General features: G+C 62.2%; 52 protein-coding genes (1 of these 52 running past the window's edge). 25 read left to right on the top strand and 27 right to left on the bottom strand.

The features are described 5' to 3' along the window. The 6 genes in view from tssF to ACODTO_RS15615 are tightly spaced (at most 55 nt apart) and all read left to right on the top strand, a layout consistent with a single transcriptional unit that may run on beyond the window. Positions 1-1,195: the 3' portion of a type VI secretion system baseplate subunit TssF gene (tssF, locus tag ACODTO_RS15640; RefSeq protein ID WP_489106693.1), read on the top strand. The gene continues 596 nt to the left of window position 1, outside the view; only the last 1,195 of its 1,791 coding nucleotides appear in the window; its start codon lies off the left edge, out of view; it ends in the stop codon at positions 1,193-1,195. Continuing rightward, a complete protein-coding gene (gene tssG, locus ACODTO_RS15635) occupies positions 1,159-2,184 on the top strand; it encodes a type VI secretion system baseplate subunit TssG (RefSeq protein ID WP_139648361.1) in 1,026 nt (341 codons plus the stop codon). Before tssF ends, tssG begins: the two co-directional genes overlap by 37 nt. A 1-nt stretch (position 2,185) precedes the next feature. After that, positions 2,186-4,729, top strand: coding sequence for a type VI secretion system ATPase TssH (gene tssH, locus ACODTO_RS15630; RefSeq protein WP_464709186.1), 2,544 nt, complete (start codon positions 2,186-2,188; stop codon positions 4,727-4,729). Positions 4,730-4,784: 55 nt separating this feature from the next. Further along, positions 4,785-5,279 carry a hypothetical protein gene (locus ACODTO_RS15625; RefSeq protein ID WP_024776588.1) on the top strand — a complete coding sequence of 165 codons (495 nt, stop codon included), beginning with the start codon at positions 4,785-4,787 and terminating at the stop codon, positions 5,277-5,279. Positions 5,280-5,291: 12 nt separating this feature from the next. Continuing rightward, the gene (locus tag ACODTO_RS15620) at positions 5,292-7,301 is read left to right on the top strand and encodes a type VI secretion system Vgr family protein (RefSeq protein ID WP_489106692.1); all 2,010 of its coding nucleotides are present in this window, start codon (positions 5,292-5,294) and stop codon (positions 7,299-7,301) included. Positions 7,302-7,314: 13 nt separating this feature from the next. Then, positions 7,315-7,857 (top strand): toxin-antitoxin system YwqK family antitoxin, encoded by a 543-nt coding sequence (locus tag ACODTO_RS15615; protein ID WP_175385682.1) that lies wholly within the window; start codon positions 7,315-7,317, stop codon positions 7,855-7,857. Between the two features lie 368 nt (positions 7,858-8,225). On the opposite strand, the gene ACODTO_RS15610 is transcribed toward ACODTO_RS15615, so the two are convergent. Beyond that, the gene (locus ACODTO_RS15610) at positions 8,226-8,417 is read right to left on the bottom strand and encodes a nucleoid-structuring protein H-NS (protein WP_489106691.1); all 192 of its coding nucleotides are present in this window, start codon (positions 8,415-8,417) and stop codon (positions 8,226-8,228) included. Between the two features lie 88 nt (positions 8,418-8,505). Then, complete coding sequence (locus tag ACODTO_RS15605) at positions 8,506-8,901, bottom strand: DUF4280 domain-containing protein (RefSeq protein ID WP_024780030.1); 396 nt, start codon at positions 8,899-8,901, stop codon at positions 8,506-8,508. A gap of 317 nt (positions 8,902-9,218) precedes the next feature. Here ACODTO_RS15605 and ACODTO_RS15600 point away from each other — a divergent pair, with 317 nt between their 5' ends. The 3 genes from ACODTO_RS15600 (at position 9,219) to ACODTO_RS15590 (ending at position 12,403) form a co-directional block, all read left to right on the top strand. Then, positions 9,219-10,286, top strand: coding sequence for a phosphotransferase family protein (locus ACODTO_RS15600; protein WP_139648353.1), 1,068 nt, complete (start codon positions 9,219-9,221; stop codon positions 10,284-10,286). A 23-nt stretch (positions 10,287-10,309) separates the two neighbouring features. After that, positions 10,310-11,077, top strand: coding sequence for an SDR family oxidoreductase (locus tag ACODTO_RS15595; RefSeq protein ID WP_024780032.1), 768 nt, complete (start codon positions 10,310-10,312; stop codon positions 11,075-11,077). A gap of 210 nt (positions 11,078-11,287) precedes the next feature. Then, complete coding sequence (locus ACODTO_RS15590) at positions 11,288-12,403, top strand: Gfo/Idh/MocA family protein (RefSeq protein WP_489106690.1); 1,116 nt, start codon at positions 11,288-11,290, stop codon at positions 12,401-12,403. 42 nt (positions 12,404-12,445) lie between these two features. On the opposite strand, the gene ACODTO_RS15585 is transcribed toward ACODTO_RS15590, so the two are convergent. After that, positions 12,446-13,009 (bottom strand): helix-turn-helix domain-containing protein, encoded by a 564-nt coding sequence (locus ACODTO_RS15585; RefSeq protein ID WP_139648348.1) that lies wholly within the window; start codon positions 13,007-13,009, stop codon positions 12,446-12,448. On the opposite strand from ACODTO_RS15585, the gene ACODTO_RS15580 reads away from it, so the two are divergent. The 7 genes from ACODTO_RS15580 to ACODTO_RS15550 all read left to right on the top strand — a co-directional run bounded on the left by ACODTO_RS15580 (position 13,004) and on the right by ACODTO_RS15550 (position 20,214). Then, on the top strand, positions 13,004-14,026 hold the full coding sequence (locus tag ACODTO_RS15580) for a DMT family transporter (RefSeq protein ID WP_139648346.1): 1,023 nt from the start codon (positions 13,004-13,006) through the stop codon (positions 14,024-14,026). The genes ACODTO_RS15585 and ACODTO_RS15580 overlap by 6 nt on opposite strands. Before the next feature lie 130 nt (positions 14,027-14,156). Beyond that, a complete protein-coding gene (locus ACODTO_RS15575; RefSeq protein WP_175364229.1) occupies positions 14,157-17,081 on the top strand; it encodes a monovalent cation/H+ antiporter subunit A in 2,925 nt (974 codons plus the stop codon). After that, positions 17,081-17,425 (top strand): Na+/H+ antiporter subunit C, encoded by a 345-nt coding sequence (locus ACODTO_RS15570; protein WP_003180540.1) that lies wholly within the window; start codon positions 17,081-17,083, stop codon positions 17,423-17,425. Before ACODTO_RS15575 ends, ACODTO_RS15570 begins: the two co-directional genes overlap by 1 nt. Then, entirely contained in the window at positions 17,422-19,107 is a 1,686-nt protein-coding gene (locus ACODTO_RS15565; RefSeq protein ID WP_139648342.1) for a monovalent cation/H+ antiporter subunit D, read from the top strand. The genes ACODTO_RS15570 and ACODTO_RS15565 overlap by 4 nt, the downstream gene beginning before the upstream one ends. Continuing rightward, positions 19,104-19,592: a Na+/H+ antiporter subunit E gene (locus tag ACODTO_RS15560; RefSeq protein ID WP_489106689.1), complete on the top strand. Its 489-nt coding sequence runs from the start codon at positions 19,104-19,106 to the stop codon at positions 19,590-19,592. The genes ACODTO_RS15565 and ACODTO_RS15560 overlap by 4 nt, the downstream gene beginning before the upstream one ends. After that, positions 19,589-19,867 carry a K+/H+ antiporter subunit F gene (locus ACODTO_RS15555; RefSeq protein ID WP_139648338.1) on the top strand — a complete coding sequence of 93 codons (279 nt, stop codon included), beginning with the start codon at positions 19,589-19,591 and terminating at the stop codon, positions 19,865-19,867. The genes ACODTO_RS15560 and ACODTO_RS15555 overlap by 4 nt, the downstream gene beginning before the upstream one ends. Further along, entirely contained in the window at positions 19,864-20,214 is a 351-nt protein-coding gene (locus ACODTO_RS15550; protein WP_139648336.1) for a Na+/H+ antiporter subunit G, read from the top strand. Before ACODTO_RS15555 ends, ACODTO_RS15550 begins: the two co-directional genes overlap by 4 nt. A gap of 77 nt (positions 20,215-20,291) precedes the next feature. Here the strand turns inward: ACODTO_RS15550 and ACODTO_RS15545 are convergent, their stop codons facing one another. The 3 genes from ACODTO_RS15545 to ACODTO_RS15535 all read right to left on the bottom strand — a co-directional run bounded on the left by ACODTO_RS15545 (position 20,292) and on the right by ACODTO_RS15535 (position 22,458). Continuing rightward, entirely contained in the window at positions 20,292-20,729 is a 438-nt protein-coding gene (locus ACODTO_RS15545; RefSeq protein ID WP_139648334.1) for a DUF3995 domain-containing protein, read from the bottom strand. Between the two features lie 123 nt (positions 20,730-20,852). Beyond that, positions 20,853-21,863, bottom strand: coding sequence for an ABC transporter substrate-binding protein (locus ACODTO_RS15540; RefSeq protein ID WP_139648332.1), 1,011 nt, complete (start codon positions 21,861-21,863; stop codon positions 20,853-20,855). 124 nt (positions 21,864-21,987) lie between these two features. Beyond that, on the bottom strand, positions 21,988-22,458 hold the full coding sequence (locus ACODTO_RS15535) for a hypothetical protein (protein ID WP_041022135.1): 471 nt from the start codon (positions 22,456-22,458) through the stop codon (positions 21,988-21,990). Positions 22,459-22,865: 407 nt separating this feature from the next. Here ACODTO_RS15535 and ACODTO_RS15530 point away from each other — a divergent pair, with 407 nt between their 5' ends. Both ACODTO_RS15530 and ACODTO_RS15525 read left to right on the top strand, forming a co-directional pair. Then, positions 22,866-23,114, top strand: coding sequence for a hypothetical protein (locus tag ACODTO_RS15530; protein ID WP_139648330.1), 249 nt, complete (start codon positions 22,866-22,868; stop codon positions 23,112-23,114). 81 nt (positions 23,115-23,195) lie between these two features. Beyond that, entirely contained in the window at positions 23,196-23,432 is a 237-nt protein-coding gene (locus tag ACODTO_RS15525; RefSeq protein ID WP_489106688.1) for a DUF2789 family protein, read from the top strand. A 199-nt stretch (positions 23,433-23,631) separates the two neighbouring features. Here the strand turns inward: ACODTO_RS15525 and ACODTO_RS15520 are convergent, their stop codons facing one another. From ACODTO_RS15520 to ACODTO_RS15460, 13 genes are all read right to left on the bottom strand, one after another. Beyond that, a complete protein-coding gene (locus tag ACODTO_RS15520; protein ID WP_175385679.1) occupies positions 23,632-25,239 on the bottom strand; it encodes a methyl-accepting chemotaxis protein in 1,608 nt (535 codons plus the stop codon). Between the two features lie 200 nt (positions 25,240-25,439). After that, a complete protein-coding gene (locus ACODTO_RS15515) occupies positions 25,440-25,844 on the bottom strand; it encodes a TraR/DksA family transcriptional regulator (protein ID WP_024780047.1) in 405 nt (134 codons plus the stop codon). A 326-nt stretch (positions 25,845-26,170) separates the two neighbouring features. After that, positions 26,171-27,193 (bottom strand): ABC transporter permease, encoded by a 1,023-nt coding sequence (locus ACODTO_RS15510; protein WP_175364225.1) that lies wholly within the window; start codon positions 27,191-27,193, stop codon positions 26,171-26,173. Positions 27,194-27,357: 164 nt separating this feature from the next. Beyond that, positions 27,358-28,911 (bottom strand): sugar ABC transporter ATP-binding protein, encoded by a 1,554-nt coding sequence (locus ACODTO_RS15505; RefSeq protein WP_175364224.1) that lies wholly within the window; start codon positions 28,909-28,911, stop codon positions 27,358-27,360. A gap of 80 nt (positions 28,912-28,991) precedes the next feature. After that, positions 28,992-29,918, bottom strand: coding sequence for a sugar ABC transporter substrate-binding protein (locus tag ACODTO_RS15500; protein ID WP_139648320.1), 927 nt, complete (start codon positions 29,916-29,918; stop codon positions 28,992-28,994). A gap of 53 nt (positions 29,919-29,971) precedes the next feature. Then, positions 29,972-30,124 (bottom strand): hypothetical protein, encoded by a 153-nt coding sequence (locus tag ACODTO_RS15495; RefSeq protein WP_162843601.1) that lies wholly within the window; start codon positions 30,122-30,124, stop codon positions 29,972-29,974. A gap of 133 nt (positions 30,125-30,257) precedes the next feature. Then, positions 30,258-31,319: a Gfo/Idh/MocA family protein gene (locus ACODTO_RS15490; RefSeq protein WP_175385678.1), complete on the bottom strand. Its 1,062-nt coding sequence runs from the start codon at positions 31,317-31,319 to the stop codon at positions 30,258-30,260. A gap of 136 nt (positions 31,320-31,455) precedes the next feature. Next, positions 31,456-32,466, bottom strand: coding sequence for a bifunctional inositol 2-dehydrogenase/D-chiro-inositol 1-dehydrogenase (gene iolG / locus ACODTO_RS15485; RefSeq protein ID WP_489106687.1), 1,011 nt, complete (start codon positions 32,464-32,466; stop codon positions 31,456-31,458). 30 nt (positions 32,467-32,496) lie between these two features. After that, on the bottom strand, positions 32,497-34,428 hold the full coding sequence (iolD, locus tag ACODTO_RS15480) for a 3D-(3,5/4)-trihydroxycyclohexane-1,2-dione acylhydrolase (decyclizing) (RefSeq protein ID WP_489106686.1): 1,932 nt from the start codon (positions 34,426-34,428) through the stop codon (positions 32,497-32,499). A gap of 144 nt (positions 34,429-34,572) precedes the next feature. Next, positions 34,573-35,394: a TIM barrel protein gene (locus ACODTO_RS15475; RefSeq protein ID WP_489106685.1), complete on the bottom strand. Its 822-nt coding sequence runs from the start codon at positions 35,392-35,394 to the stop codon at positions 34,573-34,575. Positions 35,395-35,453: 59 nt separating this feature from the next. After that, the gene (gene iolB, locus ACODTO_RS15470; protein WP_175385675.1) at positions 35,454-36,263 is read right to left on the bottom strand and encodes a 5-deoxy-glucuronate isomerase; all 810 of its coding nucleotides are present in this window, start codon (positions 36,261-36,263) and stop codon (positions 35,454-35,456) included. Next, positions 36,260-37,153 carry a myo-inosose-2 dehydratase gene (iolE, locus tag ACODTO_RS15465; RefSeq protein WP_024780056.1) on the bottom strand — a complete coding sequence of 298 codons (894 nt, stop codon included), beginning with the start codon at positions 37,151-37,153 and terminating at the stop codon, positions 36,260-36,262. The genes iolB and iolE overlap by 4 nt, the downstream gene beginning before the upstream one ends. Positions 37,154-37,315: 162 nt before the next feature. Beyond that, complete coding sequence (locus tag ACODTO_RS15460) at positions 37,316-39,253, bottom strand: bifunctional 5-dehydro-2-deoxygluconokinase/5-dehydro-2-deoxyphosphogluconate aldolase (protein WP_139648306.1); 1,938 nt, start codon at positions 39,251-39,253, stop codon at positions 37,316-37,318. Between the two features lie 311 nt (positions 39,254-39,564). Between ACODTO_RS15460 and ACODTO_RS15455 the strand changes: the two genes are divergently transcribed. Further along, complete coding sequence (locus ACODTO_RS15455; protein WP_041022148.1) at positions 39,565-40,485, top strand: MurR/RpiR family transcriptional regulator; 921 nt, start codon at positions 39,565-39,567, stop codon at positions 40,483-40,485. 159 nt (positions 40,486-40,644) lie between these two features. Here the strand turns inward: ACODTO_RS15455 and hcnC are convergent, their stop codons facing one another. The 3 genes from hcnC to hcnA are packed head-to-tail and all read right to left on the bottom strand — an operon-like array spanning position 40,645 to position 43,644. Beyond that, on the bottom strand, positions 40,645-41,922 hold the full coding sequence (gene hcnC / locus ACODTO_RS15450; RefSeq protein ID WP_139648301.1) for a cyanide-forming glycine dehydrogenase subunit HcnC: 1,278 nt from the start codon (positions 41,920-41,922) through the stop codon (positions 40,645-40,647). Beyond that, positions 41,915-43,324 carry a cyanide-forming glycine dehydrogenase subunit HcnB gene (hcnB, locus tag ACODTO_RS15445; protein ID WP_489106684.1) on the bottom strand — a complete coding sequence of 470 codons (1,410 nt, stop codon included), beginning with the start codon at positions 43,322-43,324 and terminating at the stop codon, positions 41,915-41,917. Before hcnB ends, hcnC begins: the two co-directional genes overlap by 8 nt. Further along, complete coding sequence (gene hcnA, locus ACODTO_RS15440; RefSeq protein WP_041022151.1) at positions 43,321-43,644, bottom strand: cyanide-forming glycine dehydrogenase subunit HcnA; 324 nt, start codon at positions 43,642-43,644, stop codon at positions 43,321-43,323. Before hcnA ends, hcnB begins: the two co-directional genes overlap by 4 nt. 290 nt (positions 43,645-43,934) lie before the next feature. On the opposite strand from hcnA, the gene ACODTO_RS15435 reads away from it, so the two are divergent. Next, positions 43,935-44,618 (top strand): response regulator transcription factor, encoded by a 684-nt coding sequence (locus tag ACODTO_RS15435; protein WP_139648297.1) that lies wholly within the window; start codon positions 43,935-43,937, stop codon positions 44,616-44,618. Then, positions 44,596-45,981, top strand: a complete 1,386-nt coding sequence (locus ACODTO_RS15430) for a sensor histidine kinase (RefSeq protein ID WP_139648295.1) — start codon at positions 44,596-44,598, stop codon at positions 45,979-45,981. Before ACODTO_RS15435 ends, ACODTO_RS15430 begins: the two co-directional genes overlap by 23 nt. 173 nt (positions 45,982-46,154) lie before the next feature. Here ACODTO_RS15430 and ACODTO_RS15425 read toward each other — a convergent pair whose 3' ends face one another. The 4 genes from ACODTO_RS15425 to ACODTO_RS15410 form a co-directional block, all read right to left on the bottom strand. Beyond that, positions 46,155-46,403 (bottom strand): DUF1652 domain-containing protein, encoded by a 249-nt coding sequence (locus ACODTO_RS15425; protein WP_139648293.1) that lies wholly within the window; start codon positions 46,401-46,403, stop codon positions 46,155-46,157. Positions 46,404-46,645: 242 nt separating this feature from the next. Further along, on the bottom strand, positions 46,646-48,130 hold the full coding sequence (locus ACODTO_RS15420) for a helix-turn-helix transcriptional regulator (RefSeq protein WP_139648291.1): 1,485 nt from the start codon (positions 48,128-48,130) through the stop codon (positions 46,646-46,648). 96 nt (positions 48,131-48,226) lie between these two features. Further along, positions 48,227-49,510 (bottom strand): Zn-dependent hydrolase, encoded by a 1,284-nt coding sequence (locus tag ACODTO_RS15415; protein ID WP_489106683.1) that lies wholly within the window; start codon positions 49,508-49,510, stop codon positions 48,227-48,229. Positions 49,511-49,632: 122 nt separating this feature from the next. Then, entirely contained in the window at positions 49,633-51,111 is a 1,479-nt protein-coding gene (locus ACODTO_RS15410; protein WP_175364185.1) for an NCS1 family nucleobase:cation symporter-1, read from the bottom strand. A gap of 624 nt (positions 51,112-51,735) precedes the next feature. Here ACODTO_RS15410 and hydA point away from each other — a divergent pair. The 3 genes from hydA (at position 51,736) to preA (ending at position 55,971) form a co-directional block, all read left to right on the top strand. After that, positions 51,736-53,175 (top strand): dihydropyrimidinase, encoded by a 1,440-nt coding sequence (gene hydA, locus ACODTO_RS15405; protein ID WP_489106682.1) that lies wholly within the window; start codon positions 51,736-51,738, stop codon positions 53,173-53,175. 153 nt (positions 53,176-53,328) lie between these two features. Continuing rightward, positions 53,329-54,696, top strand: a complete 1,368-nt coding sequence (locus tag ACODTO_RS15400) for an NAD(P)-dependent oxidoreductase (protein WP_489106681.1) — start codon at positions 53,329-53,331, stop codon at positions 54,694-54,696. Continuing rightward, entirely contained in the window at positions 54,697-55,971 is a 1,275-nt protein-coding gene (gene preA / locus ACODTO_RS15395; RefSeq protein WP_175364182.1) for an NAD-dependent dihydropyrimidine dehydrogenase subunit PreA, read from the top strand. A 114-nt stretch (positions 55,972-56,085) separates the two neighbouring features. Here the strand turns inward: preA and ACODTO_RS15390 are convergent, their stop codons facing one another. Further along, a complete protein-coding gene (locus ACODTO_RS15390; protein ID WP_175364181.1) occupies positions 56,086-56,706 on the bottom strand; it encodes a TetR/AcrR family transcriptional regulator in 621 nt (206 codons plus the stop codon). 568 nt (positions 56,707-57,274) lie between these two features. On the opposite strand from ACODTO_RS15390, the gene ACODTO_RS15385 reads away from it, so the two are divergent. Next, positions 57,275-57,671 (top strand): OprD family outer membrane porin (locus ACODTO_RS15385; RefSeq protein WP_489106701.1); only part of this gene is annotated, 397 nt, incomplete at its 3' end.

Genomic DNA, 57,671 nt, shown 5'->3' with positions numbered 1-57,671 from the left:
CAACGCCTGGCTGTACGATCTGCTCGGCGCCCACACGGTCAAAGTCCTGGCCGGCCCGCCGGGCAGCGTGCCGGAACCGCTGGCTGGCCTGCCCCGGATCGTCGGTTTCGCCAGCGACGAAGTCTTGCTGCCGGATGAGGATGGCGTGCATCCGGGCATGCGTCTGTTGGCGGAATACTTTGCCTTCCCCGACAAGTTCGGTTTCTTCGACCTGCCCCTGGCCGGAGCGACCAGCGACAGCTCATCCCTGTACCTGTACATCGTCTTCGATCGCGCCCCCGCCAATCGCCTGCCGCTCCAGGCCAGCGACATCGCTCTGGGCTGTGCGCCGGTGATCAACCTCTTTCCCAGGACCAGCGAACCCCTGCGCCCGGACGGCACCCGCAGCGAATACCGGTTGGTGGCCGACAGTCATCGGGAAAACAGTGTCGAGATCCACAGCATCCGCACCGTGCGTGCCACGTCCAGCCAGGGCGTGCGCAAGGTGCCGGCCTACTACGGCAGCCAGCACGGCAACGACCAGACCTGCTATTGGCATGCGCGGCGGGTCAGCGGCATGAGCCCGAACCGGCTGGGCACCGACTTGATGATCAGCCTCGTGGACACCCAGCTCGACCCGCTCGCCGATACCCGCGACTACAGCCTCACCGCCGAATTGCTGTGCACCAGCCGGCACCTGGCCCAGAGCCTGCCGGCGGGTACGCCGCTGGGTTTCGAACGTCCGGGCCCGGTGGCCTGGGCCAGGCTACGCAACTCGCCGAGCCCGCAGAGCCTGCCGCGGCTGGACGGAGAATCGCGCTGGCGGCTGGTGTCGCAATTGACCCTCAACCATTTGTCCCTGGTGGAAGGCCCCCAGGCCCTCGATGCGCTGCGCGAGATCCTGGAGCTGCACAACCTGCGGGACGAGGCCAGTGCCCGCCGCCAGATCGAAGGGGTCATGGGCCTGGGCTGCGACCGGGTCATCGCCCATGTCGGTGAAGACGCCTGGCGCGGCTGGCGCAACGGCCTTGAAGTGCGCCTGCAACTGGATCCGCAACATTTCGTCGGCAGCAGCGCCGTACTGTTCTCCGGTGTACTGGCGCAGTTCTTTTCACTGTATGCCACCGCCAATCGCTTCGTGCGCACGGTGCTGGTCCAGTCCGACAGGGAGGTGAAAACATGGCAACCCCAAGCCGGCAAACCCCTGACGCTCTGAACCTGAGTCAACGCCTGCGCCGCGATCCACAGCGTTTCGAATGGCTCCAGGCTCTGCTGCTGCTGGAGCGCGAACATCCCCAGGCCGAACCGCTGGGCAGCGGCACCGCGCCCCACGCCGAAGCGTTGCGCCTGCGAGGACCGTTGACGCCGCTGTTCGCCGCCAGCGAAGTCGAGGACTTGAGCCAGGAAGCCGGTTCGCCGCCCGTGTTGACCACGCCGATCTTTGGCCTTGGCGGCCCCGACGGCCCGTTGCCCTACGCCTATCAGGAATGGCTGCAACAACGGGCACGAGCGCGGGATCATGCACCGGCGGAATTTCTCGACCTGTTCCAGCACCGGCTGCTCAGCCTGCTCTACAAAGTGATGCGCAAGCACCGCATTGCCCTGGGCTTCACCCACCCGGGCGCCTCCGCCGTGCAGGCACAACTGCGGGCCCTGACCGGCCTGCTGCCCAAGGCCTTGCAGGAACGCCAGGCCGCTCCCGATTCCGCCGCGCTGGCATGCAGCGCGCTGTACGCCGACGGCCGCCGCTCGCTGGCCGGGTTCGCGGCCATTGTCCGCGAGCAGTTCGGTCTGCCAGTGGAACTGACCGCCTATGAAGGCGGCTGGCGCGAAATCCCGCCGGCCAGCCGCAGCCGCTTGCAACCGGGCGGCCGCAACTTGCGTCTGGGCCGTAGCGCGGTGGCCGGTACCCGGGTCTGGGACGAACATGCCGGCGTGCGCCTGACCCTCGGTCCATTGAGCGCAGCCCAGGCCAGCGGATTGCTGCCCAACGGCGAAACCCATCCGTTGCTTGCCAGCCTGTATGCCCTGTATTTCGGCCCCGACCTGGATTGCACCCTGGTGCTGCTGATCCGTGGCGCCGGCCCACTGCAACTGGGCCACCAGGCCCCGCCACGACTGAACTGGAACGGCGGCCTGCAACGGCAGTCGAGCCTGGCCCTGCAACGGATCGAAACCCGCCTTCGTCAGCCGGAGATCGCCTGAAATGGAACTGGCCAGCCTGATCGGACGCCTCAACCCGGACAATCGCCGCGCCCTGGAACGGGCCGCCCAGCGCTGCCTGCAACGCAGTCATCATTACGTGGAAATCGAACACCTGTTGCTGGAGTTGCTGGACATCGAAGGCGGTGACTTCGCCTGTCTGCTACCGCGCTTCGGCCTTGAGCGTGACGCGGTGGCGGCGGAGACCAACAAGGCCCTGGACCTGTTCAAGTCCGGTAGCACCCGCACACCCGCACTGTCGGCGCAAACCATCGGCCTGCTGGAAGACGCCGTGGTCCAGGCCAGTGTGCTCGGCCTGACCAGCATCCGTTCGGGGCTGTTGCTGCTGGCGCTGCTGGACCGCGATGAGCGTCGCAGCCTGTTGCTCAACAGCGCCTCGTCGCTGCTGCGCATTCCCCGGGATGCCCTGCGCACCCATCTGCTGGAATGGACCGAAAGCTCCCGGGAACATGCCGGCGTTGCCCGTCCGGCGAAACCCGGGCAGGCAGCGCAAAAACAGGATCCGGTACTCGACCAGTACACCCAGGACCTGACCGACGATGCCCGCAATGGCCGCATCGATCCCATCGTCGGACGCGACGGCGAGATCCGCCAATGCATCGACATCCTGCTCAGGCGCCGGCAGAACAACCCGATCCTGGTGGGCGCACCGGGTGTCGGCAAGACCGCCGTGGTAGAAGGCCTCGCCTTGCGCATCGCCGCCGGGGATGTGCCGCCGTCGCTGCAGGAGGTCACGCTGCGGGTGCTCGATCTCGGCCTGTTGCAGGCCGGCGCGGGGGTCAAGGGTGAATTCGAGCAACGCCTCAAAGGCGTGATCGACGCGGTACGCAGTGCCGAGAAACCGATCATTCTGTTCATCGACGAAGCCCATACCCTGATCGGTGCCGGCGGCGCAGAGGGCGGCAGCGACGCGGCCAACCTGCTCAAACCGGCCCTGGCCCGGGGCGAACTGCGCACCCTGGCCGCCACCACCTGGCTGGAATACAAGAAATACTTCGAGAAAGACCCGGCCCTGGCCCGCCGCTTCCAGTTGGTACAGGTCGAAGAGCCGGACGAACTCACTGCCGTGGAAATGCTCCGTGGCGTGGCGAGCAAGCTGGAACAGCACCACGGTGTTCAGGTGCTGGACGCGGCAATCCACGAAGCGGTGAAACTCTCCCACCGCTATATTTCCGGACGGCAACTGCCGGACAAGGCCATCAGCGTGCTCGACACCGCTTGCGCCCGGGTCGCCCTTGGCCAGCACGATGTACCGCCCCCTCTGGAAAGCCTGCGGCACCGGCAGAACAGCCTCAAGGACGAAGTCGAACGCCTGCGCCGGGAACAGGCCACCGGCCTGGACCATCGCGAACGCATCACCCTGCTGGAGGGCGAGTCCACCGACAATGTACAGGCCATCCGCGAACTGGAAACCCGCTGGGGCGAAGAACGCGAAGCCGTGCGCGAACTGCTCGATACCCGGCGCGAACTGCTGGCCCTGAGCGAACGCGCCGACAGTGAAAAAGCCGACACCGAAGTCGATAACCGCATCGATCACCTGGCCGCCGAACTGCTGCGCCTGGAAGCCGGCCTCGATGCCATTCGCCAGGACGATCCACTGGTGCCCGAGCAGGTGGACAGCAAGACCGTGGCCGCCGTGATCGCCGGCTGGACCGGCATTCCCGTGGGCAAGATGCTCGCCGATGAAGCCCATGCCGTGCGCACCCTCGGCCAACGCATGGGCCTGCGGGTCATGGGCCAGGGCACCGCCCTCAATACCATCGCCCAACGCCTGCAGGCCTACCGCGCCGGCCTTACCGATCCGCAGAAACCGGTGGGCGTGTTCCTGCTGGTCGGCCCCACCGGGGTGGGCAAGACCGAAACCGCCTATGCCCTGGCTGACGCCTTGTATGGCGGCGAACGCAACCTGATCAGCATCAACCTCTCGGAGTACCAGGAAGCCCACACCGTCAGCCAACTCAAAGGCGCCCCGCCCGGCTATGTCGGCTATGGCAGCGGTGGCGTACTCACCGAAGCAGTGCGGCGCAAACCCTATTCGGTGGTGTTGCTGGACGAAATCGAAAAGGCCCACCCGGACGTGCTCGAAGCGTTCTACAACGTCTTCGACAAGGGCCTGATGGAGGACGGTACGGGCCTGGTGGTGGATTTCAAGAACACCGTGATGCTCGCCACCAGCAACGTCGGCGCCGAATTGCTACTGGACACACCAGCCGCGCAACTGGGCAGCGATGCCTTCAACGAAGCCTTGCGCAAGGTGCTGCTGCAAGCGTTTCGTCCGGCGTTCCTGGCGCGCATGACGGTTGTGGCGTATCGACCGCTCGATGAGGCAACGCTGGAGGGCATCGTGCTGGCGAAGCTGGAGAAATTGCGCGGGCGCTACAAGACCGCGACGGGCAAGCAGTTCGAGTTCGATGCCGGGATCGTCAAAGCGGTGCTTGCCAAGTGCAGCGCGGCTGGGGCGCGGGATGTGGAGAATGTGTTGATGACGCAGGTGACCGGAAAACTGGCGGAATGGGCATTGGAATAAAATGTTGCCCCAGTGCCTATCGGAGATGTGATCAAAACCTACAGGAGCTGCAAATATGGGCTATGCACAATCAACACTTACCGCAGCGAGTATTGCCACGCACGATCCTTGGACACCGATGGTGAACTCCATCATTAAATCCGGGGCTGTCTACGGAGAGGAACTTGATGTAATCGGTGCTGTGGGTGGTACAAATCTTGTCACCGGCACCCGCTCGGGAATGCTTCTGCTTGATGGCCTGAAGGTGGGTGACAATAGCGCGCATATTTCTATTACTCCGAACGATTCAGGCATGTGGACCTATTTTCATGTAACTATGGTAGGTGGAAAAAATAACGGATCTATTTACTTTCAACTTGAAACTGACCAAGACGATCAACTTGACGTCAAGTCTTCAACGAAGACCTTGCTGAAAGAAGAAGGTAAAAAAGCAAAAATATCCAAAGCCACTCATACCATTACCACGCCACCTGAACACTTACTCAAAGACCTGAAAACAGTGATGGAGAAGCTGTTAGGCAGTAATTTTGTGAAGGGTGAGGCGGTATAGAGGTATCAATCGATGGCCCGCTCCACCGACAGCAACACCACCCTATCCCTCACCGCCGCCACGGTGTCGGCGCTGTACCCTGAATCGCTGTCCGGCGAAGAAAGCCTCAATGCCCTGGGCTCGCATATCCTCAATGGCGTCGTCGACGGCGCCCCGCTGACGCTCGCCAGCGCGGTCGCCAGCCATGTCACCACCACCCTGCACAAGGACGCCCTGCTACGTCCGCTGGATTGGCTGGTCGCCGAAATCCGCCAGTTGCCCGCCGACGCTACCGCCGAGCGCTATCAGCTGTTGCTCAGGCCCTGGCTCTGGTGGCTGAGCCTGGCCAGCAACAACCGGGTGTTCCAGAACCTCGCCACATCGGACATCGTCACCACGATCTTCAAGGCCCACGCGTTTACCGATTTCCAGCTCAAGCTCAGCGGCAGCTACACGCCAAGGGAGTACTGCGTGCAGTACGGAGAAACCGATCTGGCCTTCGTTTCCCGGCTGTTGGAGGAAGACGGGATTTTCTGGTTCTTCAGCCATGAAGCCGGCAAGCACACCCTGGTGCTGGCCGACAGCAACGACGCCTTCGCACCGATCCCCAACGGGCCGACGGTGAACTATCTCGGGCAGGGAATGGGCGAGCGGGAACTGCATGGCATCCGCTCGGGGCACGTGTCCCTGCAAGCGGTGGCCGGGGTCTATCAGGCGACCGACTATGAATTCACCACGCCGACGACCTCGCTCTACAGCCAGGCCGAAGCCGTGGCCGGCCCCAGTTCGATATACGAACATCCGGGCGGTTACAACGCCAAGGCCCAGGGCGATGCATTGACCAAGCAACGGGTGGATGGCTTGCGCAGCCAGGCGCAGCGGTTTGTCGGTGAAAGCGATTGCCGCTGGCTGGTGCCGGGGTATTGGTTCACCCTCGCCGGCCACGAAGATCCGTCGTTGAACATCGATTGGGTGGTGACCTCGGTCAGTCATGAAGCCAGCCACGACAGCTACCGCAATCGCTTCGAAGCGATTCCCAAGGCCACGCCATATAGACCGGCCCGCCTCACGCCGAAACCGCGCATGCACACCCAGACCGCACTGGTGGTGGGCAAGGCCGGCGAAGAAATCTGGACCGATGAATACGGGCGGATCAAGTTGCAGTTCCCCTGGGACCGCACCGGCAAGAATGACGAAACCTCGTCTTGCTGGGTGCGGGTGGTCCTGCCCTGGAGCGGCAAGGGTTTTGGCATGCAGTTCGTGCCCCGGATCGGCCAGGAAGTCATCGTCACATTCATCGACGGCGACCCCGACCGACCGCTGGTGACCGGCTGCGTCTACAACGGCGACAACGCCCTGCCCTACGCGCTGCCGGCGAACCAGACCCAATCCGGGATCAAGACCAACTCGTCAAAGGGTGGCGGCGGATTCAACGAGCTGCGCTTCGAAGACAAGAAGGATGCCGAGGAGGTGTTTCTCCAGGCTCAGAAAGACTTCAACATCAACGTACTCAACGACACCACCGCCACCGTCGGCCACGACGAAACCCTCACGGTGCAGAACGCCCGCACCCGCACGGTAAAGGATGGCGACGAGACCGTGACCCTGGAGAAAGGCAAGCGCAGCGTGACGATCCAGACCGGCAGCGACAGCCTCGATGTGAAAGACACCCGCACCGTGACCGTGGGCTCGGACCAGACCCACAGCACCGGCGGCAACTACACGCACAAGGTCACCGGCAACTACGAGCTGACCGTGGACGGCAACCTGACCATCAAGGTCAGCGGCACCCTGACCCTGCAAAGCGGCGGCAGTTTCGCCATCAAGAGCGGCGCGGACCTGGCGGCCCAGGCCAGCACGTCCATCAGCCAGAAGGCCGGCACGGCCCTGAGCAACCAGGCCGGCACCTCGCTGGAGAACAAGGCCGGCACCACCCTGACCAATGATGCCGGCATCAGCCTGGTCAACAAGGCCGCCGCCGAACAGACAGTGGACGGCGGCGGCATGTTGACCATCAAGGGCGGCATGGTGAAGGTCAACTGACAGGAGCGCGACGATGGCCTCGAAGAAGCTGGACGTGGAACGTGGCGACAGCCAACTGAGCGGTCAGTTGATCGACGGCCGGCTCGACGGCCCGTTGCACATCGAAGAAGCCCGACGCCCGCAAGCGAAACTCAACTACAGCCAAGGTGAACTGCAAGGCACCAGTACCTTGTACCACCCCAATGGCAAGGTCTCGGCGGTACTGCCGTTCGTCAAAGGCAAGTTGCAGGGCGTGGCGAGCTTTTACGCGGCCGAAGGTGGGTTGCAGCGCCAAGCCACCTATCGCGGCGGGTTGCTGCACGGCGAAGCCAACAATTATTTCCCGGATGGGCAATTGGCCGAGTCCGAGTTCTATCGCGACGGCGTGCGCGACGGCCGCTATCGCCGCCTGCACCCCAACGGTAACCCGGCCGTCGAAGCCCGCTACCTCAACGGCCAACTGCTGGAACCGGCCCATGCCTACGCCGAGGACGGACGACCGCTGGACGCCGACGGCAAGCCGATTTCCCGGGTACGCTGGTGGTTCCGGCGCTGGAACGATCCGGCACAGGCATGAACGCCTAGCTTCTGCTGGACTTTGAGACCTGAACCCACCGGCAAACCTTGTGGGAGCGAGCCTGCTCGCGATGGCGTCGGCACACTCAAGATCTTCATGACAGACACTCCGCTATCGCGAGCAAGCTTTGCTCCCACACTGGATTTGAGATGTAGGCAGCAATTTCACACACCACCGCCCCCTGTGGGAGCCAGGCTTGCCCGCGATGGCGTCGGCACACTCAACATCTTCATGACAGACACTCCGCTATCGCGAGCAGGCTCGCTCCCACAAGGGATCGATTTATGCGGGAAGAACCAGACCGGCTGTAAGGCCGCCTTGCTTTTGCTTTGCTTTGCTTTGCTGTGCTTTTGATCCTGGGCGCCCCGTTAAACCACGCTGGCCGAACGCAGGCATTGCGTAGTGGGCACCCCGGCATGGATGCCGGGGTAGCCGCGCTGGGCCATGGATGGCCCTTCGCGGCGGGCCCACGGAGCAATGCCGGAGTGAGGGAACACCTCGCCTTGGCGAGGTGCCGAGTGGTGGGGCAAGAGCGCTTTGGTTACTTTTGCGCTTTTCAAAAGTAACCCGCCGTCAGGGCGGAACCATAAGCAGCCGTTACCGCAGCAATGGATATACACCCGGTCAACAAGATCCAGGCAGACCCACTCAGGGAATCAACATCTGCACCTGCCCTGGCACAACAATCTTGATCACCCCCGCCCAGGTACACATCAGGGTGCTGTTGGCATCGATCGCCGGCATGTTGCCCAACAGCAAGGTCGGCGCCCCACCCGGTATCCAGGGCGCGGCAGTAGCGGGAATACAAGGCATGGGCGTCAACACACCCAGGGCCGCCGCAGTCGCAGCGGCTACGGTGGGGTTGGCCAGGCTCGTGCACATGCCGAACGTAGTGATGTTCACCAGCGGAATGTGATCCATGATATTCGCCGCCGGCATCCCACCGGTCAGCATCCGATTGACCGGCAGTACATTGAGCACCGCCGGGGCTGCACCGAAGCTGCATTGCAGGGTGGCGGTGCTGCAAACCTGTGGGCATCCCATCGCGGCGACTCCTTGAAGCGACCCCGAAACCATAGCTCACCCGCGCGCATCAGGCCCGCTGATTATCCGGCAACACGCTAACCTATAAGACCCGGGCGTGCTTGTTACGCCTCCCACACGCCATTAGGCTTTGGACGAAAAGTGCCTGCGTGACGATCAGGCTGCGTTGAAAACAGGCTCGGAATGCTCATTTACAACCCGTAAACTCCGCTTCCTCGCCTGTTTTCGCCTTGCCTGATCGCCGCTCGACGACTTTTCGTACAAACCCTTGATTAGCCAATGATCGATGGCCTCCAGAATAAGCAGAAGGGATAAGCATGGCGTTTACTGATCAGTCCACCCGCGTACGCGACGGTGAAGAACTCGATGCCAACCTGATCGACCCGTACCTCAAGGCCCACATCCCCGGCCTGACCGGCGTACCACGGATCAGCCAGTTTCCCGGTGGCGCGTCGAACCTGACCTACCTGCTGGAGTACCCCGAACAGGAGTTCGTCCTGCGCCGTCCGCCGTTCGGCCACAAGGCCAAATCCGCCCATGACATGGGCCGTGAGTTCCGCATCCTCAACCAGTTGCGCGATGAGTTCCCGTATTGCCCGAAAGCCTATGTGCACTGCACCGATGAGTCCGTCATGGGCGCCGAGTTCTACGTGATGGAACGGGTCAAGGGCATCATCCTGCGCTCCGACCTGCCGCCGGAGCTGGGTTTCGACGCCGCCCGCACCGAGGCGCTGTGCAAGAGCTTCATCGACCGGCTCGTCGAATTGCACCGAGTCGATTACCACGCCTGTGGCCTGGCCGACCTCGGCAAGCCCGAAGGCTACGTGGCCCGCCAGATCCGTGGCTGGAGCGAACGCTACGAAAAAGCCCTGACCCCCGACGCGCCGAAATGGGAGACGGTCAAGGCCTGGCTCAACGACAAGATGCCGGCCGACCATCCAGTTTCCAGCATCGTCCACAACGACTACCGCTTCGATAACGTGATCCTCGACCCGGACAACCCGATGCAAATCATCGGCGTGCTGGACTGGGAACTGACCACCCTCGGCGACCCGCTGATGGACCTGGGCAACAGCCTCGCCTACTGGATCGAAGCGACGGACCCGGCACCGGTCCAGTTGATGCGCCGTCAGCCCAGCCATGCGCCCGGCATGCTGACCCGTCGCGAATTCGTGGACTACTACGCCGAGCGCGCCGGGATCCACATCGACAATTTCGACTTCTATTACACCTACGGCCTGTTCCGCCTGGCCGGTATCGTCCAGCAGATCTACTACCGCTTCTTCCACGGCCAGACCCAGGATCAACGCTTCGCCCAGTTCGTTCAGATGAACAAACTGCTGGAGCAGATGAGCTTGCAGGTCATCGGTCAATCCACGCTCTGAGCGCCCCATGACAAGGAAACAGCATGTCCAAGACCCAGTTGTTCGACCTCGACGGTAAAATCGCCTTCGTTTCCGGCGCCAGCCGTGGCATCGGCGAGGCCATCGCCAAGTTGCTGGCCCAGCAAGGTGCCCATGTGATCGTTTCCAGCCGCAAGCTCGACGGTTGCCAGCACGTGGCCGACGCCATCATCGCCGCGGGCGGCAAAGCCACTGCCATCGCCTGCCACATTGGTGAAATGGAGCAGATCAGCCAGGTCTTCGCCGGCATTCGCGAACAGTTCGGACGCCTGGACATCCTGGTGAACAACGCGGCCACCAACCCGCAGTTCTGCAACGTGCTGGACACCGACCTGGGCGCCTTCCAGAAAACCGTCGATGTGAACATTCGCGGTTATTTCTTCATGTCGGTGGAAGCCGGCAAGCTGATGCGCGAGCACGGCGGCGGCAGCATCATCAACGTGGCATCGATCAACGGCATCTCGCCGGGGATCTTCCAGGGCATCTACTCGGTGACCAAAGCCGCGGTAATCAACATGACCAAGGTGTTCGCCAAGGAATGCGCGCAGTTCGGCATCCGCTGCAACGCCCTGCTGCCGGGCCTGACCGACACCAAGTTCGCCTCGGCGCTGGTCAAGAACGACGCGATCCTGAAAACCGCCCTGGCGCAGATTCCGCTCAAACGCGTGGCCGACCCAAGCGAAATGGCTGGCGCCGTGTTGTACCTGGCCAGTGACGCGTCGAGCTACACCACCGGTGTGGCGCTGAATGTGGATGGTGGGTTCCTTTCCTGACACCGCACTTTCCCCCTGTGGGAGCGAGCCTGCTCGCGATGATGGTGGCTCAGTAACATTGATGTTGACTGATACACCGCCATCGCGAGCAGGCTCGCTCCCACAGGGGCCTTCACCCCAACAAGAATATTTATTCCAACATTTGCAATTTGCGAATATTTATTCCATAAAGAGCCCTTCTGAATATCACCATTCAAAGGGCTCTTTCTCATGCGCGAACTTGGCATTGGCTTGATTGGCACCGGTTTCATGGGCCGAGCCCATGCCTTGGCATTCAACAATGCCAAGGCGGTATTCGACCTCCCCCTGAACCTGACCCTGGCGGCCCTGGCCGATGCCGATCCGCAGCGTGCCCGGCAATGCGCCAGCAGCTGGGGGTTCGAGACGGTTCATAGCGACTGGCAACAACTGATCGACGACCCGAAGGTCCATCTGGTCGCCATCACCACCCCCAACCACCTGCATTATCCGATGGCCATGGCGGCGCTGGCGGCGGGCAAGGCGGTCTACTGCGAAAAACCCCTGGCGGTGTCCCTGGAACAGGCCGAGCAGATGCGCCAGGCCGCCAAGGCCGCCGGAGTGGTCACGCGGGTCGGCTACAACTACCAGCACAACCCGATCATTCATCTGGCACGGGAGATGATCCAGCGCGGGGAGCTGGGCCGGATCATCAGTTTCCAGGGTGAATTCAGCGAGGACTTCATGGCCGACCCGACTTCGCCATGGTCATGGCGCTGCGAAGCGGCCCATGCCGGTGGCGCATTGGCGGACCTGGGCAGCCATCTGCTGGCCATGGCCCGTTACCTGCTGGGCGATGTCGAAGCGGTCTGCGCCGACAGCCAGACCGTGCACAACCAACGCCCGGCCAGCACGGGCAATCCCGAACAGCGCACCATCGCGGTAGACGATCAGGTCCACGCCCTGCTGCGCTTCAGCAGCGGCGCCCGCGGCACGGTGAGCAGCAGTTGGCTGAAACACGGCCGCAAGAATCACCTGGGCTTCGAGATCAGCGGCACCCTTGGCACGCTGATATTCGATCAGGAACGACTGAATGAACTGCAGGTGAGCCGTGTCGGCCAGGCGGGTTTCCAGCGGTTGCTGGCCGGCCCGGACCTGCCGGGCTATGCCGCGTTCAGCCCGGCCGCCGGGCACCAGTTGGGCTACAACGAATTGAAGACCCTGGAGGTACAGGAACTGATCATGACCCTCGCCGATCAAGGTGGCAGTGGGACGGACTTCGAAGAGGCCTGGGAAGTGGAGCGGCTGGCGGCGGCGATTCGCCTGTCAGCACGGGAACAGCGATGGGTGCAAGTCAGCGGTTTGTGACCCCGCGTTGCACCTCGCCACTGGCTGTCTCATCTCCAGGAGTCAAATCACCACGTTGCGCACGAACCGCGTCGCCACCACCCCATCGTTGCGATAACCATGGGGTTGGTTGCTGGCGAACATGAAAAACTCCCCCGCGCCGATCCGACGCTCTTCATTGCCCAGCAGCAAGGTCAGGCATCCCTCGAATACATAGAGTTGCTCACTCCAGCCATCGTTATCGGGCTCGGAAGCGTAGTGTTCGCCAGGCTCCAGGCGCCATTCCCACAGTTCGACTTCGCGGCTGGCATTGGCCTTGGCCAGGAGCACGGCTTTGCTGCCGGGGATCGCGCCGGCCCAGGCCAGCTCGTTGATGCGGCTCGGGTCGCGGGCATCGGGCGCCTGGATCAGGTCGCTGAACGCCACGTCGAGGGCTTCGGCGACGCGGTCCAGGGTGGTCAGACTGACGTTCTTCTCTCCGGCCTCGATGGCGACCAGCATCCGCCGGCTGACCCCGGACCGCTCCGCCAATACGGTCTGGCTGAGCTGCGCGGCGTGGCGCAGGCGGCGGACGTTCTGGCTGACGTGTTGCAGGACGGACGCCCGCTGGCCGGATTCTTTGTGCACTATATTGCTCACATACTAGGGTTGCGCATTATACTGCCCAACTTCGGACGCATTGTGCGTCCCTCTCCAGTGGCGCGCAAGGTCATGGCATCGGTGAACTCTCCTCAAACTTCCTCCCGCTTTCTGCGGCTCAGCAAGGCCGAGTGCGTGCTGGTGCTGATCACCATGATCTGGGGCGGGACTTTCCTGCTGGTGCAGCACGCCATGACCGTCAGCGGGCCGATGTTTTTCGTCGGCTTGCGCTTTGCCGCCGCAGCGGCGTTTGTCGCGCTATTCTCCTGGCGCCATCTACGGGACCTGACCCTGTTCGAACTCAAGGCCGGCTGCTTCATCGGCGTGGCGATCATGCTCGGCTACGGTCTGCAGACGGTCGGCCTGCAAACCATCCCCAGCAGCCAGTCGGCGTTCATCACCGCGCTCTATGTGCCCTTCGTGCCACTGTTGCAGTGGCTGGTGCTGGGCCGTCGGCCGGGCTTGATGCCAAGCATTGGCATCATGCTGGCGTTCACCGGGCTGATGTTGCTATCGGGACCGGCCGGCGCGTCGCTGAACTTCAGCTCCGGCGAAATCGCCACGCTGATCAGCGCCATCGCGATTGCCGCCGAAATCATCCTGATCAGCACCTATGCCGGCCAGGTCGACGTGCGCCGGGTCACCGTGGTTCAGCTGGCCAGCACTGCGGTGCTGGCGTTCCTGATGGTGGTGCCCACCCAGGAAACGATCCCGGGATTCTCCTGGCTGCTGCTGTTCAGCGCCGTAGGCCTGGGGGCCGCCAGTGCGGCGATCCAGGTGGCAATGAACTGGGCGCAGAAAAGTGTCTCGCCGACCCGCGCCACACTGATCTACGCCGGTGAACCGGTGTGGGCCGGCATCGCCGGACGCCTGGCGGGCGAGCGCTTGCCGGGGATTGCCTTGCTCGGCGCGGCATTGATCGTGGCGGCGGTGATTGTCAGTGAACTGAAGACCCGGAATAAAACTGCCGTCGAGGCGGATAACGTGCTGGAGGGTGAAGGTTGAGGTCCGCCACTGAAACAACGCAAAGCAGGAAAAATCTGCCTATCTTGTAGGATTCTGCGACACCCTCGCGGTTGGTGATCGGGGACACGCCACGTATGATCCCTCACTATCTCCCGCCGAATAGAATCCTATGTCACTGATAGTTCTATTGCTTTTGCCCTTCATCGGCAGCGGCGTCGCGGCGCTGCTGCCGCATAACGCCCGTAACGCCGAATCGCTGCTGGCAGGCCTCGTCGCCCTGGTCGGCACCGTTCAGGTGGCCTTGCTCTACCCGCAGATCGTCGACGGCGGCGTGATCCGTGAAGAATATTTCTGGCTGCCGAGCCTGGGCTTGAACTTCGTGCTGCGCCTGGACGGGTTTGCCTGGTTGTTTTCGTTGCTGGTGCTGGGCATCGGTACGTTGGTGTCGTTGTACGCCCGCTATTACATGTCACCGGAAGATCCGGTGCCGCGTTTCTTCGCGTTCTTCCTGGCATTCATGGGGGCCATGCTCGGGCTGGTGATCTCCGGCAACCTGATCCAGATGGTGTTTTTCTGGGAACTGACCAGCCTGTTCTCGTTCCTGCTGATCGGCTACTGGCATCACCGCGCCGATGCCCGGCGCGGCGCCTACATGGCCCTGATGGTGACCGGGGCCGGCGGGCTGTGCCTGTTGGCCGGGGTGTTGCTGCTCGGCCATGTGGTGGGCAGCTATGAACTGGACAAGGTCCTGGCCGCGGGCGACCTGATCCGGGCCCATGCCCTCTACCCCATCCTGCTGCCACTGATCCTGATTGGCGCTCTGAGCAAAAGTGCCCAGTTCCCGTTCCATTTCTGGCTGCCCCACGCCATGGCCGCGCCCACGCCGGTCTCGGCTTACCTGCACTCGGCGACCATGGTCAAGGCCGGGGTGTTCCTGCTGGCACGGTTGTGGCCGTCGCTGTCGGGCAGTGAACAATGGTTCTACATTGTCGGCGGTGCGGGAGCCTGTACGCTGTTGCTGGGTGCCTACTGCGCGATGTTCCAGAATGATCTCAAGGGATTGTTGGCCTATTCCACCATCAGCCACCTGGGATTGATCACCCTGCTGCTGGGCCTGAACAGCCCGTTGGCGGCCGTGGCCGCGGTGTTCCACATTCTCAACCACGCCACCTTCAAGGCCTCGCTGTTCATGGCCGCCGGGATCATCGACCATGAAAGCGGCACCCGGGACATTCGCAAGCTCAGCGGCCTGGTGCGGCTGATTCCCTTCACGGCGACGCTGGCAATGGTCGCCAGCGCGGCGATGGCCGGGGTGCCGCTGCTCAACGGCTTCCTTTCCAAGGAAATGTTCTTCGCCGAAACGGTGTTCATTTCCGCCACCGCCTGGGTCGAGCTGGCGCTGCCGATCATCGCCACCATCGCCGGGACCTTCAGCGTCGCCTACTCCTTGCGCTTCACGGTGGACGTGTTCTTCGGCCCCGCGGCCACCGACCTGCCCCATACCCCCCACGAACCACCGCGCTGGATGCGCGCGCCGGTGGAGTTGCTGGTGTTCACCTGCCTGCTGGTGGGGATCTTTCCGGCCCAGGTGGTCGGCTCCTTGCTGGCGGCGGCCGCTCTGCCGGTCGTGGGCGGCAGCCTGCCCGAATATAGCCTGGCGATCTGGCATGGCCTCAATGCACCGATGATCATGAGCCTGGTGGCAATGTCCGGCGGCGTCGTGCTGTACCTGCTGCTGCGCAAGCAATTCAAGCGTGGCCAGATCACCCATACGCCGCTCATTGGTCGGTTCAGCGGCAAGCGTCTGTTCGAGCGCAGCCTGGTGCTGACGATGCGCCTCGGCCGGCGATTGGAACGACTCATCAGTACCCGGCGCCTCCAGGCCCAGTTATTCCTGCTGGTGTTGGTTGCGGTGCTGGCCGGGCTGATTCCGATGCTGCACAGCTCGCTGGCCTGGGGCGACCGGCCGAAGATTCCCGGCTCCATCGTCTTCGTCATCCTTTGGCTGCTGGCCATCGCCTGTGCCCTGGGCGCGGCGTGGCAGGCCAAGTATCACCGTCTCGCGGCCCTGACCATGGTCAGCGTCTGCGGCCTGATGACCTGCGTGACCTTCGTCTGGTTCTCCGCCCCCGACCTGGCCTTGACACAACTGGTGGTGGAAGTGGTGACCACGGTGCTGATCCTGCTGGGCCTGCGCTGGCTGCCACGGCGGATCGAGGACGCATTGCCCCGGCCCAACAGCGAACGGCGCGCGCGTATCCGTCGTCTGCGAGACCTGCTGCTGTCCGGCGCGGTAGGTGGCGGCATGGCGCTGCTGTCCTACGCGATGCTGACGCGCCAGACACCCAACGACATTTCTTCGTTCTACCTCAGCCGGGCCCTGCCCGAAGGCGGCGGCAGCAACGTGGTGAACGTGATGCTGGTGGATTTCCGCGGCTTCGACACCCTGGGGGAAATCACCGTGCTGGTGGCGGTGGCCCTGGCCGTGTTTGCCCTGCTCCGACGTTTCCGCCCACCGAAGGAAAGCATGCAACTGCCGGCGCAGCAGCGCCTGTTGGCGCCGGACGTGGTCACCGACCTGGTCAACCCACGGCACGCCAGCGATACCGCGCTGGGCTTCATGATGGTGCCATCGGTGCTGGTGCGCCTGCTGCTGCCGATCGCCCTGGTGGTGTCGTTCTATTTGTTCATGCGCGGCCACAACCAACCGGGTGGCGGTTTCGTCGCCGGGCTGGTGATGTCGGTGGCGTTCATCCTGCAGTACATGGTGGCCGGCACCCAGTGGGTCGAGGCGCAAATGAGCCTGCGGCCGCTACGCTGGATGGGCACCGGGTTGCTGTTCGCAACGGCGACGGGCCTGGGAGCGATGCTCGTGGGCTATCCGTTCCTCACCACGCACACCTGGCATGTGAAGTGGCCGCTGCTGGGGGACATTCACCTGGCCAGCGCCCTGTTCTTCGACATCGGCGTGTATGCCGTGGTGGTTGGTTCGACGCTGCTGATCCTCACCGCGCTGGCGCACCAGTCGGTGCGCGCCCACAAGCCGGCCCAGCAGTCCAAGCCTGCCGCCCCCCTCAAAGGAGCCACCCCCTGATGGAAGAAGTCATCGCTATTGCAATCGGCGTCCTGGCCGCCTCCGGCGTCTGGCTGGTACTGCGGCCGCGAACCTTCCAGGTGGTCATGGGCCTGTGCCTGCTGTCCTATGGCGTCAACCTGTTCATCTTCAGCATGGGCAGCCTGTTCATCGGCAAGGAGCCGATCATCAAGGACGGCGTGCCCCAGGACCTGCTGCACTACACCGACCCGCTGCCCCAGGCCCTGGTACTCACCGCCATTGTCATCAGCTTCGCCATGACCGCGTTGTTCCTGGTGGTATTGCTGGCCTCCCGGGGCCTGACCGGCACCGACCATGTGGACGGCCGGGAGCCCAGGGAATGATGCTGACGCCTCACCTGATCGCCGCGCCTATTCTCCTGCCATTGCTCACCGCCGCGTTGATGCTGATGCTGGGGGAAAAGCACCGCGCGCTCAAGGCACGGATCAATCTGTTCTCCAGCCTGCTGGGCCTGGGCATCGCGGTATTGTTGCTGTATTGGACCCAGGACCAGGCCCTGCCCGCGTCCATCGGCGTGTACCTGCCGGGCAACTGGCAGGCGCCGTTCGGCATCGTCCTGGTGGTGGACCGCCTGTCGGCGCTGATGCTGGTGTTGACCGGCATCATCGGCGTCAGCGCCCTGCTGTTCGCCATGGCCCGCTGGCACGGCGCCGGGGCCAGCTTCCATGCCTTGTTCCAGATTCAGCTGATGGGCCTCTATGGCGCCTTCCTCACCGGGGACCTGTTCAACCTGTTCGTGTTTTTCGAAGTCTTGCTGGCCGCCTCCTACGGCTTGCTGCTGCATGGCTCGGGCCGGGCACGGGTGTCGTCGGGTTTGCACTACATCTCGATCAACCTGCTGGCCTCCTCGCTGTTCCTGATCGGCGCGGCGCTGATCTATGGCGTCACCGGCACCTTGAACATGGCCGACCTGGCGCTGAAAGTGCCTCTGGTGCCGGAAGCCGACCGCGGCCTGCTGCATGCGGGGGCGGCGATCCTCGCGGTGGCGTTCCTGGCCAAGGCCGGCATGTGGCCACTGAACTTCTGGCTGGTGCCCGCCTATAGCGCCGCCAGTGCGCCTGTGGCAGCGCTGTTCGCGATCATGACCAAGGTGGGCATCTACACGATCTTGCGCTTGTGGACCTTGCTGTTCTCCGGCCAGGCCGGCGCTTCAGCGTATTTCGGCGGCGACTGGCTGATCTACGGCGGCATGGCGACCATTGTCTGCGCGGCCATCGCCATTCTGGCGGCCCAGCGCCTGGAACGCATGGCCAGCCTGAGCATCCTGGTATCGGCCGGCATCCTGTTGTCCGCCATCGGCTTCGCCCAGCCGAACCTGGTGGGTGCTGCACTGTTCTATCTGGTGAGTTCGACCCTGGCGCTGTGCGCGCTCTTCCTGCTGGCCGAGTTGATCGAACGCTCGCGTTCGGCCAATGAGCTGTCGCTGGAGGACGACCTCGATGCTTTGCCGCGACCGCTGGAGTCCCTGCAACCGCCCAAGGGCACCAACCTCGATGACGAGCAAAAAGCCGTGGTCGGGCAAGTGATTCCCTGGACCATGGCCTTCCTCGGCCTGAGTTTCATCGCCTGTGCGCTGCTGATTGTCGGCATGCCGCCGTTATCGGGGTTCATCGGCAAGCTGGGGCTGCTGAACGCCCTGCTCAACCCGCTGGGGCTCGGGGCCGACGCCGGAGCGCCGGTGTCGTATCAGGCGTGGGGTCTGCTGGCGCTGTTGATCCTGTCCGGGCTGGCCTCGTTGATCGCGTTCTCGCGCCTGGGCATCCAGCGCTTCTGGACGCCGCAGGAGCGCCCCTCGCCCCTGCTGCGACCTTTCGAATGCCTGCCGATCATTGCGCTGCTCGGCCTGGGTATCGCCTTGACGTTCAAGGCCGAACCGCTGCTGCGCTACACCCAGGACGCCGCTAACGCCCTGAACACGCCAGAACACTATGTGATGTCGGTGCTCGCCACACGTAGCATCCCCAGCCCCGACGCCCTTGGCGCAGTGCCGGAGGTGCAGCCATGAAACGCCTGTTTCCCGCGCCATGGTTGTCCCTGGCACTCTGGGCGCTGTGGTTGCTGTTGAACCTGTCCCTCAGCGCCGGGCACCTGCTGCTGGGGGCGGCGCTGGGCTTCCTGGCACCGCTGATGATGCGCCCGCTGCGGCCACGCCCCATTCGTATCCGCCGCCCCTGGGTGGTGCTGCGGCTGTTCCTGTTGGTGGGACGCGATGTGCTGGTGTCCAACCTGGCAGTGGCCTGGGGCGTGCTGAATGCCGGGCGACGCCCGCCGCGCTCGCGCTTCGTCAAGGTACCGCTGGACCTGCACGACGCCAATGGCCTGGCGGCGTTGTCGATGATCACCACGGTAATCCCCGGAACGGTCTGGTCGGAACTGGCGCTGGATCGCCGCATCCTGCTGATGCATGTGTTCGATCTGGAAGACGAAGCGTCGTTCATCACGCATTTCAAGGCCACTTATGAGCGGCCGCTGATGGAGATTTTCGAATGAGCCCGTTGCTGTCCAATGCGATTCTGCTGAGTCTGTTCCTGTTCGCCCTGGCAATGGTGCTGACCCTGTTGCGCCTGTTCAAGGGGCCGTCGGCGCAAGACCGGGTCCTGGCGCTGGATTACCTGTACATCGTTGCGATGCTGATGATGCTGGTGCTGGGCATTCGCTACGCCAGTGACACCTACTTCGAGGCAGCGCTGTTGATCGCCCTATTCGGCTTTGTCGGTTCGTTTGCCCTGGCCAAGTTCCTGCTGCGTGGCGAGGTGATCGAATGACCGGGCATTTGTCGATGTGGGTGGAGATCCCGGTGGCGGTCCTGCTGGTACTCAGCAGCCTGTTCGCCCTGGCCGGGGCCATAGGCCTGGTACGGTTGAAGGATTATTTCCAGCGCATGCACCCGCCGGCCCTGGCCTCGACGCTGGGAGCCTGGTGCGTGGCGCTGGCCTCGATCATTTATTTCTCGGCGCTCAAGTCCGGGCCGGTGCTGCATGCCTGGCTGATACCGATCCTGCTGTCCATCACCGTACCGGTGACCACCCTGTTGCTGGCCCGGGCGGCGTTATTCCGCAAGCGCATGGCCGGGGATGATGTGCCGGCGGAGGTGAGCAGCCGACGTCAGTGAAGGATCAGACGGTGCAAACCTGTGGGAGCAAAGCTTGCCCCCACAAAATCTCCCGGGCACAACGGTGATGTTGTGTTTCAGGCCCAGGCCACCGCCAGCAAGCCGGCGCCCAGTACAACGCACAATGGCGAATAGACCCAGGTGTCGAGCCGGGCGAAGGTCGACTCCTTGAACTCCTTGAAGAAGCCCACCAGGTTCGACTCGCCAATGGCCCGGGCAAACATCAGCAAGGCAATCGCACTGATCAACCACTGCAGCGCCCGATGGGTGACCGGCGGCGCCAACAGGCCGCCCCGCAGGCACACCAGCAAGGCGATGAACAGCAGCGCCAGGGCCACCAACAGGGTCAGCCAGCCCGAAGGGTCAAATGCCGGGCGCAGCACCTGCCCCTGCTCGACCGGAACCTGCGGCACTACCGCCTCGGCTGCCCAGCGTCCACCCAGGGCCCAGTACACATGAATCAAACTGATGGCCGCCAACACCGCGACCAGCGTCCGTGCCAATAAAAGCGTCATTCGCCAGCCTCCTGGAAAAGGTTGAACACTCATCCTAGCTCGAATTTGGCATTTCGCAGGACGGGCGCAGATTGCCCGTTTCCAGCGGATGACACATTGCTCGGGATCAATTGTTCAAGCCGCCTAGAGGCCAGCAGACACCTTGTCCGCCACTTCACTGGGCAGCCAGGCCTGCCACACCTGGGGGTGGGCCTTGAGAAAGGCCTCGGCAGCTTCGCGGGGCGGCGTGCGCTTTTCGCTCATCTCGGCCAGGGCCTTGTTCAGGGGCTCGATGGGCAGGTCGACCTTGCTGAAGAATTCGGCAATCTCCGGATACTGTTTCTGGAACGGCGCCGAGACGCCAATTGACAATTTCGACGCCAGGGAACGGGTCGGCCGGGGGTTGGGATTGTCGGCGTCGGTCAGGGTTTTCCAGGCCTCGGCATCGAAGGGCGGCTCTTGCAGTTGCACCAGCTTGAATCGCCCGAGCAACGGCGTGGGCGACCAGTAGTAGAACAGGATCGGTTTGCCCCGGCGAATCGACGAGGTGATTTCCGCGTCCAGCGCCGCCCCGGAACCACTGCGGAAATTCACGTAGCTGTCGGTCAGGCCATACGCCTTGAGCTTCTGCTTGTTGACCACCTCGGACGTCCAGCCGATGGGGCTGTTGAGGAAGCGCCCCTTGTCGGGACTTTCCGGGTCCTTGAACACCTGCTTGTAGCGCGCCAGGTCGCTGACGCTGCGCAGGTCCGGCGCCAGGGGCTTGATCCCCTTGGCGGGATCGCCCTTGATCACGTATTCCGGCACCCACCAGCCTTCCGTCGCGCCCTTGACCGTATCGCCCAGGGCGATCACCTTGCCCTCGGCTTCAGCCTTGACCCATACCGGACTGCGACCGGCCCACTCTTCGCCGATGACCTGAATGTCGTTATTGGCCAGCGCGGTTTCCAGGGTGATGGTGGTGCCCGGCAAGGTGTCGGTTTTCAAGCCGTAGCCTTTTTCGACGATGATCCGCAGGATATCGGTAATCAGACTGCCGCTTTCCCAGTTCAGATCGGCGAAGTGGATCGGTGCCGAAGCAGCCGATGCCGGAAATGACGAAGCCAACACAGCACAGGTGGCCCAGGCAGCCAGCCACTGTCGAACTCGTTTCATGCAATGTCCCTCATACCAGGCAGCAAGAGCTGAACGGTCCTGCGTAATCGAACGCAAGCCCCCGAATAACTCAGTCAACTGACTGTAGCCGAGGTTCCAGCAAAACGGTCGCAGCCCCTGGGTATCACTCGCTGGCCTTGAACGTCACCAATTCGCCCTTGCGCCATTTCGCGGCTTTGGCGGTGACCGCCTTCAAGGTCTTGGTCAAACCTTCTTGCAGCTGTTCGTTCGCCGCATACACGGTCACCACGCTGTGGCCTTCCTTGAACAGGATGGCCTGGCCGCCCGGGGTCGTTACGAACGCGTACTCCCCAAGGCCATAGACCGTCAGTTTGATTTCGCGAAACCTGATCTCAAACTTGCCCCCCTCGCGACTTGGCAACACCGCCGCGCGAAAATGATCACCCACCTTGAGTTCGAGCCTGGGCTTGTCATCGACCACGAGAGCCGATTCGGTGTCGATTTCGGCGACGTAGATACCTTCGGCGGTCTGCTCGGTGATGTAGACGAAACGTGACTGAAACAGTTTGACCAGTTTTGCCCGAAGGTCACCCAGTACAAATAACGCATGCGTGTCGAGATTACTTACTGCCAAGGAAACATCCCCATCTTTGAAAACGGCCCGTTCCGCAGAAAGGACGGACCACGAGAACCCGTGCCGACTGTATTGTCGCAATGGACCTGTAACTGAAATTCGAAGTGAACGGCGCACCCTGTCCCGGGGCGAGAGAAGACTAAAGGATTGCCACTCTCGCCGTCTTTCCCGGGAGGTCGTCAGAAGCTGAAGGAAATAGCCACTCTGAGCATCGGAAAAGGTGGGACTACTAACTTTAGGGAAAATTCTCACTTAAAAAAGCATTTTTCTGACATCGAGCCTAAAAAAAATTGCTTTAGATAGGCGCAACCGTCCATACAGCGCTATCGATTCTAGAGCAGCCGGAGGTGCGGAGACTACTTGAAATACTTGGCAATTCGTCGGTAAACCATAGAAAAGGAATTCACATGGGCACTTTCACAACCTTGATCCACCCCATCACCCCTCGCATCGTCAACACCCATGACGCCTTTGACGGCGTCGACTACCTGCCGCTCTCGCTGATTCAACCGCGTTATCGGGTCGTCCTGGCCGGTAAGTGTTTTTTCCATATTGAAGAAACATCCACTGGACGTGTAAGAGGTTTCCGCACTGATCATAACGAAGCCTGCTACCTGGCCAGGTATCTCGAGCGAAGTGCCGGAACACAGCAATAATCGAACTCCTGACGCGCGCCTGCCTCAGATAAAGGGACGCAACCGAAGCGCCATGACGGCGCATGCCCAAAGGAGAACCCCATGGAACAACCCTCCCACGAACTCAAGACCCTGTTCGACCAACTGGGCCTGCCCTCGGATGACAAAGCCATCGACAACTTCATCGTGGCACACCCCCTGGCCCCGGAAACAAAACTGGTGGAGGCCGACTTCTGGTCGGATCAGCAGAAGGACCTGCTACGGGAATGGCTGCTCGCCGATGGCGAAGAAGCGGTGTTGGTGGATCAACTGAACGTGCGCCTGCACGACGGTAAATAGCGGCTCGACAGCATCCGGGCTTGCTCGCGATGGCGGTGGCACTTCCCGGTATCGATGCAAGCTGGTCCACCGCTATCGCGAGCAGGCTCGCTCCCACAGTGGCCTTCGGTGGCCGCAAGATCCGCGAACACCACAAATCCCCTGTGGGAGCGAGCCTGCTCGCGATCAGCGGTGGGCCTGGCCTATCCAAATGGATAGCCTAGCGCGGCTTCTCGGGTTTATAGCCCAACCGCAACCCACCCCAGTGGCGGCCCTTGAGCATGATGGGCACGGACAGGTCATGCATCAGCTCGCCCGTGTCGCGGGTGTAGGTCTGCAATAGCACCGGCTGCTGGTGACTGCCGCATCGAATCCCGGTCCGATCGGAGAACTTGCGCTTGGTACGGTTGTTCAGCGTGTCAACGGCGGGGTCGCCGGTCAACGGCTGGCTGAAGACTTTGTTGTGGGTCGGCACATACCCCTGCTGGGTGCAGGCAATCGCAAACACCAGGCCTTCGTGCCGGGCGAGCAAAGGTTCCTGGATGGCCGGCAGGACCTGATCGGTATAACGGTCGAAACGGGTCTGGAACTTGGCGGGATGGGTATTGGGGATGGCCTGGTAGTTACGATCGAACAGATCCTCCAGACTGATACGCCCCTGATCGATATCCGCCTCGAATTGCGCGGCGATCTGACTCGCGCCTTCACGCGCCAGGTCGTAGACACGCTGGTGATAATCGTCGAGACCCACCTCGGCCAGGCGCTCGCTGATGGTTTCAGCCTGGCCTTCCATCTGCACGGCCGCCTCGGCCAGACGTTGAGTCTGCTGGTCGCTGATGGACAGGTCGCTGCGCATCTGCTCGATGGCGTGGAACAGGCTGTCGAGTTGCTCGCGGTTGGTGTCGGTGCCCTGGGCGATGGCGCTGACCTGGGTTTCGACACCAGCCGCGAGCCGGGCAATGTTCTCCAGATGCTGGCCCGTGTGCTCGACCTGCTGCACACCGCTGTCCAGATCGGCGGCCAACTGGCGGATCTGCTCGACCACCTGGGCGGTGCGCTGCTGGATGTCCGCCACCATGACCCCGACCTCGCCGGTCGCCGCCGCCGTGCGCCCCGCCAGGCCACGGACTTCATCGGCCACCACCGCGAACCCACGGCCATGCTCGCCGGCCCGCGCCGCTTCGATGGCCGCGTTCAACGCCAGCAGGTTGGTCTGGCTGGCGATCGACTGAATCACCAGGCTGACCCGCTGGATCTCGTCGCTGCGCACGCTCAACGCTTCGATCAGCTCGCGGCTGTCGTTTGCCCGCTGGCTGAGCTGGTGCATGCGGCTGATGGACTCCACCAGTTCGCTGCGCCCGGCAACGCTGCTGCGATGGGCTTCGCTGGCAGCCCCCAGGGCCTGCTGGCTGAGTTGAGAGGTGGCCTGTTCGGTGACGATCATCGCTTCGGCATTGCTGACAATCTGCGCCGCCGCATCGAGTTGCGACTGGACCTTGCCGGCCAGTTGCCTGACCGAATAGGCGACACCGGCGGCCGACAACGCGTTATGACTGGTGGTGTAGGACAGGTCACGGGTCAGCTCGGCCAATGAGCCAGAGCCAGGCGAGGATTGCGGTGCTGTAACCAGACGCGAGCGCAGGCGCGGCAACCAGACGATCAGCATCGCCAGGGGCAGGCCCAAGTACAGCGACCAGCCTCCCAGCACAATGCCGCACAGCAGCAAGGTCAGGGCAAGACTCTGCAAGGTCGGCGTCAGCCAGCGCGCCGTGCTTTTTGTAGCAGATACCGAGGCAGGCACCGCCGCCAGAGATCCGTCTGTCGCCATGTTCGTCACCACACTTCTCGTTGTTATGTCAGCATTAAACGCCACTACCGAGCCATTATCCATGGTCCATTAGTCGCGTTCTTGCAGCAGATCAACGCAGGTGTAGAGATTTTTCGAAGGCCGCTACGCAACTTGGCGGGAGCAAGCTCCCTCGCCCAAGGTCTATGCAGCCTTCGGTATCGCGAATGGCAGGTCGAGGATCAGGCCTGGCGCTGGTGCTTGTCGATCTGCTCGTGACGTTCCTGAGCTTCGATGCAGTACTTGGTGGTCGGGCTGATCAGCAGGCGCTTGAGGCCGATCGGCTCGCCGCTGTCGTCGCACCAGCCGAAGCTTTCGTCGTTGATACGGTCCAGGGCCTGCTCCAGCTGGGGCAGCATGCGCTGGTCACGATCGATGGCGTTGACCAGCCAGGTACGCTCTTCTTCTACGGAAGCAGCGTCGGCCGGGTCAGCCGGGGAATCCAGGCTTTCAATGGCGATTCGGTTCTGTTCGATGCGCTCGTGGGTTTCGACTTTCATGTTCTGCAACAGCTTGGTGAAGAAAGCCAGCTGCTCGGCGTTCATGTAGTCATCCGCCGGCATGGCCAGCAACTTTTCCTTTGTCATTGATATCTCTATAAAAAAACGTGCATTAAGGCGAATTATGGAGCGTCCCGCAGCGCAGCTGCCACGCTCGTCAGGAAGGCGCCGTCTATTCCAAGCGCCACCCGGCACTCAATTTACGAGGGGCGGCAGTCTAAGGCCGAGTCGAGGCCTCAGCAACCGAAAACATGGGAAAATGTCCGACAACCCCTTCAAATGTTCTCTGACAGGCTTCTGGCGGTCATCGGAGTGCGTTTATAACAAGAAATTCGGTGTAATGGCTGTATTAAGAAGACAAATGGCAACGCCACGCGGGTCAGGCGTGGCGCTTTGTCGCAACAGGGCAATCGTTAACGCTTGAGTTTGCGCTTGTTGCGGTACTGGTCGATGACCACCGCGACCACAATGATCAGCCCCTTGATGATGTCCTGGATGTAGGCATCGACACCCACGAAGGTGAAGCCGCTGGCCATGACGCCAAGAATCAGCGCCCCGATCACCGTCCCGGTGATGCGCCCTACACCACCGGCCAGGCTGGTGCCGCCGATCACGGCTGCGGCAATCGCATCCAGCTCATAGGACATGCCCATGCCGGCCTGTCCGGTCGCGGCCCGCGCCGAGGCCACCACTCCGGCGAGGCCGGCCAGCAGCCCGGCGATGCTGTAGACAATGACCAGATGCCGCTTGACGTTGATCCCCGAGGTACGCGCCGCCTGCATGTTGCCGCCGATGGCATAGGTGTATTTGCCGTACTTGGTGTAGCGCAGGGCGATATGGAAAATCACCGCCACCACCAGGAAGATGATCACCGGCATGGCGCCATGCCCGATGGCGGTGTAGGAATCCGACAACATGCTCACCGGCTGACCTTCGGTGTAGTAACGCGCCAGGCCCCGGGCCGACACCATCATGCCGAGCGTCGCGATAAAGGGCGGAATGCCGGTGATGGCGATGATACTGCCGTTGATCGCCCCGGCCAGCAGTCCCACGCCCAGCCCGGCCACCACCGGGATCCAGACCGGCAAGTCAGTCAGCGACGGGAACACCGCTCGGGCGAAGTCCGAGGTCTGGGCCAGGCTGGCAGCAATCATCGCCGACAGCGCCAGCACGGAACCGGACGACAGGTCGATACCGGTGGTGATGATCACCTGGGTCACGCCGATGGCCAGCAGGCCGATGATCGACACCTGCAGGATCATCAGGACCAGGCGCTGGGAGTTCATCAGGAAGCTCTGGTCGCGCATGATCCAGCCGAACAGCTCGAACACCAGGCCAATGCCGATCAGTACCAGGAAGATACTCAGTTCCGTCGGCAACCGCCGGCGCGTCCTGGCCGGAGCGGCCGTGGGTTTGTTTTCCAGTATTGCGTTCATAGCCATCCACCTTTTTATTCTTTGACGAAGGCGCTCGTTCCCGCTGGGCGCCGCCATTGCTCTTGAACAGGGCCGCTTCGTGCTGGAGGGCCAGCCCGGCCCAGCGGGAGCAAGCTCCCTCGCCACGGAAATATTGCTCGATATCGCGTCTCTACCAGCACGCCTCAGGACAGCCCCGAGGCCAGTTGCATGACCCGCTCCTGGGTCGCTTCGCTCCGGTCGAGGGTGCCCATCAGGTCACCTTCGTGCATCACCAGGACCCGGTCGCTCATGCCCAGCACTTCCGGCAGTTCGGAGGAAATCATGATGACCGCCATGCCCTCGCCGGCGAGGTAGGCAATGAGCCGGTAGATCTCGGCCTTCGCGCCAACGTCGATGCCACGGGTCGGTTCGTCGAGGATCAGGATCCGCGGGTTGGTCATCAGCCAGCGGGCCAGTAGCGCCTTCTGTTGATTACCGCCGGACAGGGTATCGATGCATTGCTCCAGGGACGGGGTCTTGACCCGCAGCTTCTTGCACATGTCTTCGCACAAGGCGCGCAAGGCTTTCTGCTGGATGAACCCGTTGCCGACGTAATGGGGCAGCACGGCCATTTCCATGTTTTCCAGCACCGACAGGCACGGGAACAGCCCACTGAGCTTGCGATCCTCGGTCAACAAGGCGAAGCCCTTCTCGATGGCCATGTGCGGGTCGGTGATACGCACCGGTTGGCCGTCCAGCAAGATCTCGCCGCCGGTACTGGGCGTGACACCGAAGATCGCCTCGGCCACGTTGGTCCGTCCCGAGCCCATGAGCCCGGCGATGCCGAGGACCTCCCCGGCGTGGAGGTCGAAGGAGACCCCCTTGAAAATGCCATCCAGGCTCAGGTCGCGCACCGACAGCACCAAGTCGCCGATGGGTTTGTCCCGCTCCGGAAACAGCTGGCTCAATTCCCGTCCGACCATCATCGAGATCAGACTGTCGCCGTCCATGCTGTCGGCCCGTTGCAGGCCGATGTAGCGGCCGTCGCGAAACACCGCCACTTCATCGGCGATAGCAAACACTTCGTTCATTTTATGGGTGATGTAAATGATGCCCTTACCTTGGGCCTTGAGGTCGGCAATGATCGAGAACAGGTGGGCGACTTCCGTTTCGGTGATGGCCGAGGTCGGTTCGTCCATGATCAGGATGTCGGAGTCATAGGACACCGCCTTGGCGATTTCCACCATTTGCCGCTCGGCAATACTCAGGTTGCCCACCAGATCCTCGGGGTCGAGGTTGATCCGCAGGCGTTCCAGCAACCTGGCGGTGCAACGGTGCATCTCCCCGTGGTCGATCATGTGCAAGCCATTGAGCTGCTCGCGGCCGATCCAGATGTTTTCGGCGATGCTCATGTGGGGCATCAGGTTCAGTTCCTGGTGGATCATCGCAATGCCGGCCTGCAGCGCCGCCAGGGGCGTGTCGAAGGTGACCGGTCTGCCCCGCAGGCGCAGTTCACCGGCGTCCGGCTGGTAGATGCCGGCAATGATCTTCATCAGGGTGGATTTACCCGCGCCGTTTTCGCCCATCAGGGCCAGGACGGAGCCGGGACGTACCCGCAACTGCACGTCGGACAAGGCCACCACGCCGGGAAATCCCTTGCTGACATTGACGACTTCCAGCAGATACGGTTCGTCAGGTAATACGCCCGGCTGGACAGTCATTGCCGGGGCGCTCGAAGCTATCGCTGAGGCAAACATGGTCAGGTACTCCCTCGGCAAGGTCGGCGTGGCGTCCTTGCCTGCTTATTGTTGTGGTCGAACCAGTGGTGCGTGGAACGTTACTTGAACTGGTCGACGTTTTCCGGCGTGATCAGGCGATACGGCACCCACACGGCCTGCTCCACCGGCTGTTTCTTGATCATTTTCACCGCCGTGTCGATCGAACCGTCGGCCTGGCCCTTGGCATCCTGGAACACCGAGACCGCCATGTCGCCCTTCTTCACGGCGTTCAAGCCATCCGGCGTGCCGTCGACCCCGGCTATCAGAACGCTGCCCTTCTCCTTGCCGGCGCCCTTGAGCGCCATGGACGCGCCGATGGCCATCTCGTCGTTGTTCGCCACCACGGCGTTGAACTCACGCCCCTGGGTCAGCCAGTCGTTGACCAGGGTCATGCCCTTGTCCCTGGACCAGGTGCCGGTCTGTTCCTGTTCGATCTTGATGTTCGGGTACTTGGCGAGCACTTCCTTGACGCCCTTGGTGCGGTTGGTGGTGGAGTTGTTGGCCAGGTCGCCCAGCAGGATCACGATATCGCCCTTGCCCCCCATTTTGTCCGCCAGGTATTGCATCTGCATCCGGCCGGCTTCCAGGTCGTCCGAGGCAACAGTCACCACGCCCGCCGGCAGTTTCAGGTCATCGGGACGACGGTTGACGTAGACCAGCGGAATACCGGCGGCCACGGCGGACTTGGTGATGCGCTGGGTCGCAGCGGTGTCCACCGGGTTGACGATGATGGCGTCGACTTTCTGGCTGATGAAACTTTCCACCTGGCTCAATTGCTTGACCACATCACTGCGTGCGTCTTCGAACTGCAGGCTGACGCCGTCCGGCATGGACTTGGCTTTCTTGTCCATGGACTCACGCAGGTAAGTCAGCCAGGTGTCGTCGAACTGCGACATGCTGACCCCAATCTTCAGGTCCGCCAGGGCAGCGCCGCTGGCAAGCATCAACGACAGGGCCAACGAGGCGATACGGGTCTTGGTCTTCATGAACGGTCTTTCTCCACATTCTTGTTGGTTTTATGGATAAGGCGTGTCGGAGCTCAGGAACGGGGCAAACGCACGATGGGCGCACCGGGCATGCAACACACCACGGCGCCGTTGCGCTGGATGCACAGGGATTCGAACAGGGGAAGGACTGCGGACAAGCGCAGCAGATGTGACAGATGAAACGCAGAGCGGCTGAAGGTTTTCATCGACGGTACCTGGCTGTGTTTCTTGTTTTTGTTGAGTTCGCCGCTTGTTTAAGAAGCCATTGCACAAGCGGGAACAGGATGTCGGTAACCTGGAAAAGACTTTATTAGAAAATATTTTCCATATCAACAGATTTTAGAATTTTATTCGTTTTTTTATTCCATGACCAATGGGCGTGGCTAACACCACCACTTCATGGCGCTCCGCGCTCTGCCGGGCAGCGTCCAGGATTCGGGTGGTCGCCAGTGCATCACAGGGCTGGACTGGCAGCGGGCCAGTTCCCTGCAATGCGGTTTGCAGGCGCTGGTAGAACTCGATCCAGCACCCCCGCTCCGACGTCACCCGCTCACGCTCGGTGCCGTGCTCGAACCAGCCCCAGCGTCGATGTTCTTCGGTCCCCCAGCGTTCGCCCTCTGTGGCCGGGCTCAAACCGGCCAGGGCCTGGGCCTCCTGTCCGTCCAGGCCCTCGACGGTATAACAACCCTCGGAACCACTGACCCGGAACCGTGGACGCGGCGCGTTCTGCAGGCAACTGCCACTCAAGTGCGACACCACGCCGTCGGCATGGGTCAGGGACATGAAGAAGCCATTGTCGAAAACCTGGCCTGGCCGCCGGTAGTCCAGTTCGGCGTAGATTCGCACCACTGGCCCGAACAGCTGCAACGCCTGGTCCACCAGATGACTGCCCAGGTCACGCAGGAATCCGCCACCGCTGCCCTTGCCCACCGACGTCGGCGAATAACGCTCGACACTGGACTCGAACCGCAGGACCTGTCCCAGGACACCGGACGCCAACAATTTGCGCACGGTCAGGAAGTCCGAGTCCCAGCGCCGGTTCTGGTACACGCACAGTGGCACGTTGCGTCGCTCGGCGGCCAGCACCATCGCCTCGGCCTGCGCGGCATCAGGGGCGAAAGGTTTGTCGCTGACCACCGCCACGCCCCGCTCGATGGCCTCCATCACCACCGCCGGACGACCGTCCAGAGGCGTGGAAACCACCACCGCGTCGACACCGGCCGCCACCAGTTGCTCCAGCGTGTCGAAAGCCTGGACATCAGGATGTTCGGTCGCCAGTTGCTGGCGGCGCTCGGGAGACCGGGTCACCACACCCACGAACGTCGCCCCCGGCAAACTGCTGATCAGCGGCGCATGAAAGAATCGTCCACCCTTGCCGTAGCCCACCAGTCCGATTCGCATGAAAGCTCCTTGTCCCACAATTTAAATGCGGCCCTGTGGGAGCGAGCCTGCTCGCGATGGCGGCCTGTCAATCACATTGATGTCGCCTGACACACCGCCATCGCGAGCAGGCTCGCTCCCACATTTAAAACAGTGATCAACCGTAGAAACGCGGACGCTCGGGCAACTCCACCTTGACGATCTGCCCACTGCCCTGCGCCTCGATGCAGGCATCCGCCGCCACCGCCGCCGCGAAACCATCCCACGCCGAAGGGCCGCCCACCTGCCCGGCGCGGACGCCGTCGATAAAGGCCTGCAACTCGACGTCATAGGCGGCGATGAAGCGATCCTTCCAGTCCATCAGGATGGCATTGGACAGCTTGGCGCCACTGCGCAGCTGTACCTGGGACGGTTCCGGCAACTTGGCGATGCCGGTCTCCCCCACCACCTCGCATTGGATGTCATAGCCGTACTGACAGTTGACGAACACTTCCACGTCGATGCGCGTGCCCCTGGCGGTTTCCAGCAGGACGATCTGGGGATCGCGCAGTTGGGCCAGGGCCTTGCTGGTCTTGCGGGGGAAGACCACTTGCACCGACACGTAGTCGTCGGCCAGCAGCCAACGCAACACGTCCAACTCATGGATCAAGGTGTCGGTGATCGCCATGTCGGTCTTGTAGTTTTCACCCACGCTGGGGTTACGGTGGGCGCAATGCAGCATCAGGGGTTCGCCGATCTGGCCGCTGTCGATCACCGCCTTGAGCGCCCGATAGCCCTCATCGTACGGGCGCATGAAACCGACCTGCACCAATCGCTTGCCATGGGCCACCTCGGCCTCGACGATCCGGCGGCAGCCTTCTGCCGTGACAGCCAGGGGCTTTTCACAGAACACCGGCTTTCCGGCGGCGATCGCCGCCAGCACGAACTCCTCATGACTCGGCCCCCAGGACGTGACGAGGATCGCCTCGACTTCCGGCGCCTTGATCAATGCATGTCCATCGGGATAGACCTCGGCGGTCAGGTTCAGGTCGGCCACCACTTTCGCCGCCTGGGCCAGGTTGATGTCGGTCACCGCCACCACCTGGCTGTTGAGCAAGGTCTGACTGCAACGACGGATATGGTCCTGGCCGATGGCCCCGGTGCCGATGACGCCCAGCTTCAAAGACATGTAGAACTCCTTATGTAGGGTTGGGGCAAATCAGTACTGACGGGCCTGGGCCAGTCGTTCATTGAGGGCCTTGGCGACGGCGTTGGTCCGGGCGCTGGTGGAGACTTGCGCCACACCGACCCGCCACCAGGACAGGTAGCCGTGGATCATGGTCTTGGGCAGGACCTTGATGTCGATCAGGGTCGAGACCGTTTGCAGCCGTGCGTCCGCCAGGGCCGCGTGCAGTTCGTCGAGGGTCTTCACCTTGTAGGTCTTGCAGCCGTAGGCCGCCGCACTCATAGCGAAATCCACCGGCACGAAACCGCCGTCGAGCTTGCCGGTGTCGGGGTTGCGGAAGCGGAACTCGGTGCCGAAGCTGTCCATCCCGTTCCCCATCTGTAAATTGTTGATGCAGCCGAACGTCATGTTGTCCAGCAGCACCACATTGATCTTGCGCCGCTCCTGAATCGAGGTCGCCAGCTCCGAATGCAGCATCATGTAGGAACCGTCACCCACCAGGGCGTACACCTCTTTATCAGGCTCGGCGAGTTTCACCCCCAGCGCCGCATTCACCTCGTACCCCATGCAGGAATAGCCGTATTCGAGGTGATAGGTATTCACGCCCTTGCTGCGCCAACTGCGCTGCAAGTCCCCGGGCAGGCTGCCGGCGGCGGCGACAATGATCGCGTCATCGGCCAAGGCTTCGTTGAGCGTGCCCAGCACCCGACTCTGGGTCAGGCAGGAGCCGGTGAGTTCGATGAACTCGCGAAACACCGCCGGGTCCATGCCGTCATCGATTTCCGGGACGAAACCCTCGGCCTGATAATCGGCCTGGTAGACCCGGTCCACCTCAGCCTCCAGTTGCCCCTTGGCGTCAGCGATCCGCCCGTCCCATTCGGCACGGTAATCCCCCATGGCACTGGACAGCGCCTCCAGCCCCGCACGAGCATCGGCCAGCAATTGCACGCCGTCGAGTTTCAGCGCGTCGCATGGGCTGACATTGAGGTTGAGGAATTGCACATCCGGATGCTGGAACAGCCATTTGGAGCCGGTGGTGAAATCGCTGTAGCGGGTACCGATGCCGATGATCAGGTCCGCTTCCTTGGCCAACAGGTTCGCCGCCAGGCAGCCGGTTTCGCCAACACCGCCGACGTTCAGCGGATGACTGGATATCACTGCGCTCTTGCCGGCCTGGGTCTCGGCAAAAGGAATGCCGAAGCGTTCGGCAAAGGCTTGCAATGCGGCGTTGGCGCCGGCGTACTTCACCCCACCGCCACAGATGATCAGCGGCCGACGCTTGCCCTTGAGCAGGGCCAAGGCATCGCCGAGCATCGCCGCGGTGGCCGGACGGCGGTCGATGCGATGCACACGCTTGGCCAGGAAGTAATCCGGGTAGTCATAGGCTTCGGCTTGCACATCCTGAGGCAGCGCCAGGGTCACCGCACCGGTTTCAGCCGGATCGGTGAGCACGCGCATGGCGTGGATCGCGGCGCTCATCAATTGCTCGGGACGGTTGATCCGGTCCCAGTATTTGCTCACCGCCTTGAACGCATCGTTGGTGCTGATGCTCAGGTCGTGGAACTGCTCGATCTGTTGCAGCACCGGGTCCGGTTGACGGCTGGCGTAGACATCGCCGGGCAACAGCAGTAGCGGAATGCGATTGGCCGTCGCGGTGGCCGCCGCCGTCAACATGTTCGCCGCGCCGGGACCGACCGATGAGGTACAGGCGTAGATCTTCCGGCGCAGATGCTGCTTGGCGAAACCGATGGCGGCATGGGCCATGCCCTGTTCATTGCGGCCCTGATGGACCACCAGGTCGCCGCTGTCCTGTTCCAGCGCCTGGCCCAGGCCCAGCACATTGCCGTGGCCGAAAATGGTAAAGACTCCGGCGACGAGCTTGCTCTGGACGCCGTCGACCTCGACGTACTGGTTATCGAGGAATTTCACCAGGGCCTGGGCCATGGTCAGTCGTGTTGTGGACATGCTTGCACCTTGTCTGGAATGCGATCCCTGTGGGAGCGAGCCCGCTCGCGAAGCGGTGTGTCAGGCAACCTCATGTTGGATGTGAGATCGCTTTCGCGAGCAGGCTCGCTCCCACAAGGGGGCTCATCATTTTTGATAGGCGTGTCAGGCCTGGGAATTCTGCAGATGGTTCATGCTCGCCCCCAACGCCTGGCGGATATCGGCCAGTTCATGGACGCTCTCGGCGAACGGTTCGAAGGACAGGTAACCTTCATAGCCACCGGCCCGCAGCGCCTCGATCTGTGCGGCGTTGCCGAGGATGTCGGCCTTGCCTACCAACACCCGGTGGCCGTCACGGATCGTCGCCAACGGCGCCTGGGCATCTTCCACGCCGGAGATGTGCACCAGCCCGGTCAGCTCGGGGAAGAACGCCTGCTCACCCGCCAGATGGTGGTGAAAAGTGTCGTGAACCAGGCGAAACACATCCAGCCCGCCGATGGCCTTGATCGCTTCCACCGCCGTCCCCTTGCGGCGCAACGAGCATTCCTCGAACCCCAGGGGCTCGATGAAGCCGTAGATGCCGAAGGCCCGCAGGATCGGCGCCAGTTCGCTGAGCGCCGTACGCAGCCCCGTCGCGCGCTCGGCCTCGCTGCGTGGGTCGGCACGCTCATTGAGCGGGCACATGACCAGGCCCTCGGCGCCACATTCGCGTGCATAGTCGGCCAACCTCACGGCCTGGGCGCGACGCTCTTCGTTCCATACATCGAAGGGATAGAGGGCGTTGATCGACAACACCTTGATGCCCCGCTCCTCGCACAATTCACGCACGCGAGCAGGTGCCATGCCGTTCTCGATCTCGACGCCTTTGAGATCGTTGCGGATCTCGATGGCATCGGTTTTCAGGGCCAGGGCCAGATCGATGAATTCGGGCAACGCCAGGCGCGGAGCGACCATTCGGTTCAAGGCAAAACGCAGGGGCTTATTCATCTTGTTATCCCTCCAGTGTCCATACGAAACGGTTTGGGTGATCGGGCAGCAAACGGTGTTCAGAGATCCAGCAACCAACTGTGCTGTGGGTCGTTATGGAACTGCCAGACCCGCTTCGGACCGGCCATGACGTTCAGGTAATACGACTCGTACCCGTAGGGCACGCTGACCGGGTGGTAGCCCTTGGGCACCACCACCAGGTCGCCGTTCTCCACGGCCATGGCCTGGTCGATGCTGCGGTCGTCGGTGTAGACCCGTTGGAACACGAAGCCTTGGGACGGGCTGACCTGGTGATAGTAGGTTTCCTCCAGGAAACTCTGGTGCGGCAGATCGTCGGTGTCGTGCTTGTGGGGTGGATAGCTCGACGAGTGACCCGATGGCGTGCGCACTTCCACCACCAGTAACGAGTGGGCCGGTTCGCTGTCCGGCAGGATGTCGCAGACATACCGGGTGTTCGCCCCCTTGCCGCGCACGCTGCGCTTCATGCTATCGGGACGGATCAGCCGTGGGCCGTAGTCGTTCTGGCTCGAGCCCGGCGCGGCACAGACGGCGACCTGTACATCGCTCAGGGCGATCACCTGGGCCTGGCTGCCGGGTGGCAGGTAGGCGGCATAGGGCGATTTATCCTCGAACACTGACTGACGATCGCCGAGGTTGTCCCAGGCGAAGCTGCCCTGCCCCGGCGCTTCGCCCTTGAGGCTGATGCGACCGCTGAGTAGCACCAGGCACAACTCCTTGTCGCCGGCGGCCACCGGCAGGGTTTCGCCGAGGCTCAGGCGGTAGGCCGCAAACCCGACGTATTCCAGCTCACCCTGGGGCAGTTGGACCATGGTCCGGCCACCGGGCTGGTTCTTGATCAACAGACTCATGACGAACTCCTTTCCTGCAGCAAGGCGCGCAAGGTGTCGTAACCTTTTTTGGCGTAGGCATAACTCGGCGCCACGGCCGGATCCTGCTCGGCTTCCACCACCAACCAGCCCTGGTAATCGGCGGCCAGCAGGACGTCCAGCAACGCGGCGAAATCAATGTCGCCGTCCCCCGGCACGGTGAAGGTGCCGTTGACGATGCAATCCGGGAAGCTCCAGAGATGGTTGCGCGCCAGTTGCACCACCGGCTTGCGCACATCCTTGAAGTGCACATGACAGACCCGCTCGATGTGCTTGCGCAAGACCTGTAGCGGCTCGCCACCGCCCATATAGCAGTGACCCGAGTCGAACAGCAGGCCGACCTCACTGCCGGTCAGGGCCATCAGTTTGTCGATGTCCGAGGGCGATTCGACGTAGGCCCCCATGTGGTGGTGATACGCCAGGCGCACGCCCTGGGACAAGGTGAAGCGGGCCAGTTCGGTCAGCTTGTCGGCATAGGCCTGCCAGGCGTCGTCGGTGTGGAAACGCGGCCGCTCGATCAGGGGAATGCGCTGGCCCTGGATCGAGTCGGCGACTTCACCATAAACCAGCACCGTTGCGCCGTTTTGCGCCAGCAACTGGACGTGGGCGGCAATCGCGTCGATTTCCTCGGCCGCCGAGCGCCGGGCCAGGCGACTGGAGTACCAACCGGACACCAGTGCCAGGTCGTAGGGACGCAGCACATCGCCAACGCCCTTGGCGTCCTTGGGAAACTTGCCGTTGAGCTCGAACCCCTCGTAGCCGATGGCCTTGCCTTCGCTCAGCGCGGTGCTCAACGGCGTCTCACCGCCCAGGGACGGCAAGTCGTCGTTGCTCCAGGAAATCGGGTTGATGCCAATTCGAATAGCGGGCATGGCTGCACCTTTTATTGTTTTTACATAGCAATTGAAAGCTGCGCAGAACCTTGTGGGAGCGAGCCTGCTCGCGATAGCGGTCTTTCAGACGACTGATGGTCAACAGTTAGTCCGCTATCGCGAGCAGGCTCGCTCCCACATCAGGTTCAGTGTTCACATTATTCAGCTCCGGGCAGCACGCCACGCCTCGATCAACTCTACAAACGTGCCCTGCACCTGCTGGATCAGGGTTTCGTCATCGATGTCCCCCGCCAGCCAGGCCCGGCTCGGCTCTTGGAAAATCGTGCGGCCCACGGCGAATCCTCGGCAGCTGGTGCTCTGGCTGGCCTGGCGAAACCCCTCGGCCAAGGCCGCGGCCGGGGCGTTGAGCCCCAGGAGCACGACCCCGCGGCAATAGGGATCGCGCTGTTGGATCAGTGCATCGAGCTGCTTCCACTCGTCCGCAGTCTGCGCTTCGATCTTCCACCACGCCGGGTAGATGCCCAGGTTGTAGAGGCGCTTGAGCGCGCGGTACAGCACATCGGGATGCTGCGAGGGATGATCCTTCGGTGGAATGACCTCCAACAGCAATTCATGGCCGCTGACCTGGGAAGCCTTGTAGAGCCCCATCAGTTGCGCCTCCTGCTCCAAACGCAGCAGCGGTTCGTCATCGGGGTGGAACTGCACCAGGCACTTGATGATTTGCTCGCTGGGCCAGGCGATCAGGTTGCTGCCGATGGAACGCCCGTGTTCGAACGCCAGCGGCCGCGAGCCTTGCACTTCCACCGGCCGCGCGACCCACCAACCGCGCCCGGTGGCGGCGTTCAATGAATCCTGGCCAAAGCGTTGATCGGCCAGCAAGCCGACATCGGCCTCGATGCCCTGGCGCTTCAGGTCGGCTTCGACCCGTTCCACCGCCTGGACGAACAGTTGCTTGAGCTTCCCAATGCAACTCAGGTCTCGATCACCCTTTTGCGCCAGTTCCACCAGTTGCCAACGATGGTCAAAGGCAAAGATGAACAGTTGTTTCCAGTTCTTGCGCGGCACGCTGACCTGATGCAACCGCTGCAGCACGACGTCCTGGTCCGGCCGGGTGATCGGTACCGGGCTGTCGAACAGATAGTCGAGTTCAGCCCGGGTCGGCATCGCTGGCGCACAGCCGTGGCGCGACACCACCAGACCACCGCAGGCGTTGGCCAATTGGCAGCAGCGCTCATCGCTGGCGTCCTCCAGCCAGCCGGCGAGGAAGCCCGACATAAAGGCATCGCCGGCGCCCAGTACATTCAGGACTTCGACCCGGACTCCCGGATAAATCGCACCGTCCTCGAGCCGAGCCGGGATGGCGCCGTGAATCACCGTGCAACCCTGCGGGCCGAGCTTGACCACCAGGGTGGCCGCCGTCAGCGAACGGACAGTACGCAGCGCCGTCAGCAGATCTTCGCTGCCGCCGGCAATCAGGAACTCTTCTTCGGTGCCGACGATCAGGTCGAAGCGCGGCAGGATGCCTTGCACATGCTGGCTGACTTTCTGGTCGGCGACGAAACGGGTTTCCCCATCGGCCTTGCCCGTCAGGCCCCAGAGCACCGGTCGATAGTCGATGTCCAGTATGCGTTTGACGTTGTGTTTGGCGGCATGATCCAGCGCCTGGAGGCTGGCGTTGTAGACGCTTTCGGTGGAGAAATGAGTGCCGGTGATCAGGAGGGCCTTGCTCGAAGCGATGAAGGCCTCGTCAATGTCTTCGGCGCGCAGCGCCATGTCGGCGCAGTTTTCCCGGTAGAACACCAGGGGAAAGGTTTCCCGATCCTTGATACCCAGCAGCACCAGGGCGGTCAGGCGCTCAGGGTCAACCTTGATGCCGCTGACATCGCAGCCCTCGCGGGCCAGGGATTCCACCAGGAAACGGCCCATGTGGTCATCCCCCACCCGGCTCAACATCGCCGACCTGAGCCCAAGTCGAGCGGTGCCGAAAGCGATGTTGGCGGACGAGCCACCCAGGTATTTGGCGAAGCTCGACACATCTTCCAGCCGCGCCCCGACTTGCTGCGCGTACAGGTCAACGCCCAGGCGTCCCAGGCAGATCACATCCAATTGACGCCCACTGGCAAAACGAGTCTGGCCCATGCTGGCTCCTGTTATTTTTATCAGCCTGCGTTCGCTGCCGGACCGGCGCCAACGCTCTTGGTGGATGCAGACTAAAACGAGCAAGGGCCAATAATCAATAATTTTTCTATAAAAATTTTATGTGGAATATTTTTTCCAATAAACTTCCAATCAGCTGTATCAGACGCAGTGCATCGTTTCAGTCATGGATTGCGACGTTACCCATCATGATTTTCCCTGCGCCTACGCTGTAGACTGCGAACAGCCAACTTATTGTCGAGGGCCGGTCTTTCAGCGAACGGCCCTATAAGAACAAGCCAGAAGGATTATCTATGACCCGCCCCGATCTGCCGGCGCCATCCGAGAGCGCGTCCGAGGCCGCCCTCGCCAGCCCACCGATCAATGCCGAGCGTCTGTTGCAACTGATCACCGATGAATATGAAAGCTTGCCGCGCCAGCTCAAACGCATTGCCAGCTACATGAGCCAGCAAAGCGACCGGATCATGGTGGATCGCATCAGCGACATCGCCCGCGAGTGCGAAGTGCACCCGTCGGCCATCGTGCGCTTCTCCCAACGGTTCGGCTTCAGCGGGTTCAGCGAAATGCAGGCATTGTTTCGCGAGGCCTACACCCACAAGACCACACCGGTACAGAACTACCAGCAGCGTATTCGCAGCATGATCGCCAACAAGTCGCAGAAAGCCAGCGGCGGCGACCTGGCACGCGAATGCATCAACGCCACGCTGTCGGGCATCGAGCGACTGGGGCTGGAGCTGGACGACCAGGCGTTCGACAAGGCTGTCGACCTGGTGGTCAATGCCGACAACATCTATGTGGTGGGCGTGCGGCGCTCCTTCGCGGTGGCCGATTACCTGGTCTATAACCTTCAGCACACCAACAAGCGTATCCATCTGGTTTCCGGCCTGGGGGGCAGTTATCGCGAGCAGATGCGCAGTGTGCGGGCCAATGACCTGGTGATCGCCATCAGCTTCACGCCCTATGGCAAGGAAACCCAGCACTGTCTGCGCATCGCCCAGCATCACCAGGCCAAGACGCTGATCATCACCGACAGCAACCTGTCGCCCCTGGCGAAACGGGCCAACACCGTGCTGCTGGTGAACGAAGGCAGCTCCTTCGCCTTCCGCTCGCTGAGTGCCACCTTGTGCCTGTGCCAGGCGTTGTTCATTGCCGTGGCCTATCGGCTGGAACTCAAGGTTGATGAGATTCATGAACAGGTGGGGTTCGAGGATTGAGGCTCGACCTACAACCCATCCCTGTGGGAGCAAAGCTCGCTCGCGATAGTGGCAGACCAGTCAATATTGTTGCCGACTGACTTACCGCAATCGCGAGCAAGCTTTGCTCCCACAGGGTGGAGGCTTCACTGACTTGCATTCGAGCATAGGCTCGATGCCTCAGGCCAACTCCATATCCTTCGGCTCAGCCACCCTCGGCATCACCTCGAAGCGGTCCGCCAGGAACGGCGTGATATCCAACGGCAGCGGCTCGTTGTTGACCAGCCTGTCCAGCAAGACGCCGGTGATGGCCGAGGTCAGGATGCCCGTGCGGAAATGTCCGCAGGCATTGAGGTAGCCTTCCACGCCTCGCATCGGCCCCAGGATCGGCAATTCATCGGGAGAGCCCGGGCGCAGGCCAGCCCAAGTCCGCTTGAGGTTGATGTCGGCCAGTTGCGGGATGCACCGCATCGCCCCCTGCACCAGCCCCTCAATCTCTGGGTAGGTGGTGGTCACATCGAAGCCCTTGTCTTCCGTGGTGCTACCGATAAGGATTTCGCCGTTGTCTTTCTGCGCCACGTAGCAGTCGCTGGTGGTCAGGCACCCATTGAGAAGCTTCGGCATACGCTCGGTCAGCAGGATCTGCCCCTTGACCGGCTTGACCGGAATCCGCACGCCGGTGGCCTGCTCGCTCAGGTCCGCCGCCCAGGCACCGGTGGCATTGATCAGGGTCCGGCAGTTGAAGGTGCCGGCCTCGGCGGTGTTTACCCCCGTCACCCGCGTCCCGCTGCGCAACACCTCGGTAACGTGGGTATTGAAGTACAGGTCGACACCATTCTGCCGGGCACCTTCGGTGTAGGCGTCGGCCAGCCGGAACGGGCTGACCTGGTGATCGCAGAGGAATTCCAGGGCGCCCCGGGCTTCATGGCTGACGCTGGGCTCGGCCTCGCGCAGGGCGGCCTGGTCAAGCCAGCGCACCTGATCGGCCAGGTGGGGAATGCAGGCGACGATGTGCTCGGCATACAAGCGATCCTCATCGTCGTAGATCACGAACTTGAGCCCGGTTTCCTCGAATTTGATATCCATGCCATGGTTGTCCAGCAGCTCCCGGTGCAGTTGGGGGTACATCGCATTGGACTGCAAGGCAAAGTCGAAGAACGACTGCGGCAGGATATGCGGCGTGCTGGCATCCACCGCCACAGCCGCTCCCTGGGTCTGGCGCTTGCGGTTGGCCGACATCATGCGAAAGAAGATCACCCCGCACCCCAGCCCCACCGACTCGCCAATGGCCCACAGCCCGCCGGCCGAAGCGCGGGTCGCGTTGCCGGGGCGCTTGGCGTCGATCAGGGCGACCCTCAGGTGCTTGCGCTTGGACAGTTGGTAGGCACAGGAAGCGCCGATCACGCCGCCACCGGCGATGACCACATCGTAGTCCCGGGTCTCTAAATGCTTAGTCATGCCGAGCGACCTCCATGCCAACATTACGGAACGCTGAAAACGGTATCGGATCGATCGGAAAGCGTGGTCGCAGCCAGCCGACATCGGCACGCCCGGTGGCTTCGCGCAGGCGGTCGCTGCAGTACCCGACGCACATCCGTCCCTGGCAATCGCCCATGCTCACGCGGGTGCGCATCTTCAGGCTGGCCATGTCCTGCACACCCTGCTCCAGGGCCAGGTCGATGTCCGCGCGGGTGGCGTGTTCACAACGGCAGATCACCGTATCGGCCGCCGGCAGGGCGGTTTGTCCGGCACCGCGTCGGGTGTAGCGATCCACGGCGGCACGGAAACGGATGATCCGATCCAACTGTGCCTGATACTGTTTGCGGCGCTCGAGGGCGACATGGGGCTCCAGCACATTGCATTGCATCAGCACCGACAGCGCGGCAATACGCCCGCTGAGCATGGCCGCTTCACCGCCGCGAATCCCGCCCATGTCACCGGCGAGGTGGATGTGCGCCTCGCTGCTTTGCTGCCAGGCATCGGCCACCGCCCGCAGGTAGCCATCGTCGCTGAAACCATGCTCAAGGCCCATCTGCTGGCTCAACTGGGTGCGCGGTATGAAGCCGTAGCCGACCGCCAACGTCTGGGCCGGCACTTGTTCGGCGCGTGCGAGGTCGGGCTCCCAATCGCTGGAATACGGCGCGACGGTGACCATGTTCAATTCATCCTCCCCGTGGGCCTGCACCACGCCCCAACCATAGCGCACGGGTATGCGATAACGCTTGAGATAGGCCAGCATGCTCAGGCCGTCGAGAAAAAGCTGCGGCTTGTTCAGTAACGCCAGGCTTTCCTTGGCGATCCGGCCGAATGCGCAGGCTTCATAGACACCAGCCACGGCCACGCCTGCGGCATGCAGCTGACACGCCACCAGCGGCAGCAACGGACCGGTACCGGCGATCACCACCGGGCTCGGAGGCTTGACCACCCCGCTCTTGATCTGCAGTTGCAGGCCACCCAACAGCATCACCCCCGGCAGGGTCCAGCCGGGGAACGGCACGCTGCGCTCATGGCAACCGGCCGCCAGGACCAGATGGGAATAGGCAACCTCGCGCACGCGTTCATCGGCATCGAGCAGCATCAGCGCCCGCACCCCTTCGGCCCCGATGACGCGGTGGTTGAGACGGACGTCAATCAGCCCGGCGTGCTGGTCAAACTCACCATGGAGTTTTTCCAGGGCTTCGCTGTAGCGCGGTCCCAGGTAGTCGAGGCTGACGCCGTCGCGCAATGGCCCCCGATACACCACGCCGCCCAGGCGCGGCGCCTCTTCAAGCAATGTGCAGCGCAGCCCATGGGCCGCCAGTTCGATGGCGGCCGCCATGCCCGCCGGCCCACCGCCGACAATCACCGGATCGAGGTTCATGGCGCCTCCGTTTCGACGATACGGTTGGTCCGGGTTTCGATCTGCATACCGGGGCGCACCTGGGTCTGGCAGGCCCGGCGCTTGTGCCGGCCGTCGATCCTGACCAGACAGCATTGGCAGACGCCCATGCCGCAGTAGGCGCCGCTGATCTGGCCATGATCGTTGCGGGCCACCTGGCGCTGGCCCTGGGACTGGATGACGGTCAGGACGGTTTCACCCCGGGCGGCATTGACGATCCGCCCGTCCAGGTGCACCGTCATGTCAGGCCGGGTCAATGGCTGGATATCGAATTTTTGGCGTAGAAGGTCTTGAGGCTGCATGATGCGGCTCTTCCTTGATGCTTTTATTGAAGACCGGTGAGGTCTCGGCTCCTTGCAGCACACCATCACCGGTTAGCGTCGTTACCCGACGGCGACAGCGCGCCAAGGCAGGGTAACGGACGCAACATAATGGTGCGCACTCAATTCATGTTAGGGATTATTTGTGACCAAGTGTTGATCCAGGCCAGTGAAACCGCTTGGCCGTCCATGAACTTTTTTTCAGAAAGCCGACAGGTTTTCTTTGGCAGAATGCCGCGCAATGGCATCAATTTCTCAACTCGGTACCGCCCATGAACCGCATTCTGACCATCGAAGACGACGCCGTGACCGCCCGTGAAATCGTCGCCGAGCTGACCCGTAACGGCCTGAACGTCGACTGGGTCGACAACGGTCGCGAAGGCCTGGAGCGAGCGGTGAGCGGGGACTACGACCTGATTACCCTCGACCGCATGCTGCCCGAGCTCGACGGCCTGGTGATTGTCACGACCCTGCGCACCATGGGCGTGGCGACACCGATCCTGATGATCAGCGCCCTTTCCGATGTGGACGAGCGTGTCCGTGGCCTGCGGGCCGGCGGCGACGATTACCTGACCAAACCGTTCGCCACCGATGAAATGGCCGCCCGCGTCGAAGTGTTGCTACGACGCAACAATGGCACCCGGGAGCCGGAAACCATCCTGCGCGTGGCCGATCTGGAACTGGATCTGATCAGCCGTGAGGCCAGCCGCAACGGGCAACTGCTCAGCCTGCTGCCCACCGAATACAAACTGCTTGAGTTCCTGATGCGCAACAGCGGGCAGATTCTTTCGCGCATGATGATTTTCGAGGAAGTCTGGGGCTATCACTTCGACCCGGGCACCAACCTGATCGACGTCCATATCGGTCGCCTGCGCAAGAAAATCGATCCGCCGGGCCTGGAACCGCTGATTCGCACCGTGCGGGGTTCGGGCTATGTCATTGCTGAACCCTGCTAAGGGCTGGCGCTCTTCCAGCAGCCGCCTGCTGGCGCTGTACAGCGCGCTGTTCGTGCTCTGGAGCGCCATCCTGATGGGGGTGATGTACTACGAGGTTTTCGGCTACCTCGACAGCCTGGCCAAACATTCCCTGATGCAGCGCCAGCATCTGTTCGCCCGCATCCACGGCGATCAACTGGAAGACGCGCTCATGGCCAGCCTGACCCTGGACGACCGCGGCGTCGACGCCTACGGCCTGTTCGACGCCCAACTGCGACACCTGAGCGGGCCGATCCTGCGGGTCCCCGCCGACCTGCCACTGGACGGCAAGATCCACATACTCAGCGATTGTGTCGACTACGACGACCCGAGCGTACCCTCCGACAGTTGCGATGCCGTGGCGAGCCGGACCCAGGATGGGCGCTGGCTGGTGCTGGCGCGGGACAACGGCTCGCTCTTCGCGGTGACCCGCATCATCCTCCATGCGTTGTTATGGGGTGTGTCGCTGACCATTCTGCCGGGGATCGCCGGTTGGCATCTTTTGCGCCGCCGACCGCTGCAGCGCATCCGCAAACTGCAGGCCAGTGCCGAGGCCATCGTCGCCGGCGACCTGACCCATCGCCTGCCGCTGTCGAGTCGGCGGGATGAACTGGACATGCTGGCGGCAATCGTCAATGCCATGCTCGATCGCATCGAACGCCTGATGAACGAGGTCAAGGGCGTATGCGACAACATCGCCCACGATCTGCGCACGCCGCTGACCCGTTTGCGCGCCCAGCTTTATCGTATCCAGCAGCAAGCCGCGGATGGATCACCCGAGGCCTTGCAGATGGATCAGGTGATCGCCGAGACCGATACCCTGATGGCACGGTTCCGAGGCTTGCTGAGGATCTCCGAGCTGGAAGACCAGCAGCGCCGCTCGGGTTTCGTGCGCGTCGACCCGCTGCAGTTGCTACAGGAGCTGCACGACTTCTATCTGCCCCTGGCCGAGGAAGGCGAGTTGACCTTCAGCCTCGAAGTACCCGAGACCTTGCCTTTGCTCAACGGCGACCGGGCGTTGCTGTTCGAAGCAGTGTCGAACCTGTTGAGCAACTCCATCAAGTTCACCCCGGCGGGAGGCAAAGTGACTCTGCGCGGTATCGACCAGGGCGACAGCACCCGCATCGAGGTGCTCGACTCCGGCCCCGGCATTCCGGAGCCAGAGCGCAAGGCCGTGTTCCGCCGCTTCTATCGTGCCGAAGGCAGCAGCCACCATGGCGGGTTTGGCCTGGGGCTGTCGATCGTCGCGGCGATTGTCAATTTGCACGGCTTCACACTGGAGGTGGGCAACAGCGAACACGGCGGCGCGCGGCTGGCGCTCGATTGCCGGGCGACGCTGTTGTAAAGATCGAGCCCAGTCTATTTGTGGCGAGGGGATTTAGCGAAACGTCGCACCGCCCCGCTGGGGTGCGAAGCAGCCCCAAAATAGTCACGTGATCGACGAACTTAGGGGGGGCCGCTCCGCGACCCAGCGGGGATAAATCCCCTCGCCACAGAAGACTGCATTCAGTTGATTATCTACACGGGATCGTTGCGATGCCCTGGGGTGTTCTGCAGTTCATACCGCAATTCGTCGATCAGCTTCGCCAGGCTTTCTTCCGAGCGAACGCTGTCGAGGTTCAAGCCGCTCACCACCAGGTCCACCTCTCCGCTTCCGCGGTGATAAAGACGGACAGTCAAAGTACCATCACCGTTGAGGTTGCAGTCGCAGGACAGCGGCGAGAAACTTTCTTCGAGTCGGGCGCGCAGGGGGGCCAATTGGGTCATGGTCTGCCCCCTCAAAACAAGACACACAAAGGAGCGGCAAACAACGCCGAGCCCCGGGTTTCAGCAGACGTCCTGTCAATGACTCGTTGGCTTTGATCACTACACATTGTGGCGTATTCCTTGACTGTTTCGTGGGGACGCGGCACTGCTCTGACACTGCCGCACCCTCACATCCTAAGCAGCCACCTGCCCGTCAGAAACCCGAATTTGCACTAACCCATCCGGTGCATTTGCACTGGCTATCATGGTGCCTTCATGTTCCAGTCATTCCCGAACAGACCTCGCTCCCGAGCCCAGACAATGGCCTCGCTACGGCTGTGAACATCCAGTTTCGAGTACAGGGTGGCGACGTGATTTCGCACGGTGTTGGGCGCCAGTTTCAAACGTGCGGCGATTTCCTTGTCTGCCAGGCCCTGGCAAATGAGCCCCAGCACATCCCGTTCCCGGGCAGTCAACTCGGTATAGGAAGTGCTGGGCAATTGCGTGTTGATGCTCTTTACGTTGGCCAGCTTCTCGATCAATGTACGGCTGAACCAGGAAGCGTCCTTCATCACCTCCTCGATCGCCGCCACCAGCTCCAGTTGCGAGCGCTTGCGTTCGGTGATGTTCACCAGGACCAGCAGATAACAAGGCTGGTCCTGAATGACCACGGTGTCGGCCGCCACCTCGCAGTCGATCAGCTCGCCGCCCTTCTTGCGTACCTTGACGTCGACATTGGACACCGTCGTGGTCTTCTCCAGACGGGCAAACAGCGTGGCACTGGCGTCCTTGTCGAGAAAGCCGATTTCCGCCACGGTCTTGCCAAAGAGTTCTTCACTGGCGTAGCCGGTGGTCTCGAGAAAGGCGTCGTTGATTTCCAGCAACAGCTGTTCGGCGCTGCACACCAAGGTGGGCACCGGGGACAGGCGAAACGACTTGGCGAAGCGCTCCTCGCTCTGGCGCAGGGCCGTTTCGGCCTTGCGTCGCGGCTCCATGTCCATGAAGGAAAACAGCATGCAATCTTCGTCGTGCAGGTCCAGTGGCTGGCCGGCGACGATGACTTGCTTGCTCGTGCCTTCCGGCAACTTCAGCTCGGCCTGCATCTGCGGAATGGTTGCGCCCTGCCCCAGGCGCTCGATGGCCAGCTCACGTCGCTCGGCGGCCTCCAGCACGTCCAGCTCGTAGACCGAACGGCCGATCACCTGCTCGCGGCTGTAGCCGGTCATCTCCAGAAAACCCTGGTTGACCTTGATGTAGCGCAGGTCGCTGAGGCGACAGATCACCGCCGGCGCCGGATTGGCGCCGAAGGTTTTCTCGAACCGCTGTTCGGCGCTGGCCCACTCCGTGGCGTCGCTGAGAATCAGCACCAGTAACTCCGGTGCGTCGTTGCGATCGGTCAGTACCATGCTGCGGATGCGATGGACCCAGGTGCGGTCCGGATCGTCCACCGGTGTGACTTCCACCAACACATCGCTGAACTCCTCGCCACGGGCGACCCGGGCGATGGGGTAGTTGTCCGCGGTCAAGGGATGGTTGTTGCGATAACGCAAATTGAAGCGCTGGGCATACTCCCGGGCATTGGCACCCAGTTCCCCGAGGTTCTTTACCCCGTGCATGTTCAGCACGGCCTCGTTGGCCCAGGCGATGGTCTGGTCGACTTCGATCAACATCACCCCGTCCGAGAGCCCGGCGATGATTTGCAGCAATTGACGACGATTGGTCTCCGTGGTGGGGACGTCCTGGCTCATTGGGTCTCCATAGGTCAGAAGCGCATGGAGGTTACGACCGTCCGTGGTCGTCGTGCGTTCCCTTGCGAACGCTGGCGAAGCCGCCGATCAACCCGTTTAAGCCGCCATGCGCCCTTCGGCGATGGCCTGGGAGGCGGCGAGCATCGCTCGCAGCAACACCGCACAGCCGGCAGCGAGGTCGTCGGGGGCGGCGTTCTCGATTTCGTTGTGGCTGATCCCGCCTTCGCAGGGCACGAAAATCATGCCGGCCGGGCCCAACTCGGCGAGAAAAATCGCGTCATGGCCGGCACCGCTGACGATGTCCATATGGGACAGGCCCAGCCCCTGGGCAGCCCCGCGTACGGCTTCGACACAGCCCGAATCGAAATACAGCGGCGGGAAGTCGGCGGTGGGGGTCAACTCATACGTCAGGCCGTGTTGCCGGCAGGTGTCGTCGATCACTTGCTTGACCTCGGCGATCATCGAATCCAGCCGCGCCGGTTCCAGATGACGGAAATCCAGGGTCATGCGCACTTCCCCCGGAATGACGTTGCGCGAGCCCGGATAGGCTTGCAGGCAACCGACGGTGCCGCAAGCATGGGGCTGATGGCCAAGGGCGGCACGGTTGACGGCACCGACAATGATCGAGGCGCCAACCAGGGCGTCCTTGCGCAGGTGCATCGGGGTCGGACCGGCATGGGCCTCGACACCTCGCAGCGAGAGGTCGAACCACTTCTGCCCCAGTGCGCCCATGACGATGCCGATGGTCTTGTGTTCGTCTTCCAGGATCGGGCCCTGTTCGATGTGCGCCTCGAAATAGGCGCCCACCGGATGACCGGTGACCTGGCGAGGACCGGCATAGCCGATGGCATTCAGCGCTTGCCCCACGGTGATGCCTTCGGCGTCGACCTTGGCCAGGGTTTCTTCGAGGGTGAATTTCTCCGCGAACACCCCGGACCCCATCATGCACGGGGCGAAGCGCGAGCCTTCTTCGTTGGTCCACACCACCACTTCCAGCGGCGCTTCGGTTTCGATGTTCAGGTCATTGAGGGTGCGCAACACTTCCAGACCGGACAATACGCCGAAGCAACCATCGAACTTGCCGCCGGTGGGCTGGGTGTCGATGTGACTGCCGGTCATTACCGGTGGCAGGATCGGATTGCGCCCCGGACGACGGGCGAAAATATTGCCCACCGCATCGATGCTGACGGTGCAGCCAGCCGCCTCGGCCCACTGCACGAACAGGTCCCGGGCCTGGCGGTCCAGGTCGGTCAGGGCCAGCCGGCATACACCGCCCTTGACCGTGGCGCCCAATTGGGCCAGATCCATGAGCGACTGCCAGAGGCGATCGCGGTTGATGTGTTGATGGGTGGATTGCAGGACGTCGATGGCGGCGTTCATGGATATCTCCTTTTTCCAGGCATTTTTCGCTGTATTCGAAGCCGCCATCGCGAGCAGGCTCGTTCCCACAGGGGAATGCATTGCACATGTGGGAGCGAGCCTGCTCGCGATAGGGCCCTCCTCTACACGGCGGACTTGGCGACGGATGGGCTCGCACGCAAACTGCACAACCCGTAATAAATCACCCCGCCCAGCGCCGAGCCGGTGAACCAGCCGTAGCTGTAGAACCAGTTGAACGCATCACTGCCCAGGGACAGCAGCGTCAATGCCACCGGCACGCCGAAGGCGATGAAACCGTTCCAGTTCCACGCAGGGTAAACGTCGTCGCGGTACAACCCGGCCAAGTCCAGCTGTTGTTTCTTGATCAGGAAGTAATCCACCACCATGATCCCGGCAATCGGCCCCAGCAGACTCGAATACCCCAGCAGCCAATTGGAATACACCGATTCAAGGCTGACGTCGGAGACAATCCAGCCGAGTTTTTTCAGCAGTTCGTGGGCCATCAGTGCCAGCCCCACCAGCCCGGTCAGCATCACGGCCTTGGAGCGGCCGATCACCTTGGGCGCCAGGTTCTGGAAGTCATTGGTGGGCGAGACGATGTTGGCGGCGGTGTTGGTCGAGAGCGTGGCGACGATGATCAGCACCATGGCCAGCGCGACCCACAACGGGCTCTGGATATGCCCGATCAAGGTCACCGGGTCGGAGACGGTCACGCCCACCAGTTTTTCCGAAGCGGCGGTCATGACCACGCCGAGGGAGGCGAACAGGAACATGGTCAGGGGCAGGCCTATGATCTGTCCCACAATCTGGTCCTTCTGGCTCTTGGCATACCGGCTGAAATCCGGAATGTTCAATGACAGGGTCGCCCAGAAACCAACCATGGCCGTCAGCCCGGCAAGGAAGTAGCTGGTCACGCCGGCACCCTCGGGTCGCTTGGCCGGCACCGCCATGAGCTCGGTCAGGGAGACATTCGGCAAGGCCCACATCAGCAGGCCGGCCCCCACCAGCACCAACAGCGGCGCGGACAGGGTTTCCAGCCACTTGATCGATTCGGCGCCCCGCAGCACCACCCACAGGTTCATGACCCAGAACATCATGAAGCCCAGTACCTCGCCCGTGCCCCCGAGGCTTTTCCAGCCTTCGAACACCGAACCGAGAAACAGGTGGATCGCCAGCCCGCCGAACATGGTCTGGATCCCGAACCAGCCGCATGCCACCAGGGCGCGGATCAGACAAGGAACGTTGGAACCGATGACCCCGAAGGACGAGCGCAGCAATACCGGAAACGGAATGCCGTACTTGGTTCCGGCAAAGGCGTTCAGGGTCAGGGGAATCAATACGATGATGTTGGCGAACAGAATCGCCAGCAGCGCCTCGCCCACCGTCAGGCCGAAATAGGCGGTGAGTACGCCGCCAAGGGTGTAGGTCGGCACGCAGATCGCCATGCCGACCCACAGCGCAGTGATGTGCCATTTGTTCCAGGTTCTCTCATGCACTTTCGTCGGTGCGATGTCGTGGTTGTAACGGGGGCTCTCGAGTACGTCGCTGCCGGCTTCAAGCTCGAACAACCCATCGCGCTCGGTCACAGTTGATCTGGTCATGTCCGCTCCACTGTTTTCATTATTTTTGCTCATCGACAGGGCGATGGCCGGAGTACTTGCATGTAAAGCACGCTGGCGACCGACGACCCTGCTTGGCAACGCAGACACTCAATTACCGTGCCGAATAACGCGCCGAGTTGACCGGTCGATCGATATAAGCGTTACAACCCTCTGATTCCTGGAAATAAAACAGCCATTCAAGGCCCTGCTGCTTTGCGCTGTTACCGTCTTCAGGCTAGATGACGTGCGCATTCTGTCGAGCCCGGGATTCAAAGTGGTGCATCCCGAATGAATGCGACGTGTCTAGGCCGCACGTCCACTGCTTTCAAGCCGCTGATTTACCATGACAAATCTCGCTCAAATAAGAATCCTGTCAAGTGCGTCAAAATTGTGAGCCCCCTCATCATTTTGGTGATCTGAATAATTACCTCTTAAATATCAACAAGTTGAATTCACAAGTAACTTGTTAAAAATAATCTTGATCATTTCAATAACTCCAGCTAGCGTCTAATCCTGACAGCAATGACAGGATCAACAACCTGCATGACTGCGTCACTGTCCAATCGTGATCTATAAAACATAAAGAACCGACATCAGTCGGTCATTGCCTGCGAGGAACTCGGAATGTCTCTGTTGATCCGTGGCGCCACCGTTATTACCCATGATGAAAGTTACCGCGCCGATGTGTTCTGTGCCGACGGCCTGATCAAGGCCATCGGCGAAAACCTGGAGGTTCCGGCCGCGGTCGAAGTGCTCGATGGCAGCGGTCAATACCTGATGCCCGGCGGCATCGATCCCCATACCCATATGCAGTTGCCATTCATGGGCACGGTCGCCAGCGAAGACTTCTTCAGCGGCACCGCAGCAGGCTTGGCCGGCGGGACCACCTCGATCATCGACTTCGTGATCCCCAATCCCCAGCAGTCGCTGATGGAAGCCTTTCATCAATGGCGCGGCTGGGCCGAGAAAAGCGCCAGCGACTACGGTTTTCACGTCGCAATCACCTGGTGGAGCGAGCAGGTCCGTGAAGAAATGGCCGAGCTGGTCAATCACCACGGCGTGAACAGTTTCAAGCATTTCATGGCCTACAAGAACGCGATCATGGCCGCCGACGACACCCTGGTGGCGAGTTTCGAACGGTGCCTGGAACTGGGCGCGGTGCCCACGGTGCACGCCGAGAACGGCGAGTTGGTCTACCACCTGCAGCGCAAGCTGTTGGCCCAGGGCATCACCGGGCCCGAAGCGCACCCGCTGTCACGGCCTTCGCAGGTGGAAGGCGAAGCCGCGAGCCGGGCCATCCGCATTGCCGAGACGCTGGGCACGCCGCTGTACCTGGTACACGTTTCCACCCGGGAAGCGCTGGACGAAATCACCTATGCCCGCAGCAAAGGCCAACCGGTCTACGGTGAAGTGCTGGCCGGACACCTGTTGCTGGACGACAGTGTCTATCGCCACCCCGACTGGCAGACCGCAGCCGGTTACGTGATGAGTCCGCCCTTCCGTCCCCGCGGACATCAGGAAGCGCTGTGGCACGGCTTGCAATCGGGCAATCTGCACACCACCGCCACCGACCATTGCTGTTTCTGCGCCGAACAGAAAGCCACCGGCCGCGACGACTTCAGCAAGATCCCCAACGGCACCGCCGGCATCGAAGACCGCATGGCCGTGCTCTGGGACGAAGGGGTCAACAGCGGCAAATTGTCGATGCAGGATTTCGTCGCACTGACCTCCACCAACACCGCGAAGATCTTCAATCTCTACCCGCGCAAAGGGGCAATCCGCGTCGGTGCCGACGCCGACCTGGTGCTCTGGGATCCCCAAGGCAGCCGCACGATTTCGGCCAAGACCCACCATCAGCAAGTGGATTTCAACATCTTCGAAGGCAAGACCGTGCGCGGCGTGCCCAGCCACACCATCAGCCAGGGTCGGCTGGTATGGGCCAACGGTGACCTGCGGGCCGAGCGCGGTGCCGGGCGCTACATCGAACGACCGGCGTATCCGGCGGTGTTCGACTTGCTGAGCAAGCGGGCTGAGTTGCAAAGGCCCACTGCGGTGAAACGCTGAAATCGAGGCCTTCGGCCGATCGCGAGCGGGCTCGCTACCACAGGGGCCGCATTTCCAATGTGGGAGCGAGCCTGCTCGCGATGAGGCCAGCGCAGCACCCAGAAAAACACTGCCCACCAGAGGCAGCACCTCCAACACCGTGAGGCCCATTCCATGATCCAGCCCTTGAGCCACCTTCCCCATTCCCAGGAAGACCCGACCACCCTCGCCGCCCGCTTCAGCGATCTGGCGCCACCGCTCAACGCCAGGCAAGCCCACCTGGAAGCGTCGCGGTGCCTGTACTGCTACGACGCTCCGTGCGTGAACGCTTGCCCGAGCGAGATCGATATTCCTTCGTTCATTCGCAACATCCACCAGGACAATGTCCAGGGCGCGGCTCAGAAGATTCTCTCGGCCAACATCCTCGGCGGCAGTTGCGCCCGGGTCTGCCCTACGGAGATCCTTTGCGAGCAAGCCTGCGTGCGCAACAACAGCCACGAATGCGCCCCGGTGTTGATCGGCCTGTTGCAGCGCTACGCCGTGGACAATGCCCACTTCAGCGAACACCCGTTCAAACGGGCCGCCACCACGGGCAAGCGCATCGCCGTGGTCGGTGCCGGTCCGGCAGGCTTGTCCTGCGCTCACCGCAGTGCGATGCACGGTCATGACGTGGTGATTTTCGAAGCCAGGGACAAGGCCGGCGGTCTCAATGAGTACGGGATCGCCAAGTACAAACTGGTGGACGACTACGCCCAGCGCGAATTGAACTTCCTGCTGGAGATCGGCGGCATCGAAATCCGCCACGGTCAGAAACTGGGCGAGAACCTCAGCCTGAGCGAACTGCACCAACAGTTCGACGCGGTGTTCCTCGGCCTCGGCCTGGCCGCCAGCAAACAACTGGGCCTGAGCGACGAACAAGCGCCGGGGCTGCTGGCCGCCACTGACTACATCCGCGAGCTGCGCCAGACCGACGACCTCAGTCAATTGCCGCTGGCCGACCGTTGCATCGTGCTCGGAGCCGGCAACACCGCTATCGACATGGCCGTGCAGATGGCCCGCCTCGGTGCCCGGGACGTCAGCCTGGTTTACCGTCGCGGGCTTGAGGACATGGGCGCAACCGGGCACGAACAGGACATCGCCAAGGCCAATCAGGTCCGCCTGCTGACCTGGGCCCAACCGCAACAGGTGCTGCTCGACGACGCTGGGCACGTGCGGGGCATGCGCTTCTCCCGCACCCACCTGGAGAATGGCCGACTGGTCATCGATGCCGACACGTTCGACCTGCCCGCCGACGGCATTTTCAAAGCCATCGGCCAGGCTTTCGACGAGGACGCACTGGTAGACCCGCTGGCCCGGGAACTCAAGCGCCAGGACGGGCGGATCCTGGTGGACGAACACCTGCGCACCAGTATCCCCGGCGTGTATGCCGGCGGCGACTGCACCAGCCTGGACCAGGACCTCACCGTACAGGCGGTGCAGCACGGCAAGCTCGCCGCCGAGGCGATCAATGCCCAACTCATGCTCAACGTGGAGGCTGCGTAAATGGCCGATCTGTCGATTGTCTTCGCCGGCATCAAAGCCCCCAACCCGTTCTGGCTGGCCTCCGCGCCGCCCACTGACAAGGCCTACAACGTGGTGCGCGCCTTCGAGGCCGGCTGGGGTGGCGTGGTCTGGAAAACCCTGGGAGAAGACCCGGCGGCGGTGAACGTGTCGTCGCGCTACTCGGCCCACTTCGGCGCGAATCGCGAGGTGTTGGGCATCAATAACATCGAGCTGATCACCGACCGCTCCCTGGAGATCAACCTGCGGGAAATCACCCAGGTGAAGAAGGACTGGCCAGACCGGGCCTTGATCGTGTCGCTGATGGTGCCCTGTGTCGAAGAGTCCTGGAAACACATTCTGCCGCTGGTGGAAGCCACCGGCGCCGACGGTATCGAGCTGAACTTCGGTTGCCCCCACGGCATGCCGGAACGGGGCATGGGGGCGGCGGTCGGCCAGGTGCCGGAGTACGTCGAGCAGGTGACCCGCTGGTGCAAGACCTATTGCTCGCTGCCGGTGATCGTCAAACTCACGCCAAACATCACCGACATCCGCGTCGCCGCCCGGGCGGCCCATCGCGGTGGCGCGGACGCGGTGTCGCTGATCAATACCATCAACTCCATCACCAGCGTCGACCTGGAGCGGATGGTCGCGCTGCCCACCGTCGGCAGCCAGAGCACCCATGGCGGTTACTGCGGCTCGGCGGTCAAGCCGATCGCACTGAACATGGTGGCGGAAATCGCCCGTGATCCGCAGACCCACGGCTTGCCCATCTGCGGCATCGGCGGCATCGGCAGTTGGCGCGACGCCGCGGAATTCATCGCCCTGGGCAGCGGCGCGGTGCAAGTGTGCACGGCGGCGATGCTGCACGGTTTTCGCATCGTCGAGGAGATGAAGGACGGCCTGTCACGTTGGATGGACAGCCAGGGGCACGCCAACCTTCAGGCGTTCTCCGGTCGCGCAGTGGGCAACACCACCGATTGGAAGTACCTGGACATCAACTACCAGGTCATCGCGAAAATCGACCAGGAGGCCTGCATCGGTTGTGGTCGCTGCCACATCGCCTGTGAAGACACCTCACACCAGGCCATCGCCAGCCACAAGCAAACTGATGGAACGCGCAAATATGAAGTGATCGATGAAGAGTGCGTAGGCTGCAACCTGTGTCAGATTACCTGCCCGGTGCAGGATTGCATCGAGATGGTCCCGGTGGAAACGGGCAAGCCGTTTCTGGATTGGGACCATGATCCGCGTAATCCCTATCATGTAGCCGTTTGAGAGCTGCGGTGCCTGGACTGGCGCCATCGCGAGCAGGCTCGCTCCCACAGAGGATCGCATTTCCAATGTGGGAGCGAGCCTGCTCGCGATAGCGCCGTCAGCCCCGACACAACACTAAGGCTCCAACCCGATCCCCCGCAAAATCACCCCGGTCACCGTCTGCACCGCCCGCTCGAACTGCATGTCCGACAACGGCTGGTGATCGTTGAGGATGTTGATCTGATGGTCGAAGTCGGCGTAGTGCTGGGTCGAAGCCCAGATCATGTAAAGCAGGCTCGACGGCTCCACCGGCAGGATGCGTTTGTCCTCCACCCACTGGCGAATTTTCGCTTCCTTCATCTTGGCCCATTCATAAAGACTGGCGTCCAGCGCCTGCCCCAGCGTGGGCGCGCCATGGATCACTTCGTTGGCCCAGACCTTCGAACCATAGGGCCGGCTGCGGGAATGGTTCATCTTGGCGCGGATATAACTGCTGAGCACCACCCGCGGATCGTCGAACATTTCGAAGCACAAGGCGTCCTGCTTCCAGACTTCCAGCAGATCGAACAGCACGGCGCTGTAGAGCTCGGTCTTGGTGCTGAAGTAGTAATGCAGGTTGGAACGGGGCAACTGCACTTCAGCCGCGATGTCGGCCATGGCAGTGCTGCCGAAACCTTTCTCGGCAAAGACCTTCTCGGCGGCCAGAAGGATTTTCTCGACGTTACTGCGACGAATCTCGATCTTGTGATTGCCCATGAGGGCTCCCTGGCAACAGCGATGCCCAAGACTAGCATTCCTCCACTGTCGAAAATACCGGGATTGCCTGTGGGAGTCGCTCCTTGTGGCGAGGGGATTTATCCCCGCTGGGCTGCGAAGCAGCCCTAATTACAGACACCTGGATGTATCTGACCTATTGTGCGAGTACCCAGGGGCTGCTCCGCAGCCCCAGCGGGGATAAATCCCCTCGCCACAAAAACTGAGGTGCTTCGAGGGAACCATTCGACCAATGTCTTAGACCAGTCATCGCATAACTTTCAGGCAAGGCGGCTACCTGCATCGAACCACTGCCAAGGCCGCGTTCTGCACTCCCCTCTGCTGAAACCGTCGATCCAGGCGACTTTCAAGCATCGCTCAATTGGATAATTCCGATCATGGCCAGTTGACAATGCGCAACGGCCCACAAATAATCGACGCCATGTTGTACGACGACGTATGACAAAAATAAAAACAACAAAAGTAGGAAGCCATCATCGTGAGCACACGTGTCCGTTTTTCGCCCGACAACCGTCCAACCCGCCGTACCCTTCTCCATTCCAGCCCCGCGATGCTCCTGCTCGGTTGCAGTGGTCTGGCCGCGTTCCTGCCAACCGCCGTCCACGCCGAAGGTTTCGTCGACGACGCCAAGGCCACGTTGACCCTGCGCAATGCCTACTTCAACCGCAACTTCATCAACTCGAACAACGCCCAGGGCAAGGCCGAGGAATGGACCCAGAACTTCATCCTCGACGCCAAGTCCGGTTTCACCCAGGGCCCGGTGGGGTTCGGCATGGACGTGCTGGGTCTGTACTCGATCAAGCTCGATGGCGGCAAAGGCACCGCCGGCACCCAGTTGCTGCCGGTCCACGATGACGGCCGCCCGGCCGATGACTTCGGTCGCCTGGGAGTCGCCCTCAAGGCCAAGGTGTCGAAGACCGAACTGAAGGTCGGCGAATGGATGCCGG

This window comes from Pseudomonas sp. FG13 (assembly GCF_057809755.1).
This window is presented reverse-complemented; position numbering and strand designations above follow the sequence as displayed.

Coding starts and splice junctions, on each gene's coding strand:
- tssG (WP_139648361.1), top strand. CDS start 1,159: ATGGCAACCCCAAGCCGGCAAACCCCTGACGCTCTGAACCTGAGTCAA.
- tssH (WP_464709186.1), top strand. CDS start 2,186: ATGGAACTGGCCAGCCTGATCGGACGCCTCAACCCGGACAATCGCCGC.
- ACODTO_RS15625 (WP_024776588.1), top strand. CDS start 4,785: ATGGGCTATGCACAATCAACACTTACCGCAGCGAGTATTGCCACGCAC.
- ACODTO_RS15620 (WP_489106692.1), top strand. CDS start 5,292: ATGGCCCGCTCCACCGACAGCAACACCACCCTATCCCTCACCGCCGCC.
- ACODTO_RS15615 (WP_175385682.1), top strand. CDS start 7,315: ATGGCCTCGAAGAAGCTGGACGTGGAACGTGGCGACAGCCAACTGAGC.
- ACODTO_RS15605 (WP_024780030.1), bottom strand. CDS start 8,901: ATGGGATGCCCACAGGTTTGCAGCACCGCCACCCTGCAATGCAGCTTC.
- ACODTO_RS15600 (WP_139648353.1), top strand. CDS start 9,219: ATGGCGTTTACTGATCAGTCCACCCGCGTACGCGACGGTGAAGAACTC.
- ACODTO_RS15595 (WP_024780032.1), top strand. CDS start 10,310: ATGTCCAAGACCCAGTTGTTCGACCTCGACGGTAAAATCGCCTTCGTT.
- ACODTO_RS15590 (WP_489106690.1), top strand. CDS start 11,288: ATGCGCGAACTTGGCATTGGCTTGATTGGCACCGGTTTCATGGGCCGA.
- ACODTO_RS15575 (WP_175364229.1), top strand. CDS start 14,157: ATGTCACTGATAGTTCTATTGCTTTTGCCCTTCATCGGCAGCGGCGTC.
- ACODTO_RS15570 (WP_003180540.1), top strand. CDS start 17,081: ATGGAAGAAGTCATCGCTATTGCAATCGGCGTCCTGGCCGCCTCCGGC.
- ACODTO_RS15565 (WP_139648342.1), top strand. CDS start 17,422: ATGATGCTGACGCCTCACCTGATCGCCGCGCCTATTCTCCTGCCATTG.
- ACODTO_RS15560 (WP_489106689.1), top strand. CDS start 19,104: ATGAAACGCCTGTTTCCCGCGCCATGGTTGTCCCTGGCACTCTGGGCG.
- ACODTO_RS15555 (WP_139648338.1), top strand. CDS start 19,589: ATGAGCCCGTTGCTGTCCAATGCGATTCTGCTGAGTCTGTTCCTGTTC.
- ACODTO_RS15550 (WP_139648336.1), top strand. CDS start 19,864: ATGACCGGGCATTTGTCGATGTGGGTGGAGATCCCGGTGGCGGTCCTG.
- ACODTO_RS15545 (WP_139648334.1), bottom strand. CDS start 20,729: ATGACGCTTTTATTGGCACGGACGCTGGTCGCGGTGTTGGCGGCCATC.
- ACODTO_RS15540 (WP_139648332.1), bottom strand. CDS start 21,863: ATGAAACGAGTTCGACAGTGGCTGGCTGCCTGGGCCACCTGTGCTGTG.
- ACODTO_RS15530 (WP_139648330.1), top strand. CDS start 22,866: ATGGGCACTTTCACAACCTTGATCCACCCCATCACCCCTCGCATCGTC.
- ACODTO_RS15525 (WP_489106688.1), top strand. CDS start 23,196: ATGGAACAACCCTCCCACGAACTCAAGACCCTGTTCGACCAACTGGGC.
- ACODTO_RS15520 (WP_175385679.1), bottom strand. CDS start 25,239: ATGGCGACAGACGGATCTCTGGCGGCGGTGCCTGCCTCGGTATCTGCT.
- ACODTO_RS15515 (WP_024780047.1), bottom strand. CDS start 25,844: ATGACAAAGGAAAAGTTGCTGGCCATGCCGGCGGATGACTACATGAAC.
- ACODTO_RS15510 (WP_175364225.1), bottom strand. CDS start 27,193: ATGAACGCAATACTGGAAAACAAACCCACGGCCGCTCCGGCCAGGACG.
- ACODTO_RS15505 (WP_175364224.1), bottom strand. CDS start 28,911: ATGTTTGCCTCAGCGATAGCTTCGAGCGCCCCGGCAATGACTGTCCAG.
- ACODTO_RS15500 (WP_139648320.1), bottom strand. CDS start 29,918: ATGAAGACCAAGACCCGTATCGCCTCGTTGGCCCTGTCGTTGATGCTT.
- ACODTO_RS15495 (WP_162843601.1), bottom strand. CDS start 30,124: ATGAAAACCTTCAGCCGCTCTGCGTTTCATCTGTCACATCTGCTGCGC.
- ACODTO_RS15490 (WP_175385678.1), bottom strand. CDS start 31,319: ATGCGAATCGGACTGGTGGGCTACGGCAAGGGTGGACGATTCTTTCAT.
- iolG (WP_489106687.1), bottom strand. CDS start 32,466: ATGTCTTTGAAGCTGGGCGTCATCGGCACCGGGGCCATCGGCCAGGAC.
- iolD (WP_489106686.1), bottom strand. CDS start 34,428: ATGTCCACAACACGACTGACCATGGCCCAGGCCCTGGTGAAATTCCTC.
- ACODTO_RS15475 (WP_489106685.1), bottom strand. CDS start 35,394: ATGAATAAGCCCCTGCGTTTTGCCTTGAACCGAATGGTCGCTCCGCGC.
- iolB (WP_175385675.1), bottom strand. CDS start 36,263: ATGAGTCTGTTGATCAAGAACCAGCCCGGTGGCCGGACCATGGTCCAA.
- iolE (WP_024780056.1), bottom strand. CDS start 37,153: ATGCCCGCTATTCGAATTGGCATCAACCCGATTTCCTGGAGCAACGAC.
- ACODTO_RS15460 (WP_139648306.1), bottom strand. CDS start 39,253: ATGGGCCAGACTCGTTTTGCCAGTGGGCGTCAATTGGATGTGATCTGC.
- ACODTO_RS15455 (WP_041022148.1), top strand. CDS start 39,565: ATGACCCGCCCCGATCTGCCGGCGCCATCCGAGAGCGCGTCCGAGGCC.
- hcnC (WP_139648301.1), bottom strand. CDS start 41,922: ATGACTAAGCATTTAGAGACCCGGGACTACGATGTGGTCATCGCCGGT.
- hcnB (WP_489106684.1), bottom strand. CDS start 43,324: ATGAACCTCGATCCGGTGATTGTCGGCGGTGGGCCGGCGGGCATGGCG.
- hcnA (WP_041022151.1), bottom strand. CDS start 43,644: ATGCAGCCTCAAGACCTTCTACGCCAAAAATTCGATATCCAGCCATTG.
- ACODTO_RS15435 (WP_139648297.1), top strand. CDS start 43,935: ATGAACCGCATTCTGACCATCGAAGACGACGCCGTGACCGCCCGTGAA.
- ACODTO_RS15430 (WP_139648295.1), top strand. CDS start 44,596: ATGTCATTGCTGAACCCTGCTAAGGGCTGGCGCTCTTCCAGCAGCCGC.
- ACODTO_RS15425 (WP_139648293.1), bottom strand. CDS start 46,403: ATGACCCAATTGGCCCCCCTGCGCGCCCGACTCGAAGAAAGTTTCTCG.
- ACODTO_RS15420 (WP_139648291.1), bottom strand. CDS start 48,130: ATGAGCCAGGACGTCCCCACCACGGAGACCAATCGTCGTCAATTGCTG.
- ACODTO_RS15415 (WP_489106683.1), bottom strand. CDS start 49,510: ATGAACGCCGCCATCGACGTCCTGCAATCCACCCATCAACACATCAAC.
- ACODTO_RS15410 (WP_175364185.1), bottom strand. CDS start 51,111: ATGACCAGATCAACTGTGACCGAGCGCGATGGGTTGTTCGAGCTTGAA.
- hydA (WP_489106682.1), top strand. CDS start 51,736: ATGTCTCTGTTGATCCGTGGCGCCACCGTTATTACCCATGATGAAAGT.
- ACODTO_RS15400 (WP_489106681.1), top strand. CDS start 53,329: ATGATCCAGCCCTTGAGCCACCTTCCCCATTCCCAGGAAGACCCGACC.
- preA (WP_175364182.1), top strand. CDS start 54,697: ATGGCCGATCTGTCGATTGTCTTCGCCGGCATCAAAGCCCCCAACCCG.
- ACODTO_RS15390 (WP_175364181.1), bottom strand. CDS start 56,706: ATGGGCAATCACAAGATCGAGATTCGTCGCAGTAACGTCGAGAAAATC.